The sequence below is a fragment of the Streptomyces sp. NPDC050528 genome, from assembly GCF_044457795.1.
Lineage (GTDB): Bacteria > Actinomycetota > Actinomycetes > Streptomycetales > Streptomycetaceae > Streptomyces.
The window spans coordinates 504249-559852 of record NZ_JBITHH010000005.1 but is presented as its reverse complement, the minus strand read 5'-3'; the positions used below and the strand labels follow the sequence as shown (position 1 = coordinate 559852).

53 protein-coding genes and 1 riboswitch (2 of these 54 cut by a window edge) are annotated in these 55604 nt (G+C 69.5%); of the genes, 25 read left to right on the top strand and 28 right to left on the bottom strand.

Annotated elements, in window-relative coordinates; all coding sequences use genetic code 11:
* Positions 1-1190, top strand: the 3' portion of a protein-coding gene (locus tag ACIBK4_RS20800) for a relaxase/mobilization nuclease domain-containing protein (RefSeq protein WP_398996215.1). 526 nt of this gene lie to the left of the window's left edge; only the last 1190 of its 1716 coding nucleotides appear in the window; its start codon lies off the left edge, out of view; its stop codon occupies positions 1188-1190.
* Between the two features lie 102 nt (positions 1191-1292).
* Here ACIBK4_RS20800 and ACIBK4_RS20795 read toward each other — a convergent pair whose 3' ends face one another.
* The 4 genes from ACIBK4_RS20795 to ACIBK4_RS20780 all read right to left on the bottom strand — a co-directional run bounded on the left by ACIBK4_RS20795 (position 1293) and on the right by ACIBK4_RS20780 (position 4337).
* Positions 1293-1871, bottom strand: a complete 579-nt coding sequence (locus ACIBK4_RS20795) for an HAD domain-containing protein (RefSeq protein ID WP_398996214.1) — start codon at positions 1869-1871, stop codon at positions 1293-1295.
* A 29-nt stretch (positions 1872-1900) separates the two neighbouring features.
* A complete protein-coding gene (locus tag ACIBK4_RS20790) occupies positions 1901-2599 on the bottom strand; it encodes a class I SAM-dependent methyltransferase (RefSeq protein ID WP_398996213.1) in 699 nt (232 codons plus the stop codon).
* Position 2600: 1 nt separating this feature from the next.
* Positions 2601-3512 (bottom strand): aminoglycoside phosphotransferase family protein, encoded by a 912-nt coding sequence (locus ACIBK4_RS20785; RefSeq protein WP_398996212.1) that lies wholly within the window; start codon positions 3510-3512, stop codon positions 2601-2603.
* Between the two features lie 75 nt (positions 3513-3587).
* Positions 3588-4337 carry a hypothetical protein gene (locus ACIBK4_RS20780; RefSeq protein ID WP_398996211.1) on the bottom strand — a complete coding sequence of 250 codons (750 nt, stop codon included), beginning with the start codon at positions 4335-4337 and terminating at the stop codon, positions 3588-3590.
* Between the two features lie 224 nt (positions 4338-4561).
* On the opposite strand from ACIBK4_RS20780, the gene ACIBK4_RS20775 reads away from it, so the two are divergent.
* Together ACIBK4_RS20775 and ACIBK4_RS20770 are read left to right on the top strand one after the other, a co-directional pair.
* Positions 4562-5917: a tetratricopeptide repeat protein gene (locus tag ACIBK4_RS20775; protein WP_398996210.1), complete on the top strand. Its 1356-nt coding sequence runs from the start codon at positions 4562-4564 to the stop codon at positions 5915-5917.
* A gap of 36 nt (positions 5918-5953) precedes the next feature.
* Complete coding sequence (locus ACIBK4_RS20770; RefSeq protein WP_398996209.1) at positions 5954-6454, top strand: NUDIX domain-containing protein; 501 nt, start codon at positions 5954-5956, stop codon at positions 6452-6454.
* On the opposite strand, the gene ACIBK4_RS20765 is transcribed toward ACIBK4_RS20770, so the two are convergent.
* The 3 genes from ACIBK4_RS20765 to ACIBK4_RS20755 all read right to left on the bottom strand — a co-directional run bounded on the left by ACIBK4_RS20765 (position 6434) and on the right by ACIBK4_RS20755 (position 8511).
* Entirely contained in the window at positions 6434-6931 is a 498-nt protein-coding gene (locus tag ACIBK4_RS20765; protein WP_398996208.1) for a DUF5994 family protein, read from the bottom strand. The two genes, ACIBK4_RS20770 and ACIBK4_RS20765, sit on opposite strands and share 21 nt — an antisense overlap.
* 632 nt (positions 6932-7563) lie before the next feature.
* The gene (locus tag ACIBK4_RS20760; RefSeq protein WP_398996207.1) at positions 7564-7944 is read right to left on the bottom strand and encodes a pyridoxamine 5'-phosphate oxidase family protein; all 381 of its coding nucleotides are present in this window, start codon (positions 7942-7944) and stop codon (positions 7564-7566) included.
* A 195-nt stretch (positions 7945-8139) separates the two neighbouring features.
* A complete protein-coding gene (locus tag ACIBK4_RS20755; protein WP_398996206.1) occupies positions 8140-8511 on the bottom strand; it encodes an STAS domain-containing protein in 372 nt (123 codons plus the stop codon).
* Positions 8512-8838: 327 nt separating this feature from the next.
* Here ACIBK4_RS20755 and ACIBK4_RS20750 point away from each other — a divergent pair, with 327 nt between their 5' ends.
* Genes ACIBK4_RS20750 through ACIBK4_RS20735 form a run of 4 tightly spaced genes read left to right on the top strand, consistent with a single transcriptional unit; the run spans position 8839 to position 12940 of the window.
* Positions 8839-9438, top strand: a complete 600-nt coding sequence (locus ACIBK4_RS20750; RefSeq protein ID WP_398996205.1) for a chemotaxis protein CheB — start codon at positions 8839-8841, stop codon at positions 9436-9438.
* On the top strand, positions 9438-11303 hold the full coding sequence (locus tag ACIBK4_RS20745; protein ID WP_398996204.1) for a CheR family methyltransferase: 1866 nt from the start codon (positions 9438-9440) through the stop codon (positions 11301-11303). Before ACIBK4_RS20750 ends, ACIBK4_RS20745 begins: the two co-directional genes overlap by 1 nt.
* Positions 11304-11326: 23 nt before the next feature.
* Entirely contained in the window at positions 11327-12181 is an 855-nt protein-coding gene (locus ACIBK4_RS20740; RefSeq protein ID WP_398996203.1) for a GAF and ANTAR domain-containing protein, read from the top strand.
* Between the two features lie 12 nt (positions 12182-12193).
* Positions 12194-12940, top strand: coding sequence for an ANTAR domain-containing response regulator (locus tag ACIBK4_RS20735; protein WP_398996202.1), 747 nt, complete (start codon positions 12194-12196; stop codon positions 12938-12940).
* 1158 nt (positions 12941-14098) lie between these two features.
* Here ACIBK4_RS20735 and ACIBK4_RS20730 read toward each other — a convergent pair.
* The 3 genes from ACIBK4_RS20730 to ACIBK4_RS20720 form a co-directional block, all read right to left on the bottom strand.
* Positions 14099-15142 (bottom strand): DUF4037 domain-containing protein, encoded by a 1044-nt coding sequence (locus tag ACIBK4_RS20730; RefSeq protein WP_398996201.1) that lies wholly within the window; start codon positions 15140-15142, stop codon positions 14099-14101.
* A gap of 56 nt (positions 15143-15198) precedes the next feature.
* The gene (locus ACIBK4_RS20725) at positions 15199-15684 is read right to left on the bottom strand and encodes a GNAT family N-acetyltransferase (RefSeq protein ID WP_398996200.1); all 486 of its coding nucleotides are present in this window, start codon (positions 15682-15684) and stop codon (positions 15199-15201) included.
* Between the two features lie 134 nt (positions 15685-15818).
* Positions 15819-17117: an MFS transporter gene (locus ACIBK4_RS20720; RefSeq protein ID WP_398996199.1), complete on the bottom strand. Its 1299-nt coding sequence runs from the start codon at positions 17115-17117 to the stop codon at positions 15819-15821.
* A 232-nt stretch (positions 17118-17349) separates the two neighbouring features.
* On the opposite strand from ACIBK4_RS20720, the gene ACIBK4_RS20715 reads away from it, so the two are divergent.
* Positions 17350-18273 carry a LysR family transcriptional regulator gene (locus ACIBK4_RS20715; RefSeq protein ID WP_398996198.1) on the top strand — a complete coding sequence of 308 codons (924 nt, stop codon included), beginning with the start codon at positions 17350-17352 and terminating at the stop codon, positions 18271-18273.
* A gap of 3 nt (positions 18274-18276) precedes the next feature.
* Here ACIBK4_RS20715 and ACIBK4_RS20710 read toward each other — a convergent pair whose 3' ends face one another.
* On the bottom strand, positions 18277-19233 hold the full coding sequence (locus tag ACIBK4_RS20710; RefSeq protein WP_398996197.1) for an aminoglycoside phosphotransferase family protein: 957 nt from the start codon (positions 19231-19233) through the stop codon (positions 18277-18279).
* Between ACIBK4_RS20710 and ACIBK4_RS20705 the strand changes: the two genes are divergently transcribed.
* From ACIBK4_RS20705 to ACIBK4_RS20695, 3 genes are all read left to right on the top strand, one after another.
* Positions 19232-19885, top strand: coding sequence for a rhomboid-like protein (locus ACIBK4_RS20705; RefSeq protein ID WP_398996196.1), 654 nt, complete (start codon positions 19232-19234; stop codon positions 19883-19885). The two genes, ACIBK4_RS20710 and ACIBK4_RS20705, sit on opposite strands and share 2 nt — an antisense overlap.
* A 9-nt stretch (positions 19886-19894) precedes the next feature.
* Positions 19895-21301, top strand: a complete 1407-nt coding sequence (locus tag ACIBK4_RS20700) for an NAD(P)/FAD-dependent oxidoreductase (protein WP_398996195.1) — start codon at positions 19895-19897, stop codon at positions 21299-21301.
* A 98-nt stretch (positions 21302-21399) separates the two neighbouring features.
* Entirely contained in the window at positions 21400-24624 is a 3225-nt protein-coding gene (locus ACIBK4_RS20695) for a Tat pathway signal protein (RefSeq protein ID WP_398996194.1), read from the top strand.
* 60 nt (positions 24625-24684) lie between these two features.
* Here the strand turns inward: ACIBK4_RS20695 and ACIBK4_RS20690 are convergent, their stop codons facing one another.
* Together ACIBK4_RS20690 and ACIBK4_RS20685 are read right to left on the bottom strand one after the other, a co-directional pair.
* Complete coding sequence (locus ACIBK4_RS20690) at positions 24685-26199, bottom strand: MFS transporter (RefSeq protein WP_398996193.1); 1515 nt, start codon at positions 26197-26199, stop codon at positions 24685-24687.
* A 128-nt stretch (positions 26200-26327) separates the two neighbouring features.
* Positions 26328-27299, bottom strand: coding sequence for a zinc-binding dehydrogenase (locus tag ACIBK4_RS20685; RefSeq protein WP_398996192.1), 972 nt, complete (start codon positions 27297-27299; stop codon positions 26328-26330).
* A gap of 291 nt (positions 27300-27590) precedes the next feature.
* On the opposite strand from ACIBK4_RS20685, the gene ACIBK4_RS20680 reads away from it, so the two are divergent.
* Positions 27591-28280, top strand: a complete 690-nt coding sequence (locus ACIBK4_RS20680) for a pentapeptide repeat-containing protein (RefSeq protein ID WP_398996191.1) — start codon at positions 27591-27593, stop codon at positions 28278-28280.
* 297 nt (positions 28281-28577) lie between these two features.
* On the opposite strand, the gene ACIBK4_RS20675 is transcribed toward ACIBK4_RS20680, so the two are convergent.
* Together ACIBK4_RS20675 and ACIBK4_RS20670 are read right to left on the bottom strand one after the other, a co-directional pair.
* Positions 28578-29078: a hypothetical protein gene (locus ACIBK4_RS20675; protein ID WP_398996190.1), complete on the bottom strand. Its 501-nt coding sequence runs from the start codon at positions 29076-29078 to the stop codon at positions 28578-28580.
* A gap of 35 nt (positions 29079-29113) precedes the next feature.
* The gene (locus tag ACIBK4_RS20670) at positions 29114-29575 is read right to left on the bottom strand and encodes a hypothetical protein (protein ID WP_398996189.1); all 462 of its coding nucleotides are present in this window, start codon (positions 29573-29575) and stop codon (positions 29114-29116) included.
* A 66-nt stretch (positions 29576-29641) separates the two neighbouring features.
* Here ACIBK4_RS20670 and ACIBK4_RS20665 point away from each other — a divergent pair, with 66 nt between their 5' ends.
* Positions 29642-31108: a M1 family metallopeptidase gene (locus tag ACIBK4_RS20665; RefSeq protein WP_398996188.1), complete on the top strand. Its 1467-nt coding sequence runs from the start codon at positions 29642-29644 to the stop codon at positions 31106-31108.
* A gap of 22 nt (positions 31109-31130) precedes the next feature.
* On the opposite strand, the gene ACIBK4_RS20660 is transcribed toward ACIBK4_RS20665, so the two are convergent.
* Both ACIBK4_RS20660 and ACIBK4_RS20655 read right to left on the bottom strand, forming a co-directional pair.
* Complete coding sequence (locus tag ACIBK4_RS20660) at positions 31131-31850, bottom strand: hypothetical protein (protein ID WP_398996187.1); 720 nt, start codon at positions 31848-31850, stop codon at positions 31131-31133.
* Between the two features lie 556 nt (positions 31851-32406).
* Entirely contained in the window at positions 32407-33360 is a 954-nt protein-coding gene (locus ACIBK4_RS20655; RefSeq protein ID WP_398996186.1) for a GNAT family N-acetyltransferase, read from the bottom strand.
* A gap of 168 nt (positions 33361-33528) precedes the next feature.
* Here ACIBK4_RS20655 and ACIBK4_RS20650 point away from each other — a divergent pair, with 168 nt between their 5' ends.
* Positions 33529-34140 (top strand): hypothetical protein, encoded by a 612-nt coding sequence (locus tag ACIBK4_RS20650; protein WP_398996185.1) that lies wholly within the window; start codon positions 33529-33531, stop codon positions 34138-34140.
* Here ACIBK4_RS20650 and ACIBK4_RS20645 read toward each other — a convergent pair.
* The 4 genes from ACIBK4_RS20645 to ACIBK4_RS20630 all read right to left on the bottom strand — a co-directional run bounded on the left by ACIBK4_RS20645 (position 34122) and on the right by ACIBK4_RS20630 (position 37672).
* Complete coding sequence (locus ACIBK4_RS20645; protein ID WP_398996184.1) at positions 34122-34580, bottom strand: acyl-CoA thioesterase; 459 nt, start codon at positions 34578-34580, stop codon at positions 34122-34124. The two genes, ACIBK4_RS20650 and ACIBK4_RS20645, sit on opposite strands and share 19 nt — an antisense overlap.
* Positions 34581-34741: 161 nt before the next feature.
* Positions 34742-35536: a carbon-nitrogen hydrolase family protein gene (locus ACIBK4_RS20640; RefSeq protein WP_398996183.1), complete on the bottom strand. Its 795-nt coding sequence runs from the start codon at positions 35534-35536 to the stop codon at positions 34742-34744.
* Between the two features lie 70 nt (positions 35537-35606).
* Positions 35607-36872: a DUF1266 domain-containing protein gene (locus tag ACIBK4_RS20635; protein WP_398996182.1), complete on the bottom strand. Its 1266-nt coding sequence runs from the start codon at positions 36870-36872 to the stop codon at positions 35607-35609.
* A gap of 224 nt (positions 36873-37096) precedes the next feature.
* Positions 37097-37672 carry a TerD family protein gene (locus ACIBK4_RS20630; RefSeq protein ID WP_398996181.1) on the bottom strand — a complete coding sequence of 192 codons (576 nt, stop codon included), beginning with the start codon at positions 37670-37672 and terminating at the stop codon, positions 37097-37099.
* 175 nt (positions 37673-37847) lie between these two features.
* On the opposite strand from ACIBK4_RS20630, the gene arfB reads away from it, so the two are divergent.
* Together arfB and ACIBK4_RS20620 are read left to right on the top strand one after the other, a co-directional pair.
* The gene (gene arfB, locus ACIBK4_RS20625) at positions 37848-38276 is read left to right on the top strand and encodes an alternative ribosome rescue aminoacyl-tRNA hydrolase ArfB (protein ID WP_366433587.1); all 429 of its coding nucleotides are present in this window, start codon (positions 37848-37850) and stop codon (positions 38274-38276) included.
* A gap of 90 nt (positions 38277-38366) precedes the next feature.
* The gene (locus ACIBK4_RS20620) at positions 38367-39284 is read left to right on the top strand and encodes a sigma-70 family RNA polymerase sigma factor (RefSeq protein ID WP_398996180.1); all 918 of its coding nucleotides are present in this window, start codon (positions 38367-38369) and stop codon (positions 39282-39284) included.
* Positions 39285-39315: 31 nt separating this feature from the next.
* Here ACIBK4_RS20620 and ACIBK4_RS20615 read toward each other — a convergent pair whose 3' ends face one another.
* Both ACIBK4_RS20615 and ACIBK4_RS20610 read right to left on the bottom strand, forming a co-directional pair.
* Positions 39316-39798: a GNAT family N-acetyltransferase gene (locus ACIBK4_RS20615; RefSeq protein WP_398996179.1), complete on the bottom strand. Its 483-nt coding sequence runs from the start codon at positions 39796-39798 to the stop codon at positions 39316-39318.
* 99 nt (positions 39799-39897) lie between these two features.
* Positions 39898-40482, bottom strand: coding sequence for a flavin reductase family protein (locus ACIBK4_RS20610; RefSeq protein ID WP_398996178.1), 585 nt, complete (start codon positions 40480-40482; stop codon positions 39898-39900).
* Positions 40483-40797: 315 nt separating this feature from the next.
* Here ACIBK4_RS20610 and cdgB point away from each other — a divergent pair, with 315 nt between their 5' ends.
* Positions 40798-42456 carry a diguanylate cyclase CdgB gene (cdgB, locus tag ACIBK4_RS20605; protein WP_366433583.1) on the top strand — a complete coding sequence of 553 codons (1659 nt, stop codon included), beginning with the start codon at positions 40798-40800 and terminating at the stop codon, positions 42454-42456.
* A gap of 115 nt (positions 42457-42571) precedes the next feature.
* Positions 42572-43552: a carbohydrate-binding protein gene (locus ACIBK4_RS20600; protein WP_398996177.1), complete on the top strand. Its 981-nt coding sequence runs from the start codon at positions 42572-42574 to the stop codon at positions 43550-43552.
* Between the two features lie 41 nt (positions 43553-43593).
* On the opposite strand, the gene ACIBK4_RS20595 is transcribed toward ACIBK4_RS20600, so the two are convergent.
* From ACIBK4_RS20595 to ACIBK4_RS20585, 3 genes are all read right to left on the bottom strand, one after another.
* On the bottom strand, positions 43594-44523 hold the full coding sequence (locus tag ACIBK4_RS20595; protein ID WP_398996176.1) for a 1-phosphofructokinase family hexose kinase: 930 nt from the start codon (positions 44521-44523) through the stop codon (positions 43594-43596).
* Between the two features lie 118 nt (positions 44524-44641).
* A complete protein-coding gene (gene nagA, locus ACIBK4_RS20590) occupies positions 44642-45877 on the bottom strand; it encodes an N-acetylglucosamine-6-phosphate deacetylase (RefSeq protein WP_398996175.1) in 1236 nt (411 codons plus the stop codon).
* Positions 45877-46821: an ROK family protein gene (locus tag ACIBK4_RS20585; protein ID WP_398996174.1), complete on the bottom strand. Its 945-nt coding sequence runs from the start codon at positions 46819-46821 to the stop codon at positions 45877-45879. The genes nagA and ACIBK4_RS20585 overlap by 1 nt, the downstream gene beginning before the upstream one ends.
* 131 nt (positions 46822-46952) lie before the next feature.
* Here ACIBK4_RS20585 and ACIBK4_RS20580 point away from each other — a divergent pair, with 131 nt between their 5' ends.
* From ACIBK4_RS20580 to otsB, 3 genes are read left to right on the top strand one after another with little or no spacing between them, the layout of a single operon-like run.
* Positions 46953-48197 carry an extracellular solute-binding protein gene (locus tag ACIBK4_RS20580; RefSeq protein WP_398996173.1) on the top strand — a complete coding sequence of 415 codons (1245 nt, stop codon included), beginning with the start codon at positions 46953-46955 and terminating at the stop codon, positions 48195-48197.
* Between the two features lie 55 nt (positions 48198-48252).
* Complete coding sequence (locus ACIBK4_RS20575) at positions 48253-48504, top strand: DUF3263 domain-containing protein (protein ID WP_398996172.1); 252 nt, start codon at positions 48253-48255, stop codon at positions 48502-48504.
* Between the two features lie 43 nt (positions 48505-48547).
* Positions 48548-49411 (top strand): trehalose-phosphatase, encoded by an 864-nt coding sequence (otsB, locus tag ACIBK4_RS20570; protein ID WP_398996171.1) that lies wholly within the window; start codon positions 48548-48550, stop codon positions 49409-49411.
* On the opposite strand, the gene ACIBK4_RS20565 is transcribed toward otsB, so the two are convergent.
* Entirely contained in the window at positions 49399-50820 is a 1422-nt protein-coding gene (locus ACIBK4_RS20565; protein WP_398996170.1) for a trehalose-6-phosphate synthase, read from the bottom strand. The genes otsB and ACIBK4_RS20565 overlap by 13 nt on opposite strands.
* Before the next feature lie 105 nt (positions 50821-50925).
* Positions 50926-51870: a glucosyl-3-phosphoglycerate synthase gene (locus ACIBK4_RS20560; RefSeq protein ID WP_318017079.1), complete on the bottom strand. Its 945-nt coding sequence runs from the start codon at positions 51868-51870 to the stop codon at positions 50926-50928.
* A gap of 190 nt (positions 51871-52060) precedes the next feature.
* A riboswitch (SAM riboswitch) is annotated at positions 52061-52207 on the top strand.
* A 17-nt stretch (positions 52208-52224) separates the two neighbouring features.
* Here ACIBK4_RS20560 and thrC point away from each other — a divergent pair.
* The 4 genes from thrC to groL form a co-directional block, all read left to right on the top strand.
* Positions 52225-53529 (top strand): threonine synthase, encoded by a 1305-nt coding sequence (gene thrC / locus ACIBK4_RS20555; protein WP_398996169.1) that lies wholly within the window; start codon positions 52225-52227, stop codon positions 53527-53529.
* Positions 53530-53614: 85 nt separating this feature from the next.
* Positions 53615-53890: a MoaD/ThiS family protein gene (locus ACIBK4_RS20550; protein WP_398996168.1), complete on the top strand. Its 276-nt coding sequence runs from the start codon at positions 53615-53617 to the stop codon at positions 53888-53890.
* 431 nt (positions 53891-54321) lie between these two features.
* Positions 54322-54528 carry a cold-shock protein gene (locus tag ACIBK4_RS20545; protein WP_007493268.1) on the top strand — a complete coding sequence of 69 codons (207 nt, stop codon included), beginning with the start codon at positions 54322-54324 and terminating at the stop codon, positions 54526-54528.
* A 352-nt stretch (positions 54529-54880) separates the two neighbouring features.
* Positions 54881-55604, top strand: the beginning of a protein-coding gene (gene groL / locus ACIBK4_RS20540; RefSeq protein ID WP_033281228.1) for a chaperonin GroEL. 905 nt of this gene lie beyond the right edge of the window; only the first 724 of its 1629 coding nucleotides appear in the window; its start codon is at positions 54881-54883; the stop codon falls past the right edge of the window.

Genomic DNA, 55604 nt, shown 5'->3' with positions numbered 1-55604 from the left:
GCACCGGCACCCGCCGACCCACCCAGGCCGAGATGCACAAGGCCAAACGGCTCGGCTGGGAGCAGACCAGCCCCGAGTGGCTCGAAGACCGAATCCGCGCTGCGATCCCTCACGCCAAGAGCGCCGAGGAACTACTTGCCTACCTCGAAGCCGACGGCATCCCGATCAAGGCCAGGCGCGGACCGTCAGGAGATCTCCTTGGCTACGCCGCCGGGCGTCCCGGCGACCTCAACAGTCAGGGCGAACAGATCTTCCACTCGGGCAAGAGGATCGCCCCCGACCTCACCCTGCCCAAGCTCCAGGCCCGCCTGGAAAACGTCGTACCGGAGGAGCACCCCACCGCCCGCCGCAGCCGCCCCAGCACCCCTTGGCAACAAGCCACCGATGCCCTCGACACCCTCCACACCGATCTCACCGACGACGCCCATGCCCAAGCCCACATCGCCGGCCTCGGCGAGCTGATTGAGGCCACCGCCCAGAAGGCCCCCGACAACCTGCACCCACAACTCCAAGCCGCCTCAAGGGCGTTCGCGCGAGCTCAACGGTCTCAGGTCCGGGCGGAAGACCGTGCCGCGCACGCCCTGCGCAGTGCGGCACGTGACATCGTCCACACCGCCACAGGGTCCGACGGCAGCGCGCTGGCTGCCTTGATCGCAGCTCTGGTCTGGGCCGCGATTGTCGCCGGGCGCTGGCACGAAGCGCAGAACCACGCCCAGCAGACCGACGCCGCCCGCCAGGCCGTCCAGCACCTTCAGACAGCCGCCGACCGTGCGCTAGCTCCGACGCTCGCCGAACTCGCAGCCCGACCGCCAAGGGAGGAGGTGCGTCGTGTTCTGGTCAGCGATGTACGAGCAGCTGTCCCCGACCACGCCGAGCGGATCCTCACCGATCCGGCCTGGCCAGCACTCGCCACCGTCCTCGCCGACGCCGAAGCCCGCGGCCACCAACCCCATCAGCTCCTCAAGGAGGCTGCTGCCCAGCGCGAGTTGGACACTGCCCGCCAACCCGCCAGCGTGCTCATCACCCGCATCCAGCACACCGGCCGAGACGCCGTGCCCAACCGCCGTGCCGAGGCTGCCCGCCGACGCTCGACCATTGCAAGCTCGACGCCTGTCCAGCAGAGCCGGGGGCCCCAGCCCTCACCGGTAGCGGCGACAACTGCTGAACAGCAGCATCAACAGCGTCGGTAGGCGGGAAACGCTTCGTCTGCCCAGCCAGCACATCCAAGCCAGACTGGTGCCCTCGCCTTTCGCGGTGGTGAGGGCACCAGCACGTCCTGCGACTTGTCTCCGCTATGCGGCTTCGGCTTCACGCGGAACGGCTGGGACATCGGCCTGTGCAACGAGCAGCAGCGCGGCCCACGCCAGGACCTCGACCAGATGCTCGGGCAGCAGACCGACGTGGGGATCAGGCTGGACGAGCGTGGTCGCCTGGCCGCGGGCGGTGCGCTCTGCGGCCCATTCGTGGTCGAGGGCGGTGAAGTCGTCGTCGATCCAGATGACGGGTGCGTCGCTGAGCCAGGTGTCGACGTGATCGCGTTTCCACAGGTACCCGTTGGGGTGGCTGGTGGTGATCTGCGGGCGTGGGAGGTCGACGTACGGCAGGGGTGGGAGGCCGAGGAGCGGTCCGATCAGGGTGCTGGCGTCGTGGCGCCAGCTGGTGCACCAGACGGGGGTGACCAGGCCGGTCCGGATCACTTGCATGAGCAGGGTGCCATGCGCGGGGTTGAGCCAGATGGTGACCGGGTCGTCTGCGCTCCGGTCAGCGGGCACGACATCGTGCCGGTTGTGGGTTGCCGGACTGGCACCGTCAGCCTCCGGGAAGGGGATGAGGACGCCGTCGACGTCGAGGAGCAGGTAGGGCGGGCGCATCGGTTTCTCCCAGGGGAGCCGGGGTGGGGTCAAAGTTTGCGCGCGGTGATGAGGAGAGTGGTGGGCCAGCGGCCACCGTGGCGCGCGTCATGGAACTCCTCGGCCGACGTGAGCCAGAGCCCGGCGCGGTCGAGGTGTTTCTCCCAGCGATTGGTGTCGAAGTCCCAGCGGGCGATGGGGAGTCGGCTGCGGTCTGGGAGGGTGACGAAGTCGCGGCGGGGCCGGTCGTCGGTGGCGGGGCGTAGGCCGCCGCGCTGGGGGTGCGGAACCGAGAAGGCGAGAGTGCGCCCGGGTTTGAGGTGCTGGGCGATGGCCGTGAGCAGAAGCTCGGGGGCTACGAGACCGATGGCGCCGAAGACTGAGTAGACGGCGTCGAACTGCTCGTCTGTGGCTTGCAGGTAGTGCAGGGCGTGGCCGGCGACGAAGGTGAGGTTGTTCAGCCGGCCGTAGTGCGAGCGGGCTCGGCGGACTTGTAGGCCGACGAGGTCGACGCCGGTGACGTGGGCGCCGTAGCGGGTGGCGAGGTGGGCGGCGTTGTGGCCGGGGCCGCAGCCGAGTTCGAGCAGTCGCTTGTGGCGCAGGTCCGGGCCGAGGATTTCGGCGCCGGGTCCGCTGCCGGGCCGGGTGGTCCATTCCATCCGGGCGGGTACGGACAGCGGCTCGGCGGGAGCAGCCGTGGTGCGTTGCAACGCGTGGACGTACCAGGGGGAAGCCTGGGCGGTGGGCACTTTAGACCTCCAGGAGGTGGAGGACGTCGGTGAGGTGGCGGCGTACGGCCTTGATGTACGCGGGGTCGGTGGCTGGGTCGTTGATCCAGCGGATCGACTGCTCCATGAACCACTCGACGGCCCACATGCGGTGCCAGCCCAATGCCCACTTCTCGGCGGGCAGCCCGCCACGTTCGGCGAGCGCGTCGGGGGTGCCGCCCTCGGTGACATACGTGTCCAGGAAGACCCGGAGGCGTACGGGGTCGGGGGTGTCGAGGGTGCCGTGCCAGCTGGCGAGGTCGAGGAGGCCGGGGCCGGTGAAGGCGCGGGCGAAGTCCAGCAGCCGCCAGCCGTGTCGGCCGATGTGGAGGCTGGTGGGGTGGAACTCGGAGTGCACCCAGCCGAACGGCGCCACCGTCGTACCGGCCGAGCGGGTCTCGGCGGCTTGGGCGATCTGGTCGAGTGCGTCTTCGACGTCGTCCGTGTCCTGCCACCGGTCGGCTTTGCGGAGTTGGGCGAGGTGCTCCAGGGCTCGGCTCGGCAGGGTGCGCAGTCGTTCCTGGTCGAGGACGGGCAGGGCGGAGGCGGTGCGGGTGGCGTGCAGGACGACGGCTGCGGCTGCGCCGTCGAGGTCGTCGGCCTCGCGAATCGGAGCGCCGAGGTCTTCCAGCAGCATGCCGAGCCAGCCGTCCAGGACTGCGGAGGCGTGAACTGTGGGCACCGGGACGCCGAGGGTGTGGGCCAGCCGGAGGGCTTGGTCTTCGCTGTCGAAGGGCTTCTTGGCGTACTTGAAGATGGCGGTGGTGGTGTCGGGGAAGGTCAGGCGCTCGACGCCGGACATGGACCACACGCGCACCTCCTCGCGAACGGTGGTGGTGTGGCTGGCCAGGGTGAGCAGGTTGTCGAGGAGTTCGGTGCTGGGGTTCGCGGTCACGTGGGGCTCCAGGGGGTTGGTGGCGTCCGGGGCGGGCGAGAGGTGCCGGCTCGCCCCGGAGCCAGGGCGGTGGTGCTACGCGGCCGGGGTCACGCGGTGGGCGTAGACCTGCTCGATCCAGCCGGACTTGAAGGCGGCGAGGTCGTCGCGGAAGGTGTTCATCGAGGCACCGTAGGGCGCCACGACGCCACCGCTCTGGTCGGGCACGGACTGGCAGCCGTGCACGAGCCGTCCGCCGAGGGCGGCGTGGGCCTTGATGGCCTCGATGCGGCGGTGCTCGTTGAACCAGCCGCCGTGGTAGACCTCGTCGAGCATGCCGCCCGTCTCGTCGTCCAGGTCGAAGACAACGGAGGTGGCGGCGGGGAAGAACCAGCACGGGCCGACGTTGGAGATGCGCCCGTCCAACTCGACCTTGTTCAGCGCCATCAGCGTGGCCGCCTCGCGCAGCATCCGCAGGTGGTCGACGGTGAACTGCGGCAGGCCGAGCGCGGGGAGGTGCTCGTCGCGGAAGAGGTACGCGTACACCTCGTAGGCGGTGGCGAGCACCCGGGCGGCGTCCGAGGTGGACGTGGCGTGGGTCTTGATGAACTCCAGCGCGAGTTGCTCGACCGCGCTCTCGGTCGTCTCCTCCACGTCCAGGAGCTGGGACTTGACCAGCTCCCAGTCGGCGACGAGCCACGTGCTGGACTCGAAGCGGAAGAAGTACTCGGCCGGGTCGATGGTGATGCGCCGGCCGTCGATCTGGATGCCGGGCAGGCGGCTCCAGCGCTCGTCGAACGCCTCGGGCAGTACGACCGTGATGGTCGCGGTGTCGATGGTGGTCACCGTGTCTCCGTCTCTGATCGGCCGGGTCCGGGCACAGGAATGCCCGAACCCGGTGTAGGCGTACGGAACTTCGGGGGCCGCCCGGCCGAAGGGGGAGCCTGGTCACGGTGTCGGACCGGGGCCGGGCGGCTGATGATTAGTGAACCCTCCGTCACGCACAGTGGGTACGGTGAGAGGCAGTTGAAGCGGTATACGCGGTTTACAGCCCCGGACGGGAGGCGAGCGTGGCAGCGCCGAGAGACCCCAACTCCCGTCTGCGCGACACCATTTCCGCGACCGGCTGCACGTACGAGGCCCTGGCGCGGGACGTCCGGCGCATCGCGGCCGAGAACGGCGAGATCCTCCAGACCAACAAGTCGGCCGTCTCCCACTGGGCTAACGGCACCCGCCAGCCCACCGGCCGGACCGGCCAGTACCTCGCCGAGGCCCTCTCCCGCCGAACGGGCCGCATCATCACCCAGACCGAGATCGGACTACGAGAACCTGATGGCGAGGGGGCGACCGAAGGGGATCCGGTTCTCGCCGCAACTGACCTCGGCCGGGCCGATGTTGAGCGCCGCCGCTTCCTAGCGGTGGCCGCCTTCACAACCGCCGGTGTCGCCATGCCGCTCGCCCACGACCACGAGGCCACCGCCCGCATGCTCCGCGCCCGCACCGGTACGTCAGTGGTCGGAACGGAGGACGTGGACGTCGTACGGCAGATCACCGCGGCCTTCAGCGCGGCAGACGAACGCCTCGGCGGCGGCCACGGCCTGACCACGGTCACCGCGTACCTCGCCGACACGGCCGCGCCCATGCTCCGGGGCCGCTACGCGAGCGAAGCCCTACGGCGGGCAGCCTTCGGCGCGGTGGCCGAACTCTCCTACCTGGCGGGCTGGAAGCACCACGACCTCGGCCAGGAGGGCGCCGCCCAGCGCTACTACCAGGTCGGCTACCAGCTCGCTTGGGAAGCCGACCCGCACGGTCACGCCGCCTGGATGATGCGGGCCCTCGCCCACCAGGCGCTGAGTCTCAAGCAGCCCCATCACTGCGTCGATCTCGTTGAAGGCGCGCTCGTCCGCGGCCTCGGCCACGTCGACGGCCAGACCGAAGCGCTCCTCCACATCACCCACGCCCGCGCCTTCGCCGCCGTCGGTGAGAGGCCCGCAGCGGCCCGCGCCCTGCTCGCCGCCGAAGACGCTCTCCTGCGCGACGACGTTCCTCAGCCCAGTTACTCCCGCGTCAGCGGCCCCGCCGCCGGCACTGTCGCCAGCCACACCGCCCGCACCCTCACCGACCTCGCCGACCACATCGGCACCGAACAGCAGCACCGAGACGCCCTGATCCGTTGGGACCCCGAGACGTACAAGCGCGTCCATGCCCTCACCTACGCCGACCTCGGCGACAGCCTCGCCGCCCAAGCCCGCGCCGACGAGGCCGTAGCTGCCTGGGCGCAGGCCCTGACCCTCATGGAGGGCATGGCCTCCGACCGCACCCGCAAAGCGATCACCTCGCTCCGCTCCACCCTCTCCATCTATCAGCGCCGCAAAGTGCCGGGAGCCACCGAACTCGCCCGCCGCGCACGCGAAGCACTGGCCTAAGCTGCCCACCAACCGGCCGACGAAGGGACACCAGCCGTGGCTCAGCGGACAACCGACGACCAGCCCAAACCTCTACCGCCCGCCCTCGAATCCATGACCTTGCTGGTCGCCGCCGTCATCGTCCACGACAAGGCCACCAACCGCGTCGTCCTCCTCCAGCGGAGTCAGAACGCCAAGTTCGCCCAGGGGATGTGGGATCTTCCCGTTGGCAAGAGCGAGCCAGGTGAGCCCATCACCGAAACCGCCGTGCGCGAACTGTACGAGGAGACCGGCCTGACCGTGAAACCGCAGTCCCTCAAGGTCGCGCACATCATTCACGGCGCCTGGGGCGTTGAAGCTCCCAACGGCTTTCTCACCGTCGTCTTCACCGCCCACGAGTGGACCGGCGAACCCGAAAATCGTGAACCCCGCAAGCACGCCCAGGTTCGCTGGATCGATACCGACGCCATCCCAGAGGCATTTGTGGACACAACGGCCAGTGCCCTCTACGGCTATCTCAATAACGGTCCTGAGGTGTCACTTGACGGATGGGAGTAGAGGCGCCTCGTGGGATGCCTTTTCGGAGCGGGTCGTTGCGATGGTCAGGAGTTGGGTGGCGGTGCGGCTGCCGTCGGCCGGGACTGGTGTGTTCATCAGCCAGTCGGCGGCGCCGGGCGCGGTTGCGGGAGGAATGACGAGCAGGGTGCGAAAGCCCTTGAGGTAGGAGCAGAGCACGATCTCGTTCTGTTCGTGACTGGACACGAACCATCCGGCGGTCACGATGTGCCCGCCGACGGAGACCCGATGCGGGATGTCGGGCCACGGCTCGATCCCCACGATGACCCTGGTGATGCTGCCCACCCCCTCCATCGCCTCGACCAGGCCGGGGAGTTCGGCGCTGAGATTGCGGGAGTGGGGCCACCAGGCGCCGTCGAATCCGCCGGGGACGGCTTGGTAGGGCGTCAGCGAAAGTCGCACCGGCAGCGGTGAGGAGCGCTGCGCGCCGGTTGAGGGATGAGGGGCAGTCGGTTCCATGAGGTGAACCTGTCTCGGGGCGGCCGTCGCGCCGCCCCGGTGTCGTTGTTCCTCGCCGTCAACAGCCCGTCAAGGCGTGCTCCGGCCCGGGACATCGGTGCTGGAATGGTCCACGGCCGCCGCCGCATGCAGCCTGACACGGGCGGCGGCCGTACGTGCGAAGACGGCACCGAGGTCCCCCCCTCGCCGTCTCACACTGACCCGTCCTCACCACCCCACCCGGGGCGTACCGGAGTACACCCTGGTCTCGAAGAGGGCTGGGGAGGACGAAGGGCTGGAGCTGCGTTGTCGGCGATGCGGCTCCAGCCCGCTCACAGTGGTCGGATGGTCACTGTGGCCCGGGGGCAGGGGGCCGAAAGATGAAATATGTGGGTCGGCAGTCCTTCACCAGTTACAGGTGATGAAACGCGCGCGAACCTCGTTGTCCACGGTATACCCGTCCTGGTAGCGGCGGCAGTACGCGATCCGGCCGGTAACCGGCTGCCGGCCAGCTGCGCCAGTGGTGCAGGCGGCCCGGTGGGCAGCACCGCCCGGCCCGGTTACTTCGGCGGCAGCAGAACAACGCGTCGACACCGATCAGGCGGAGATGAGCCGTGCTCTTCCATTGACGGAAGAGAAGAGGGGTGGTCCTTTCAGACGGTCAGACGCAGGCCGGTGATCACCTCGGGGTGGATGTGCACGGCAAGATCCGTGAGCGGGTCGGCCCATGGCCGCAGACGGCCGCGGGAGTTGTCCAGCTCGGCCGGGTCCGTGACCAGGTGGGCAGAGCCGGTGACGACTATGCTCCAGCTGAGATGGCTGATGGCGTCGATGCCGTCGGTTTCGTAGGCGAGTACGGTGCGGGCGCCGGTGCCCCGGCCGTACGCGGCCATCGCGGAACCCCGATGGGTCCGCACGATGACGTCGTCGACGGCCGGGATGTGGTCGACCGGACCGATAGCCGGCAGCGTGTTCCGGGTGAACAGCACCCGGCCTGGCCCCACATTGCCCAGCAGCCGCAGCGACTCGGCCACGTCCAGCTCCGCTGCCTGCCGCGGCCGGACAGCAGCACCCGAATCCAGCTTTGGTAACGGCCCAGTGCACAGGCCGGCACTGCTGTTTCGACGAAGACGCAGCCTCCTGGCCAGCAGCTCAGGGCTAGTGCACGGAGTAACAGTCCACGAATCGGGCTGCCCGACAGGAAGCCTCGGTCCGGTGCGGGTGCGCTCTCAACTCACGGACATGCGACCGTCGAGTGCTTCGGCCAGTGTGTTCGTCAGGACGAAGACCTGGCTGAGGCCGACGATCCGGATCATCCTGCGGATGCCCGGCTGGGGGCAGACGAGTGTCAGGTGTCCGCCCCGTTCCTCGGTGCGTCGCCGTGCACGGCACAGCAACCCCAGCCCGCAGCAGTCGAGGAACTCGACAGGGCGGAGATCGACCACGACATGGGAATTCGGGCGGCCTGTTGTCGCATCCACCGCGGCGGTGATCAGAAGCACGACGGCTATGTCTATCTCGCCGAGCAGTTGGACGACGGTTCGCCCTTGCGTCTCGTGGATGTGAATCTGCTGGGCGTAAGAGGTGGGCTCCCGTGGCATCGCTGCGTCTCCGTGGGTTTCGCGAGATGCCCGCCTCGATGGGGAAGCGGGCGACAACGGATGTGCACAGCCACCGGGGGCTCGGGTGACGACAGGGGCAACTTTAGGCCAACCCATGTCAGGGGTAGGCCGAGCCTCTGAGCAGAAACGCTTCGCCTTGGAGTGGGTTCCCTCTTCAGGGTGTAATTTTGCTTATATTCTTGATAAGGAGCCTAAAGGGTGCAATCGGACCAGGCAGTCACTCCGGAAGGTGCCGGCCGTGAACCTGGGCGCCCGCCGACAGCTTCAGCTCCTCAGCGGCCGACCCCGTTCCGCTACGCTCATGTCGTGACGCGCGACGAGCCACCCGCAGATCACTACAGCATTGTCGCCGTCGCGTCGTCCGCGGGCGGCATCCAGGCACTGAGTACGCTGCTCGGCGCGCTGGGCCCCGACCTGCCCGTCCCGGTGCTGTTGGTCCAGCACCTCGACCCGCGGCACCGGACAGTGCTGGCCGAGGTCCTGGCTCGCCGGACAACGCTTCGGGTCAAGCTTGCGGAGGCGGAGGAGCACGTGCAGCCCGGCACCGTCTACATCGCCCCTCCCGACCGCCACCTCCTCGTCGGCTCCGGCGGCGTGCTGAGCCTGTCCAACTCCGAGCTCGTCCACTTCGTACGCCCTTCCGCCGACCTTCTCTTCGAATCGGTCGCCGGTGCCTACGGGTCGGAGGCGATCGCCTGCGTGCTCACCGGGACCGGCCAGGACGGCGCCATGGGAGTCGACGCCGTCAAGTCACGCGGTGGCACGGTGATCGCCCAGGATCCGCGGACCGCCGAGTTCTCGGGGATGCCGCAGTCGGCGGTGGACACGGGAGCGGTGGACTTCGTGCTACCTCTTGAGGAGATCGCCGCGGTCGTACGCGGACTTGTCGAGGCCAAGAGGCAGTGATGGGTGAACCGCAGGACTCCGAAGGCAACGAGGCGCTGGAGGAGCTGCTCGTCTTCATCCGCGAGGCCCGCGGCTTCGACTTCACCGGCTACAAGCGCTCCACATTGTCCCGCCGCATCCACAAGCGGATGACGGACGTCGGTATCCACTCGCACCCGGACTACCGGGATCTCCTGGAGACCAACGCGGATGAATTCGGCGCGCTCTTCAACACGATCCTGATCAACGTCACCTCCTTCTTCCGCGACATGGAGGCGTGGACTCTTCTCCAGCACGAGGTCGTCCCCGAGTTGCTGACGACTCTTGATCCGGACCAGGAGATCAGGGTGTGGAGCGCGGGCTGTTCCAGCGGCGAGGAGCCGTACTCGCTGGCCATCATGTTCGCGGAGGCGCTGGGCGTCGAGGAGTGCGTGCGGCGGGTCAAGATCTATGCCACGGACGTCGACGAGGAGGCGTTGCGCGAGGCCCGGTCGGGGTTGTACACGCCGAAGTCGCTGGAAGCGCTTCCCCCGGAGCTGCGGGAGAAGTACTTCGAGCAGAACGGCGCGCAGTTCAGCTTCCTTCCGGACCTGCGGCGGCGGGTGATCTTCGGGCGGCACGACATCACCCGTGACGCCCCGATCTCCCGGCTCGACCTGCTCGTGTGCCGGAACACTCTGATGTACTTCAACGTCGAGGCCCAGACGAAGATCGTCGACCGCTTCCACTTCGCCCTGCGCCCCGCCGGTTTCCTCTTCCTCGGCAAGGCCGAGATGCTGCTGAACGACAGCGAGCGGTTCGAAGTGGTGAACATGCGTCAGCGTGTCTTCCGGCGCCGGATCGGCAGCAACGGACTGACCTATCATCCGGCTCCCTTGAAACTCAGGACGGGCACAGGCGCCGAGGGGAACTCCGTTGCGCGCGCTCGACAGTTGCGCGACCTGGTGCTCGACGCCGGGCCGACCCCGTCCATCGCCCTCGACGGCGACGGAACCGTCGTGGTGATCAACGGTCAGGCCAGGACCCAGCTCGGCCTGACCACCAGTGACATCGGCCGCCCCTTCCAGGATCTGGAGGTCTCCTACCGGCCGGTCGAACTCCGTTCCCTGATCGACCAGTCCACACACGAACGCCGGACCCTCCGGGTCAACCGGGTCGAGCGCCGGGTGGGCGAGGAGGTCCAGTACTTCGACATCCTCATCCAGCCACTCACCGGGCCCGGCGGGCTGCACGTCGCCACAGCGATCTCGTTCACCGACGTGACCGTCGCCACACATCTAAAGTCCGAGGTCAAAAGAGTCCGAGAGGAGTTGGAGACGGCGTACGAGGAACTTCAGTCCACCAACGAGGAGTTGGAGACCACCAACGAGGAACTCCAGTCCAGCGTGGAGGAGTTGGAGACCACCAACGAGGAACTCCAGTCCACCAACGAGGAGTTGGAGACCACCAACGAGGAACTCCAGTCCGGCAACGAGGAACTGGAGACGATGAACGAGGAGATGCGCATCCGTACGGACGAACTGGACGAGGCCAGGGCGTTCCTGGAGGCAGTTCTGACGAGCATCGCGGCGGGTGTGGTGGTCCTGGGCGAGGATCTGAAGGTCAAGAGCTGGAACCGGGGTGCCGTCGACCTGTGGGGACTGCGCGCGGACGAGGTGGTCGGCGACCCCTTCTTCGAGCTGGACTTCGGGCTGCCCACCCAGAAGCTGCGGCCCGTCGTGGAGCGGTGTCTGGAGACCCGCAAACGCTCCGGCCCGGTCGGTGTGGAGGCCACGAGCCGCATCGGCCGGCCCATCACCTGCGACGTGTTCTTCTCCCCGTTCGGCGGGAACCACGGGGGCGTCGTCCTGATGATGGAAGAGAGCCGAAGCGACGACGCCGACTGACCTCGCGGCGTAGCCTCGGACTCATGGACCCGCAGGGGCGTACGGAGGACCCCGGGCTGGCAGCGGTGGCACGGCAACGTGCCGCGCTGGCCCGTGAGCGCGCGGACAGGGCGGAAGCGGCAGCCGAGCGGCACGAACTGCTGGCGAGGAAACCCGGCCGGGAGTTCCACGCCCAGATCGCGAGGGCGCACCGTCGAACCGCCGAGTGCCATCGTGCCTCGGCCCGCCTCCAGGACGACTTCGCCCTTCGCGCGACAGCCTGGGCCGGAGGGCGGGGTACCCAGCCGCGGTTCATGACGGTGGTCGCCGAGGAGTGCGGTACCGCCAGCGCGGCGGTGACCTTACTCGACACGGAGCAGAACCAGCTCGCGGTCGCCGTGTCCGACCAGCTGTCCCGTACGGCGCAGGACCTGGAGTACGTTCTCGGCGAGGGACCGGGCCAGGACGCGGCGGCGGGATACCGTCCGGTGCATGCGTCCGGGCCCGAGATCGCGGCGCGCTGGCCAGAATACGGGCCCTCCCTGGTCTCGCTTGGCATCACCTTGGTGGCCGCCGTACCGCTGCGCACGCAGGACAGCTGCATCGGGGCGCTGACGGTTTTCGACCCACGGCCCGCGGACGCGAGGCCCGCCCATCTCGCCGAGGTGGCCGAGGCACTCACCCGCATCGTGCTGCTCGATCCCGACGCAGACCCGGACCTCTACGGCGGAACCGACGTCCGGGCCACCGTTCAGCAGGCGACGGGCGTGCTGTCCGCGCGGATCGGCTGCTCCGTCGCCGACGCGCTGGCTCTCATCAAGGCCCGGGCGTTCGCCGAGGACGTGTCCCCCGACGCCGTCGCCCTGCAGATCCTGCACGGACACCTGAAACTCACCTGAGGAAGAGGCACGATGACGCCCGAACAGCGCCTGGCCGACGCATTCGTGGCCCTGGCGGGCAGCACGGCGGACACTTCGTCAGACGTGCCCGGGCCCTTGTCCGTCCTGGCCCACCGTGCCCCGGCCCTGCTCGGCACCCGCGCCGCGGCCGTGGTGTTCACGCCCGAGGACTACGACGGGGCGCGCGTGGTGGGCTCCAACCCCCAGGTGTCCCACTTGGAACACGAGGCCGTCGGATGGCGGGAGGGTCCAGGCTACGACTGTCACCACCCTGACGCGGGGCCCTGGGCCCAGGCCGCTTTCGACAACAGTCGCACCAGGCGCCGGTGGCCGCACTACACCCCGCAGGCGCTGAGCCTGGGCTACTCGCACGTCGTGGCCCTCCCTCTGGGCGAGCACACCCGAACGAGCGGAGCGAGCGGTGCGCTCATCCTGCTGTCCTGCGCAGGGCGTACCTTCTCCCCGGAGACGCTGGTTCTCGGCAGGTCACTCGCGGACTTCACCGCCGTCATCCTGGAGAGTGCCCGCGAGGCCGACCGGAGCCGGACGCTCGCCGCCCAACTGGAACGGGCACTGACCAGCCGCGTCGTCATCGAACAGGCAAAGGGCGTCCTTGCGACCCGCCGGACGGTGACCCCGGACGAAGCCTTCGACCTCCTCCGCAAATACGCTCGATCACGTCAGCGACCGCTGAGGGATGTGGCCCGTGAGGTGGTCGAAGGACACGCGGATCCCGAGCTGACCGATCGCGAGTCGTGACGCATCGCGGTTGCGGTCGCCGACATGCGCCCGTCCGTCCACGAGCACGTCGCACGCTCCTGGACGGCATGCAGCTTCACCGCACCCCAGACGGTCACCTATGTGCCTCAAGACCGGAGGCCGCCGGACGAAACCCGCTCCCCAGGCGTGACCCGCGAGCGTACGAAGACGCTGCTCAGTGCCTCGCCGTGCGTGAGCGATGCGTGAGCGGATGAGGTGGCAGAGACCATCACCGCGTGGACTGACCACGGAGCAGCACCTGTCCTGAGCTGGCAGTTTCGGACACCAAGTCAGCGTCCGGAACCAACCAGCAAGATCCCGCCCGGACTTGTAATGCGTAGGTCGTCGGTTCGAATCCGACAGGGGGCTCTCTCCGAAGCCCAGCCCAGACAGTGTCTGAGCTGGGCTTTCGTGTTTGTCGGATGTGGCGGGGTTCCGGGGCGAGTTCCGGAGCCGACGTGAAGGTGTGTGGCGGCTCCGTCGTACCGGCGGCGGGTGGCGATGCCGGGGGCTCCTCCAGCAGTTCCTTGAACCCTTCCCCCAATCGTCGTGGGCAGCGACGGGGCTGCCGTCCGGGCGGCTGAAGACGACTTTGTGCTGCCGGTCAGTCTGTGTTTTCGCCGGCCGGTGGTGGGAGTAGCAGACTTGCCGGAGGCGGTTGGCCCTTTCGGATCGACGTGGCCGCCTTCCCCGCGAGCGTCACGGTTCGGGAGTGCCGGCAGGAGACCGTCCGACCGGCAGACGCCGGACAGCCGACCGCAGCGCTCGGGCTGAGCGAGGGGGGAATGGCCGTCCCGAGGAGTCAAGTTCTCTCGTACGACGAGATACGGGTTGAACCGGGTGAAGTCCTACTACCCGGCCGAGCTTGCCCGGGGGACAGCGATGGCTGAGAAGCGGAAGATTCGTGGTGGGACGCCGGCCCTCCTCACCTGGATGGGGTACCTGCCGCGTGACACGGTGGATCGGATGTCCGCCCGTGCGCCTACTAGGACACCTATCCGCGCTTCGATCGTTCCGCGTGGCCTACCGCAATCGAGAGCATCCGATCGAGGTCACGGTGAAGGCCAAGGCCGGACATCTCTTTGAGTTTCAGTACGAGTTTGTAATGCACAGACCGCCGGTTCGAAGCTGACCGGGATCTCGCAGGAAATGCCCAGGTCAGGCTCCATCCACCCCAGGCTTCCGTACATCGTCAGGCAGCCTCTTCAGCGTCGGGTCCGTGATGCGGGCCGTCAGGGCGTTGGTGAAGCGTTCCGCGTGGAGGACTCGGAAGGGTCTGGAGTGGTAGGGGCGGGTGGTGGGGTCCACGCGGTCGGTCAGGTTGAGTTGGTTGTGGATGCCTGCCACCGCTTCGTAGGCGTAGGCGAGGTGTTTTTCTCTTGTGTGCCAGTCCGTGGCCGACAGGGCTGCCGTCAGGACCGGGATCAGGCGGTGGCCGGCTGTTGTGCGGGCGAAGGCTGTGCCGAGCCATTTGTTGTACGGGGGGTAGCGGCGGTCCATCAGGAGGCACAGGCGCATCAGGGTCTGGGTCAGGCTCGCGGCGATTGTCGCCGAGCCGAGTTCGTCGCCGACCTCGCCGCAGCGGCCTACGAAGGCCTCCTCCTGGGAGATGCGGTTCCACTGGCGGGCCAGGACGTGGAGCCAGACGTCTCGGGGGTACCAGCGGAGGGCGTGGCGGGCGGGGCCGAGTTCGTGCAGGCCGTCGTGGAAGACCGCGCCGCCTGTGACCTCGGCCAGGAGTTGCGTGGGGGGCGTCAGCCAGTCGGCCGTGGTGATGTCCTGCGTCGGGGCGAAGCCGAGCGTTGCCCTGAACCATGCCGTGGTGTGGGTGACTTCGACCCTGTGGTGGACCGGGCCGGTCGTGGTGCGCATGACGCGGACGTCGCCGTCGGGCGTCTCGGCGAAGTTCGTCGGGTAGCCGTGGAAGGTTTTCGGGAGGTGTTCGGCGAGGTGGTGTCGGATGCGGCCCGCGTGGCGGGGGACGTCCCTGGGGCGGAGGAAGAGCTGGAGACGCGGGCCCCATTCGTGGTCCGTCGAGCGCGGGGTGTCGTAGCCGAGGACCTCGGAGCCGCTGCCGATGCGGGCGGCGGAGTGCGGGATGTCGGGGGCGGCGTCCTCCAGGAGGGGGCGGACGGCTTCTGTGTAGAAACGGCGGGAGAGTTCGAGGCCCGGTAAAAAAGTTGGCATATCCGTGAAGCTCATGCCCCGACCCTGCCCAGTCTTCACATGATCGTGCGCGCGAATTTTCGCCGTGCCCCTCAACTCCCGTTCGGCGAGCCCAACTTCCGCAACGCCCCGTCCGTCAGTCGGTACACCGTCCACTCGTCCTGCGGTCGGGCGCCCAGCGCCTCGTAGAAGTCGATCGCGGGGCGGTTCCAGTCGAGGACGGACCACTCCAGGCGCTCGTAGCCGCGCGCTACGCAGATGCGGGCCAGTTCGGTGAGGAGGGCCTTGCCGTGGCCGGCGCCTCGGGCGGTGGGGCGGACGTAGAGGTCCTCCAGGTAGATGCCGTGGACGCCGCGCCAGGTCGAGAAGTTGAGGAACCAGAGCGCGAAGCCGATCGGTTCGCCGGTGGTGTCGTCGGTCGCGATGTGGGCGTAGGCGCCGGGGTGTTGGCCGAAGAGGGCCTCGTGGAGTTGTTCCGGGGTCGCCCTCGCCTCCTGGGGTTCCTTTTCGTAGGCGGCGAGTTCGCGGATCAGGGCGTGGATGACGGGGATGTCGGTGGGGGTCGCGGTGCGGATCATGGGGGGAGGTTAGCGGGGGAGGAGGGGAGGGAGGGGTGGGATAGGGGGGTGCTGCTGGGTGGTGGGACCGGGTGCCGGCGGCTGCCCTTTTGTGCCGCCGATTCAGACGCCGTCGAGACTCTCCACCCACCGATTCAGACGCCCTCCACCGCGTCCGGCTCCCCGACCACACCCGGCTCCGCGACCACACCCGGCTCCCCGACCACACCCGGTGTCTCGGCCGCCCCGGTCGACTGCCTCGGCAACAACACCGGCGACACCAGCAACAACACCCCCGCGATCGCGATCGCCGTACGCGCGCCGGTGACCGAAGCCAACACCCCCCACGCCGCCGTCATCGCCGCGATCGCCGCGCTCGTGCTGATCGACCAGGCCGTCAGGGTGCGGGCGACCCGGTCGGGGGCGGTGTCTTCGAGGCGGGCGGTGGACAGGAGGGGGTTGAAGACGCCGATGCAGGTCACCATGGCGAGTTGGAGGGCCGTGACGAGGAGCATCCCGGGGACGCCGGGCGTGACGAACGCCAGGCCGATCGGCCAGCATGCGCGCAGTGTTCCCGAGATCAGCATCACCCTGCGTTGCCCGAACCGCGCCGCCAGCGGGCGGGCGAGGCGGGAGCCGATGAAGCCGCCGGCGCCCGAGGAGGCCGCGAGGGCGAGGGCGTACTGCCAGGGCGAGAAGCCGAGGTGTCCCAGGAGGAGTACGGCGAGCAGCGGTTCGGCGGCCATGATCAGGCCGTTGACCGTCATCGCGTTGAGGAGCAGCGGGCGCAGGGTGGGGTGGGCGAGGATGTAGCGCCAGCCTTCGAGCAGGTCGCCCGCGCGCAGCCGGGGGCCGCCGGTCCGCTCGGGGCGCGGTTCCGTCCCGCCGATGGCACGGATGCCGAGCGCCGAGAGCAGATAGCTGACTGCGTCGGCCACGACTGTCGTCACCGGGCCGAACAGCCCGATCGCCGCCCCGCCCAGCGGCGGCCCGAGCATCGTCGAGGTCCAAGTCGTCGACTCGAAGCGGGAGTTCGCGACCAGCAGGTCCTCCGACGGGATCAGCGACTTCAGGTACGAGCCGCTCGCCGCGTTGAACGCGATGTTCGCCGCGGCGACGACGATCGATACGACGAGAAGCTGCGCGAAGGTGAGCAGCCCGAACGCGAACGCGACCGGGACCGTCAGCAGCGCCCCGAACCGGGTCAGGTCCATCGCGATCATCACCGGCCGCTTGCGGCGGAACTCCACCCACGGCCCCAGCGGTACGGCGACCAGCGCGCCCACCGCCCGCCCCGACGCGGCGAGCACCGCGACCTGGGTCGGCCCGGAGTGCAGCACGAGGATCGCCATGAACGAGAACGCGCCGAAGCCGAGCCCGGTGCCGTACGAGCTGACCGCGAACGACGCCCACAGCCACCCGAAGCGACGCCCCAGCGCCCGTCTCCCCGCCATAGCCCCGCCCCACCTCACGCTCTCTCCGCCGAAGACGCCGACGCCGACCATGGCCCCGACCCCGACCCCGACTACGACCACAAGCCATAGACCACCGACCCGGCTACGGCCCCGGTATCAAAGCGAGTCCGACCCGCCGGGATCAAACAACCGACCCGCCGAGGCGTCACAACCCCTGGTTGTATCTGCTGGCGAACAGCCATTGTCAGTGGTCGCCCGTATCGTCGCAGGCGTGGACCTCGACGCTGTGCGCACCTTCGTGGCCATCGTGGACGCGGGCCGTTTCCACGATGCCGCCACGGAGTTGTCGATCACCCAGCAGGCCGTCTCCAAGCGGGTCGCCGCACTGGAGCGGGTCGTAGGCGTGCGGCTGTTCGCGCGGACCCCGCGTGGGGCCGAACTGACCGTCGACGGGCGGGCGTTCCTGCCGTACGCGCGTGAGTTGCTGCGTGCCGAGGCGCGGGCGTACGCCTCCGTGCGGCCCGGGCACCGGGCGCTGCGGGTCGACGTGATCGGGCGGGGACTGGCCCCGGCCGCGGTGCTGCGGGACTTCCATCGCGCCTGCCCCGAGGTCGAGTTGGACGTCGTGACCCTCTTCGATGCCGACGCGGCTGTCGACGCGATCCGTTCCGGCACGGTCGACGCGTCCTTCCGTGCCGTCACCACGACCGGACGCCGGCTCCCCGACGACATCGAGGTCAGCCGGGCCTTCGACGAACCCGTCCAGCTCCTCACCGGGCCGGCCCACGCACTCGCCGGCGCCCGGACCGTCACCCCGGCCGACCTCGTCGGGCATCGGATCTGGATGCCGGGTCTTGTTCCCGGCACCGAGTGGGCCGCCTATTACGACGCGCTCGCCGCCGCGTTCGGGCTCAGTATCGAGAGCAACGGGCCCGACTTCGGGGTGGAGCCGTTGCTGGACACCATCGCCGGGTCCCGTTCGCTGGCGACCTTCGTGGGGGAGCAGACCCGGCTGGTCTGGCCCGCCCACCATGACCTGCGCCGTATCGACGTGCGGAATCCGACGCCGGTCTATCCGCATTCCCTGGTCAGGCATCGGGACAATCGGCACCCGGCGCTCGCGGCCCTCCGCGATCACCTCGCCACCGTGACGGGGCCCGACCGCGCCGAGACCTGGACACCGGCATGGGCGTGACCGTCAGCGCGGGTCGCGCAGCCGCCGGCCGATCTCCAGGTGTTCCGGCACCGGTGAACGCCCGTCCTCCACCGTCCACAGCGCGTTCTGCAGCACCCGGCCCAGCGTCCACGCGCGTGCCCGGTCCCGGTCCAGCCCGAGTACCTCCGTCATGGCGTCGAACCGCCACCCGACCTCGTCCGCGTCGAAGCGGTTCCACAGGGCCGGGAGGAGGTCGAAGCCGGGGTCGCCCGCGAGCGGCTTGGGGTCGATGGCGAGCCAGTCGGCGCGGTCCGCGGCCAGGACGTTCTCGAAGTGCAGGTCCCAGTGGAGCAGCCGGTCGCCGGGCTCGTCGGCGACCTCACGCACCGCCGCCGCGCAGTCCGCGATCAGCCGGCGCTCGGCCGGGTCGGAGACCTGGGGCAGTACCGCCGAGGTCCGGTGCAGCAACTGTGCCGCGATGTCACCGAGCCGCCGCAGCCCCGCCGGTGCCTCGACGGCCGTCAGGCGGGCCAGCAGCCGGGCGACGACCAGCGTGGCCTCGCGGGAGTCCGGCAGATCCGCCAACGCCCGCCCCGCGTCGAGCCGTTCGAGCAGCAGCGTGCCCGTGTCGGCATCGGCCTCCAGCAGTCGTACGGCCCCGTCGCCGTCCCAGACCCGCAGCGCGACCGGCTCCCCGGCCGTCTCCTCGTCCACGTCCTGGAGCTTGAGCACGGCCGGCGTTCCTCCCCCACTCTCGACTGCGCTCGACCGGGAGGTGCCCCCAGCCCGCCGTACGGGCAGGACCAGCGCGCACCGGCCGTTCATCGAGGGTCCGTCGAGGCGCAGCTCCCACTGACCGAGGAACCGCGCGGCCCGCTCCCGGAGGGCGGCGGCGAAGGCCTCCGCCGCCTTCCCGCCGAAACTCTCGTAACTGGCGACCAGTCCGGCCGGAATGTCGATCACGCCTCCGACGATACTTGCGTGCGTGAATCGGCTCATGCGAATTACCCGGGGCCTCCACAGGGTGTGGGCGTACGTCCGCAGCGCCCCCGGCACCTACGTCTGGCTGGGGATCCTCTTCGTCACCACGGTCGCCATGCACCACATGTCGCCGGAGTTCGAGCAGGAGTTCCTGCGGCAGCGGTCCACCAACATCCACGAGCTGTCGAACAACCCGGTGCGGGTGCTGTTCGCGAGCGCGATGTGGATAGACGGCGGGCGCTGGCTGCCGTACGCCCTGCTGTACACGGTGTTCCACGCGCAGGCGGAGCGGTGGCTCGGGACGGCGCGGTGGCTGATGGTGTGTGTGGCCGCGCATGTGCTGGCGACGCTGATCAGCGAGGGCGCGCTGCTGGAGGCGATCAGGAGGGGCGTGGCACCGCAGTCCGCTGTCAACACCCTTGACATCGGGGTGAGTTACGCGCTGGCGGGTGTGGTGGGCGTGCTGGCGTACCGGATCGCCGTGCCGTGGCGGTACCCGTATCTGGTGGTCGTCCTGGCCGTTTACGGGGTGCCGCTCGCGACCGGGCGGACCTTCACCGATCTCGGGCATTTCACCTCCGTGGTGATCGGTCTCGCGTGTTATCCGCTGGTCAGAGGCTGTGGAAAAGCATGGAATCCGAAGGAGACAGTGGCCGCCCTCAGGGGTTAGCGTCCGGTCATGAGCAGCACGGTGAGCGGTGTCGTGAACGGCGGCATCTCCTTCTGGTACGCGGACGACGGCATCCCGGCACGACGGGAGCCGCTCGCCGGTGACGCCTCGGCCGACGTCGTGATCGTCGGCGGCGGATATACGGGACTGTGGACCGCGTACTACCTGAAGAAGGCGGCGCCCTTCCTCCGGGTCACCGTTCTGGAGCAGAAGTTCTGCGGGTACGGGGCCTCGGGGCGCAATGGCGGGTGGCTGTACAACGGCATCGCGGGGCGCGACCGGTACGCGAAACTCCATGGCCGGGAAGCCGCCGTACGCCTGCAGAAGGCGATGAACGACACCGTCGCCGAGGTCGTCGCGGTCGCGGAGGAGGAAGGGATCGAGGCCGACATCCATCGGGGTGGCGTGCTCGAAGTCGCTTGTACGCCCGCTCAGTTGGCTCGGCTGAAGGCCTTCCACGAGCACGAGTTGTCGTACGGCGAGACCGACCGTGAGTTGTACGGCGCGCGCGAGACCGGTGAGCGGATTCGGGTCGCGGATGCGGTCGGTTCCACGTGGACTCCGCACGGTGCTCGGCTGCATCCGGTGAAGCTGGTGAAGGGGCTTGCGGCGGCTGTCGAAGCGCTGGGGGTCGTCATTCATGAGTCGACACCGGTGACGGAGATCCGGCCGAAGCATGCGGTGACGCCGTACGGCACCGTTCGGGCGCCCTATGTGCTGCGCTGTACCGAGGGCTTCACCGCGAACCTCAAGGGCCAGCGGCGGACCTGGCTGCCGATGAACTCCTCGATGATCGCTACCGAGCCGCTCACCAACTCGCAGTGGGAGTCGGTGGGTTGGGGCGGGCTGGAGACCCTGGGCGACATGGCGCACGCGTACATGTACGCGCAGCGCACCGCCGACGGGCGGATCGCGTTGGGCGGGCGTGGGGTGCCGTATCGGTTCGGGTCGAGGACCGACAACGACGGGCGGACGCAGGCGGCGACCGTCGAGGCGTTGCGGGAGATTCTTGTTCGGTTCTTTCCGTCGCTTGCGGGGGTGCGGGTCGAGCATGCCTGGTCGGGGGTTCTCGGGGTGCCGCGCGACTGGTGTGCGACGGTCACCCTGGATCGTTCGACGGGGCTGGGGTGGGCGGGCGGTTACGTCGGGTCGGGGGTGGCTACGACCAACCTTGCGGCGCGGACGTTGCGGGATCTGGTTCAGCTGGACTCGGGGCAGGCGGGGGCGACCGAGCTGACCGGGCTGCCGTGGGTCGGGCACAAGGTGCGCAAGTGGGAGCCGGAGCCGTTGCGTTGGCTGGGGGTGCAGGGGATGTACGCCACCTATCGCGCGGCCGACCGGCGTGAACTGACTGGCCACGGGGCGGAGTCGTCGCGGTTGGCGCAGTGGGCGGACCGGGTGGCCGGTCGCCACTGAGGCATCTCGGGTTGTCCACAGGCCCCTGAAACTCACGGGTGCTGTGTCAGACCTGTGTGCGAGCATTCCCTCAACGATCGCTGAATCTGGGGGAATTCATGACCGACGCCCACTCCTGTCCGAGAACACGGCACAGACGGCTGACCGCGTTCACCGTCCTCGTCGCCCTGCTCACCGCACTGTTGTCGCTGACCGGGGCGGGTGCCGCGCAGGCCGACGACCCCACCTGTGCGCCGCTCGCGCTCGCGCCCTTCGGCGACCCCGGGGACGCCGTCGGCAAGGCGACCCTCGTGCCCGGCGCCGGTGTCTGCTACACCGTCACCGCCGACGCCGCGGGCCTGTACCTGCCCGCGCTGAGCGACAGCGGCAACTCGGCGTACACCCAGGTGCTGGCCGAGGACGGCAGCGCGATCGACTGCCAGGGTGACGGCTACACGACGTACGGCATGTGCCCCCTGTCCGCCGACGGCACCTACACCCTGAAGGTCGTCAACAACGGCTTCACCGACACCGACACGGCCGTGGCCCTGGTCCCGCTCGGCTCGACGGACGGCTGCGCGGACCCCGTCGGCACCGACTGGGACCAGCCGGACGTCGTCCGCACCTCCGCGAGCCCGGTCGAGGTGTACTGCCAGCCGTTCACGGCCACCGCCGGCGACCGCATCCGCCTCACCTACGGCACGAAGGCCTACGGCACCTCGCTCGCCTGGATCACCGACGCGACCGGCGCCCGGATCTGCCCGCACTTCCCGGAGGACGGCGAGGACAGCTGCGTCCTGCCCGCCGACGGCACCGGCCCCTACCGGGTGGTGTCCCGGGTGACGTACGCCGAGAGCGGCTCCCCCGCCGACTTCGCGGTGAAGACACGCCGGCTGAACGACCCCCAGGGCTGCACCACGGCCCCCGTCCGCTCCTACGGCCCGCTGCCGAGCCAGGACCTGACGACGAACCCCTGCTACACGTTCACGGTCGGCGCGGCGGGCCCGTACACCGTCCACTACGTGAGCGAGACCGGCGAGAGCGGCCCCGCGCGCGTGTACGACGCCTCGGGCAAGACCGTGTGCCAGTCCTCCACCGACCCGTGCAAGGTGTCCGGCGCGGGCACGTACACCGCGGTCCTCGACGGCACCTACCCCTTCGACGACACCAAGGACGGCCTGATCGTCCTCGACCGCGCCTCCTCCACCGGGTGCGCGCCGGTCGAAACCGGCCTGTACAAGGGCGAGTTCAGCACGGCCGGACAGTACGACTGCCTCACGCTGAACGCCCCGCAGGGCGCCTCGATCGCCGCCCTCACCCCGCTCATCGCGTCCGGCGTCGACGCCGACGTCGAGGTCCTCGACAGCAACGGCACCGCGCAGTGCGGTTCGTCCGCCCTGTCGGCCGGTACCTGCAAGCTGACCGGTACGGCGCCCTACCGCGCGCTGGTCCACGCCTCCGACGGCGAGACCGGCCCGTACGGAGTCTCCTTCTACCGCACAGACGCGGCGAACGACTGCCCGGTGCTGCCCGCCGGCAGCTTCTCCGCCGACGGCGCGAAGGCCACGCTCACCACCGGCGACGGCGTCTTCGCGCAGTGCCTGAGCATCCCGGCGAACGCGCACACGAACGCGGAGGTCCTCCAACTGGTCGCCACCTCCGGCACGGCCCTCGCGAAGTTCACCGTGCTGGACTCCGACGGCAAGCAGGTCTGCGACCGCCTCGCCACCGCCAACGGCTGGACGGTCTGCTCCCTCACCCCGGGCAAGGCCCACACCGTCCTGTTCACCGGCCGCGACCAGAGCGCCGCCTACACCATGACCCGGCGCGACGTCACCGCGTCCGCCACTTCGGCGGGCTGCACGGCGACACCGGAGCAGAAGGTCGGCGGCCCGTCCGTCAAGGGCACCTACGACGCCCCCGGCACCCTGCGCTGCCACCAGATCACCACCGACGCGGCCACGGACGTGGTCCACGTGGACGTACGGGACGCGCTGGGCACCGCGAACATCGTCGTCATGCGCGGCGACGGCACCGCCGAGTGCTCCTTCCGCAACCGCCCCTGCGCGGTCACCGGGTCCACCACCCACCAGGTCCTCGTCCAGACCCCGCCCACCCTCCAGGCCGCGCCCGAGTACCACCTGGACGCCCTGCGCATCGCGACCGCCGCCGGTCCCGCGCCCGAGTGCACCAGGATCCCGTCGGTGGCCTACGGGTTCGGCCCGCTCACCGGCACACTCGACGAGGCGCACAGCGCGGTGTGCGCGGTGCTGCCGACCGCCGGAATCGACCGCTTCAACACGGAGATCACCGACACCACGGGCGCGACCGACACGGCGGTGCCCGCCCTCTACAACAGCGCCTGGGCCAACGGCTGTCTGCTGTCCATCCCTGGCGGCTACCAGTGCGCGGCCGGTGGTTCGTCCACCACGGCGAGCCCGAGCCTGCTCGTGCTCGGCCTGCCGGAGAAGACGTCCAGCACCTCCTACAGCGCCAAGTTCAGCTGCGTGTACGTGCTGTGCGGCCCGGACCGGGTGAGCGTCACCGGCGTCAGCCCCACCACCGGGGTCGCGGGCACCAAGGTCCAGCTGACCGTCACCGGTACGGCACTCGGCGCCGACGCCACGGTCCAACTCGCCGTCGCCGGAAAGACGTTGACGGCCACGACGGACTCGGTCTCGGCGGACAACCGGACCCTGAAGGCGACCGTCGACCTGACCGGCGCGGCCGTCGGCACCTGGACCGTGAGCGTGATCGAGCGCGCCCAGTACCAGGTCGGCCTCTTCACCGTCACCCAGCCCACCCTGGCCAACACGGCCGCCCCGAAGATCACCGGCACGGCCAAGGTCGGCGCCAAGGTCACGGCGGGGAACGGGAGTTGGTCCGCGGCCCCGTCCTCGTACACCTACCAGTGGAAGGCCGACGGCAAGGCGATCTCCGGGGCGACCGCATCGACGTACACGATCGCCGCGGCACAGCTCGGCAAGAAGCTCACGGTGACCGTCACCGCCGCCAAGAGCGGCTGGACGGGCGGGACGGGCACCTCGGCGGCGGCGACGGTCGCCAGGGGCGTCGCCCCCAAGTCGACCAAGTCACCGGTGATCAGCGGGACTTCGAAGGTCGGCAGGACACTGAAGACGTCCACCGGCAGCTGGAGCCCGACGGCCACGTCGTACGGCTACCAGTGGTACGCCAACGGCAGGGCGATCAGCGGGGCCACCAAGTCCTCGCTGGTGCTGAAGTCGGCGCAGAAGGGCAAGAAGATCACCGTGAAGGTCGTCGCGCACCGCACGGGCCACACCGACGGATCGGCGGCGAGCAAGGCGACCAAGTCGGTCACCTGATCCGCTTCACGGACCCACCGTTCCCGCGACGCCCCGGCCGCCTCGACACCGGGGCGTCGCTCATGTCACGGACTTCGACGCCGACTCGGGCGCCGGTGACTGGGCCGTCGCCCCGTGCTTGGGTGCCCGCGCCGTCACCATCAGCCCCGCGACCAGGCCCGCCAGCAGCATCACGGCGACGGCCCACCAGATGGCGACCGTGTAGCCGTGGACGATGCCCTTGCTGGTGATCAGGGCCTTCTGGGCCGGGTTGTGGAGGTGGGCGACGATGTACGCCGTGCTGCTGGTCGTGGCGATCGTGTTGAGGAGGGCCGTGCCGATCGAACCGCCCACCTGCTGGGCGGTGTTGACGGTCGCGGAGGTCACGCCCGAGTCCTGCGGGGCGACGCCGGCGGTGGCGGTGGCGAAGACCGGCATGAAGATCAGGCCCATGCCGAGGCCCATCAGGACGAGGCCGGGGAGGAGCTCGGTCGCGTAGTCCGAGTCAACCGTCAGGCGGGTGAAGAAGGACATGCCCGCCGCGGCCAGGACCGCGCCCGGCACCATCAGGGTGCGGGGCGGGACGTGCTGCATCAGGCGGGCCGAGATCTGGGTCGAGCCGATGATGATCGCGACCGTGAGGGGCAGGAACGCCATGCCGGTCTTTACGGGGGAGTAGTCGAGGATGACCTGGAGGTAGTAGGTCATGAACAGGAACATGCCGAACATGCCGATGACCGCGAGGCCCATGGTCAGGAAGCAGCCGGCGCGGTTGCGGTCCTTGACGATGTGCAGGGGGAGGAGGGGGCTGGGAGCCCTCGTCTGCCACCACACGAAGGATGCGAGAAGTACGACACCGGCCGCGAACAGGGCCAGCACCAGGGAGTCCGTCCAGCCTCGCGGCTCCGCCTCGCTGAAGCCGTAGACGATCGCGACCAGGCCGCCGCAGCCGAGCAGGACGCCGGGTACGTCGAGGCGGGCGCCGGCGTGGCCCGGGCGGTCGTGGAGGAGGGCGACGGCGCCGAAGACCGCGATGATCGCGATGGGGATGTTGACGTACAGGCACCAGCGCCAGTTCAGGTACTCGGTGAGCAGGCCGCCCGCGATGAAGCCGATCGCGGAACCGCTGCCCGCGAGTGCGCCGTAGATCCCGAAGGCCTTTCCGCGTTCCTTCGGGTCGGTGAAGGTCGTGGTCAGGAGGGAGAGGGCTGAGGGGGCCAGTACGGCGGCGAAGACGCCCTGGAGGGCTCGGGCGCCGAAGAGCATGCCGGACGTCGTGGCCGCGCCGCCGAGTGCGGAGGCGCCTGCGAAGCCGATCAGGCCGATGATGAAGGTCCGCTTGCGGCCCACCAGGTCGGCGATCCGGCCGCCCAGCAGGAGCAGCCCGCCGAAGGCGAGCGTGTACGCGGTGATGACCCATTGCCGGTTGCCGTCGGACATGCCCAGGTCGCGCTGCGCGGAGGGGAGCGCGATGTTCACGATCGTCGCGTCGAGGACGACCATGAGCTGCGCGAGAGCGATGATCACCAGGCCCCACCAGCGGCGGGGATCGGGGCCGGCAGCTGCGCTTGATTCACCTGATTGGGTGACGCTCATCTGGTCAGAAGACCACGAATCGGTACGTATCGCATCCCCAATCGCACCCCCAGTCGTATTCGCGCGCGCGTTCGATGACGTGTCGGGTGATGCGTCGGGTGATGCGTCGCGTGATGTGTTGGGTGTGGTCATGGCTCCAGGACCACCTTTCCGGTTGTCTTCCGGTTTTCCAGGGCATGGTGCGCGTCCGCCGCCGCGGCCAGCGGGAATCGTTGGACGGTCGGTATGAGTCGGCCTTCCGCCGCCTCGGCGAGTGCGCGCAACTCCAGCGTTCGGACGGGGCTCGGGCCGCCGGCCTTCCGCATCATCACGGGCCCGAGCACCTGTTCGGACACCCCTTCGAGGGCGTACGGCTGCCCGCTCGACCAACCGAAGACGAGGTGCTGCCCGGTGGTGCCGCCGTCGAGCAGCCCTACGGCGTCCCTGGCGACGGCGCCGCCCACCCCGTCGAACACGACGGTCGCGTGCCGCCCGCCCAGCCAGGCCCGCACCTTCCCCGGCCACTCCGGGTCCGTGTAGTCGACGGCGAGATCGGCGCCGTTCGCCCGCACGAGGGCGACCTTCTCCGGGCCGCCCGCGAGGCCGACGACGGTCGCGCCGGCGTGCTTGGCGTACTGCACGAGCAGGGTCCCGAGGCCACCTGCGGCCGCCGGAACGACGACCACGGAGTCGCCGCCCAGCTCGCTGAACTGCACGATCCCCATCGCCGTACGGCCCGTTCCGATCATCGCGACGGCCTGCGCGAAGTCCAGGTTCGCCGGGATCTCGTGCACCCGGTCGACATCGACCACGGCCAGCTCCGCGTACCCGCCCGGCGCGAACCCGAGATGCGCGACCACCCGCTTCCCGAGCCACAGCCCGGCGACACCGTCCCCGAGCGACTCGACGACACCGGCGACTTCGCGGCCGGGGATGGTGGGGAGGGCGGGGAGTTCGGGCAGGGGCCCCTGCTCCCCCCTCCGCAGAACTGTGTCCAGGAGGTGGACTCCCGCCGCGGCGACGGCGATACGGACCTGGCCGGGGGCCGGGGAGGGGTCGTCGACCGGTTCGTGGGTGAGGTTTTCGGCGGGGCCGAAGGTGTGGAGTCGGATGGCGAGCATGGGGTCCCTGTCGTCACGTAGGGATGGGTTTCGTCGCGTGCGGGTCGTGGAGGGAGGGGGGGATGTGGGTCGTGGGGGGTGTGCGGCTTGCGTGGGTTGGAAGGCTTGTGCGGGGTCCACTTTTCAACCTCAAGCGTGCTTGAGGTCAAGCGTTCGCCGGGGCGGCCGCTCTTGGGTGCGGGTTTCTGTGAGTACGACGGTTCGAGGGGCCTGAATGTGACGTCGATCGGGAGGTGAATGGCGTCTGTGCAGGTCAGGGGGATTGTCAGTGGTGGGGTGCAGGATGGGGGCATGGCGAGGAGAGCGACGGGTGGCGCGGGCGGTACGGGCGGGGTGAAGGGGGCGCGGCGGCCGGAGGTGCGGTTGCCGGCTCTGGAGGCTTACGGGGGTGGGGAGTTGGAGCCGGACGGGGACTACGACGGGGTGGAGTTCCGGGACGAGGACTTCGTCGGGCAGGACGGCGGGGGCGCCCGCTTCATGGACTGCGCGCTGACGAACTGCGCGTTGGACGAGACGCGGCTGCATCACGCGCGTGTGCTGGATTCCGTCCTCACCGGCATACGGGGTGTCGGTACGGATCTGGCGGAGTCAACCCTGCGTGACGTCGAGGTGATCGACGCGCGGATGGGCGGGGTGCAGTTGCATGGTGCGGTGCTGGAGCGGGTGGTGGTTCGCGGGGGCAAGATCGACTATCTGAACCTGCGCAAGGCGAAGCTCCGGGATGTTGTTTTTGAGGGCTGTGTCCTTGTTGAGCCCGACTTTCTCGATGCCCGGCTGGAGCGCGTCGAGTTCGTGGACTGCGCGCTGAAGGGGGCGGACTTCACGGGGGTGACGTTCACTGACGTGGATCTGCGGGGGGCCGTGGAACTGGAGATCGCGCGGGGCGTGGAGCGGATGTCCGGGGCGGTGATCAGCATGGGGCAACTGCTGGATTTGGCGCCGGTGTTGGCTGTGCAGATGGGGATTCGGGTGGAGGGGTGAGGGGGTGGGGGGAGGGGAGGGGGTGAGTGGGCTGAGTGGGCTCAGGGGGGAACGGGGGTTCCTGGCGGGGGCACTTTTCAGTGCAGGGGGCGCCGCCCAAGCCTGCCGGGTGCCTTCTCCACGCAGGCCGCCAGACCCAGCCCGTCCGTCACTTCTCAGTGCAGGCCCGCACAATCCAGCCCGTCCGGCGTTTGAGGACGAGGCCCCTTCAGGGCCGATGGGGGTCTGGGGGCGCAGCCCCCAGGGACGGTGCCATCAGTGCAGGGTGACCAGGAAGCTCAGGGGATCCGAGGCAGTTCAGGGCACCCGGGGAAACTTCGCCTGCAACGTCCAGATCGCCGGATTTTCGCCGAGGGCATCATGCAGATCAACCAGGTCGGCGATCAGATCGTGCAGGAAGTCCCGCGCCTCGCGCCGCAGTTCGGCGTGGGAGAAGGTCAACGCCTCCTCGTCCCGCCGCATCCAGTCCGCCTCGACATCCACCCACCCGAACCGCCGCTCGAACAACATCCGGTCGGTCGACTCGGTGAAGTCCAGTTCCGCCCGCTGCGGCCGGGACGCCCGCGACCCCGCCGGGTCCTGGTCGATCCGCTCCACGATGTCGCACAACGCCCACGCGAAATCGAGCACCGGTACCCACCCCCAGGCCGTGGACACTTCCCGGTCCGCCTTGGTGTCGGCGAGATACACGTCACCGCAGAACAGATCGTGCCGCAGCGCGTGGACGTCCGCGCGCCGGTAGTCGGTCTGCGGGGGGTCGGGGAAGCGGTTGGAGAGGGCGTAGCCGATGTCGAGCACGTAGGAGATGGTGTCACGGTCGGGGAGACCGGAGGTCAGCCGGAGCGACCCCTCAGGACGCCCCCACTTCCGTCCTCACTTCCGCTCCCGCCTCGCGAGGCCGCCGCCTCCTCCAGCAGAGCCCAGCCGTCGACCTCCACCACCCCCGGTTCATCCGGCCCCGGCAGCCACCCGCGGGCCGCCGCCGCGTCGAGCAGGGCGCGGACGGCACCGGGTTCATGCAGGTTGAGGGAGACATCCCGGCCGTACCCGACGTCCCCGGAGCCGAAGGGGGCTCCGCCCGGGACGTACCGTCCCGGCCCCGACGCGAAGACGATCCGCAGCGGACCGCCCGTACCGGCCGGCTGCGGAGTCAGCGTGAGGGTGTGGACGCAGCCCACGGTCCAGCCGGCGTCGTCCCTGGTCGGCCCGGAGTCGTCGTGACGGTGACGCAGGCTCCACAGATACGTACGCCCGTCGGCGACAAGCCGGCGCGGTTTCTTCGGAGAACGGGGCACGGAGCCGAGCGTACGAGGGTCGCAGTACTCCAGGGCGAGGACCCCCGAACTCGTAGGATCGCGCACGTGTCCCGATCCGTACCCCGTGTCCCGGCCGTCGCCACCCCCTTCCTGCTGGCCCTCACCCTCGCCCTCACCCTGACGGCGTGCAGTGGACCGGGCGGAGCACACGGCACCCCCGGCAGCGCGGGCGTGGCCGACCCGTACTTCCCGAAGGCGGGCAACGGCGGCTACGACGTGACCCACTACGCGCTGACCCTGGCGTACACCCCGGACACCTCAGGCACCTCAGGCACCTCGGACACCTCAACTCCCTTGACCGGTACGGCGACGATCACGGCCCGGGCCACCCAGAACCTCTCCGCCTACGACCTCGACCTCAAGGGCATGAAGGTCAACTCGCTGACGGTGGACGGCAAGAACGCCCCCTGGACCCGCACCGGCCAGGAGTTGAAGGTCCGCCCGGCCTCAACTCTCCCCAAGGGCAAGACATTCAGGACGACGGTCCGTTACTCCGGCACCCCCGAGACGCTCACCGACCCCGACGGCTCGGAAGAGGGCTGGCTGCCCACGGCGGACGGCGCGCTCGCGCTCGGCGAACCGACCGGCTCGATGGCCTGGTTCCCCGGCAACGACCACCCTTCCGACAAGGCGACGTACGACATCACGATCACCGTCCCGAAGGGCCTCCAGGCGGTCTCCAACGGCGAGTTGAGCACGGAAAGGACGACCGGCGCCGGCCGCACGACGACGTACACCTGGCGCACCACCCGCCCCATGGCGACCTACCTGGCCACGGTCGCGATCGGCCACTACGACATCACCCGCACCACCACCAAGAACGGCCTCCCCGTGTACGTGGCGGTCGACCCGCGCGAGGCGGCGGCGAGCCGTGAGGTGCTGGCGAAGATCCCCGAGATCATGGAGTGGGAGGAGTACAACTTCGGCCCGTACCCCTTCTCCTCCACCGGCGCGATCGTCGACCGCCGGGGCGACGCGGGCTACGCGCTGGAGACGCAGACCCGCCCGTTCTTCCCGGGCGCTCCCGACACCGCGACCCTCGTCCACGAACTCGCCCACCAGTGGTACGGCGACTCCGTGACCCCGAAGACCTGGCGCGACATGTGGCTCAACGAGGGCTTTGCGACCTACGCGGAATGGCTCTGGTCCGAGGACCACGACGGCGACACCGCCCAGCAGACCTTCGACGCGCTCTACAAGGGCGACTACTACGACAACAAGGCCGACAGCGACGCCATCTGGGCCTTCCCGCCGGCGAACCCGACGTCCGCCGCCCACATCTCCGACCGCCCCGTCTACGAACGCGGCGCGATGGTCCTCCACAAGATCCGCCAGACCGTCGGCGACGCCCGTTTCTACGACATCGTCCAGGGCTGGACCGCCGCCCACCGCTACGGCAACGCGGACACCGCGGACTTCACGGCGTACGTGGAGAAGATGGCGCCCGGCAAGGACTTCAGCGTGATCTGGAAGAACTGGCTGTACGGGGACGGGAAGCCGGCCCGGCCCTGACCGGTCCGTCACGTGGTGACCTCTACAACGACCAGAGGGAGCTTCCGGTGGCGTCCGCGAGTTCTCGGAGGGCTCGCTCGCCCGGGTGGGCGGCGGCGAGGCGAATCATGGCGTCGTTCGCGCCCGGCTCGTCGTATGTCTTCATCGCGACGGTGAGCAGGGCGAGTTGGAGGCCGAGGTCGTAGGGAATGTGCTCGCCGGAGGCGAGGCGGGTGATGCCCCGCCCGACCGTGGCGTCGATCTCGCCCTGAGCTGCTTCGACGATCTCGCGGGACAGCAGTGAGGAGATGTGCCGGTCGTACTGGACACGGCCCGCAAGCGAGATCAGCGCGCGCGCCGCCGCGATCCGCAGTCCGGCGGTGCCGCGTTCGTCGACCATGTCCCTGCTGGCCCCCACCGCGTCGGCGAGCTGGCCGAAGGTGTCGTCCTGGCTGAAGAACCGGTCGGCGGACTGGCCGCGCCAGACCACGTCGTCGGGGTCGGCGGCGGCCCGTAGCACGGTGTCGTAGCCGAGCGGGTCGGCCCAGCTGGTGAGTGCGCAGCAGGCGAGCAGGCGGGCGGCAGGGTCGGCGGCGGGGTCCTGGAGGATCGCGGTCAGGCCGGGAGTGCGTTCCAGATAACCGCCGTCGTCCAAAGCGTCGGCGATCACGTCGTCGGGGTCCGCCGGGTTGCCGTCGAAGTCGGTGTAGAGCAGGGCTCGCAGCTCGGGGCCGGGCTGCCGGCGGTCCTTGGTGTCGGCCATGGGGTCTGCTCTTTCCTACGATCCGGAGGTGGGGAACGGTCCGGTGACGTACTCCTTGGGGACGGTCCCGCTGATCAGCCACTCGCCGTCGCGGCGGGTGTTGAGCAGGGCCCTGACCCGGTCCAAGACCGTACGTGACTTACCCTTGCTCAGCCCGAGTCCGTCTACGAAGTCCGACGCCTGGTCGGTCTCGCCGGCCCGGAGGGTGCCGGGTACGTCGATCTCGCGTCCGGCGACCTTGTCGATCTCGTCGTTGATGGACCGCTGGACCTGTTCCGGGTCCAGGATCCGGACGCCCTGGACCTTGCCCGCGTCGATGTCCTGCTGGAGCCGCTGGTAGTCGACCCGGATCTCCTCGTTGCCGTAGACCTTCCCGGTGCCGTCCTGCGGGGCGAAGGAGGTGTACTGGCTGGATTCCTTGGCGGCCTTGTTCTTGCCGCCGAGGACGTGCTGGAGCGGGGTGATCTCGCCGTCCGGGTCGGCGGGGACGATGCCGAGGTCCGGGTCGAACCGGGACTTCTTCAGGCCGGACGGATTGTGTGTCGCGCTCGTCTTCCTATTCCGCCCTCTCCTCCAACTCGTCGAGCAGCCGCGCGAGTTCGGCCGGGAACACGGTCTCGGTCGCCGTACGCAACTCCTCCCGCGTCCACCACCGCCAGTCGAGGATGCCGTCCTCGGCATGGGCGGCGGCGAGGTCGGGGCCGCCGGGTTCGCGGTGGGGGCCGTGGGTGACGTAGATGTGCTCGTGCTGCCGGATGTGGGTGTCGGCGCGGGTGAAGTCGCGGTCCCGGGTGCAGAGGAGGGGGCCGAGGGGCAGGTCGGTCCAGCCGGTCTCCTCCCGCAGCTCCCGCAGCGCGCCCTCGGGCGGGGTCTCGTCCCCCTCGATGCCGCCGCCGGGCAGGGCCCAGAAGGTGCCGTTCGCGGAGTCGTCGTGCAGGAAGAGGAAGACGGCGCCGGAGGGGTCGAGTACGGCGACGCGCGCGGCCCGGCGGAGTTTGCGCAGCTGCTTGCGCAACACCGCGCAGGGGCGGCCGAGTTGGCGGTCCTTGCGGTGGTCGATGACGTCGTAGCCGAGGGCGGTCCAGAAGGCGAGGCCGTCGGGATTGTTCTCAAGGACGGCCAGACGTACGGCGGTTCGGCCGGCCGTACGGAACCGGTCCTCGACGAGCGACGCCAACTGCCGCCCGTGCCCCTGCTGTTGCTGCGTCGCGTCGATCATCAGCAGCCCGATCCAGGGGTCCTCGTCGTCCGGGTCGGGATGCGTCGCGAGGGTGATCGCGATCCCGACCAGCCGCCCGGCACTCCGGGCGAGCAGCACCTCGGTGTCCGGATCGGCCAGTTCGTCGGCGAGCGCGGTCGCCACCTGCTCCGGCCGGATGTCCTCCGGGTCCGGGAAGTCACCGCTCAGGGCGTGGAACGCGTGGTTCGAGGCGTAGAGGGCGGTCAGCTCGGTGAGCAACTCGCCGGGGAGCGCGCCGGCCTCGGTCGGCGTGAGCGGTTCGAGGAACATGGGGGCACGCTAGCGGCTGGGGTTCCGGTTCGGGTTCCGTCGAGCGCCTGTCATCGAGCGAAGCGGAGTGCTCCTCGGCCGCCTCCACCCCTTGCTCCTCGCCATCAAGACCGGCCAGAGGCCAAGCTGTACCCCCTGGTGACAACATCTCCGACGTGCGAAGGACCTATGAAGCGGACACTACGGGTACTGCGGAAGGCCGAGACAGCGCTGCTGAACGTGAGCCTGAGAGCCGATCGGGCTCTCGGCATGGGCGGGAGGTCCCGGCCCCCGGCGCCCATCGCGGTTCGCGTCGCCGGCCGCCCGCTGCGTTCCGCGGCTGTCCTGGCGGTGCCGCTCGCGGCGCTGGGGGGCTCGACCTTCGGGGCGTTCACCGATGGGACGCGTTTCTTGCAGGCGGTCTTGCTGGGCGCGGGGATGACGCTGTTCTTCGCCCTGCTCCTGCGGTTGGAGCGCCTGACGCAGTTGCACTACGAGCGCGTCGGCTACGGCCCCGCCGCCCGTCCGCCCGCGAGGCGTCCGCCCGCGCAGCGTTCGCGCACCGGCGGGTTCGGACGGGTCCTCGCATTCCTGGGTGCGAGCTGGGGCGGGCTGTCGGTGGTCTTCTGGAGTGTGGAAAGAGCCAAAGGCACTCCGGTCGGTTGGCTCTTCAGCGGGGTCTTCATGGGGTTGGTGCTCCTGGGCTCGACCGCCCTCCACTACTGGGTGGCGCGGAAAGGGCAGCGGACGCGCCCGTCGGCCGACCAGAGATCGTCAAGGGCTCAGGCACCAGACCCCTGAATCCGACCGAACCCCCCTCGATGGGCCTCGGACCACGCGACGGGTCGCATCGTCTCCCCGCTCAGATTCACGATGGTCCGCGTCCCGTGTGCGTATGTGGTGTCGCCGTCACGGCCGCACACGCGGAAGCCGGTCGTTGCCGATGTGCGGCCCACCCGCTCGGTCCAGAGGTGGACGGCGATTTCGCCGGTGCCCATCACCGGGAGGTCGAACACGATGGTGACCGCCTTCACGACGTAGTGGGTCGGCTCGGCCTCGTCGGAGGCGCCGAAGCCCAGGCTCAACGCGTAGGTGTTCCACGCGCGTTCGACCATCACGGTGTACCGACTGTTGTGCAGCATTCCGTAGGGGTCGAGGTCGTCGAAATAGACGTCCAGGGGAATCAGGACGCCGTAGTCGACCGACTCGGACATGAGGAGGGGTGCAGTCCTGTCAGCCATCAAGAGTCCTCTTTGAGTCGCCGCTGTTGATCAGGTTCGACTTCACCGTGCGGTCTGATTATCGGTCCTGTCCAATACCTGTCGCGTGTTCTGTGATGCCATGCGGGCATCGCAGGGGAAGCGAAAGGGTCTTGTGACTCGACCGAATCCCGATCGACAATTCAGGAACAGGTTTTCAGCCGTTGTGCGAGCAGTGGCGTGGCTTCGGCGGGGTCGATGTCGCAGACCAGCAATCCGGGCTTTCCATAAGGCTGATGGCTGAGCAGTGTGCCGTCCGGCCGGACCACGGCGGATGTCGTGGGCGATCCCGGACTCGCGCAGTTGACGGCGGCGACGTAGCAATTGTTCTCGGCCGCGCGACAGAGAAATGCCTTCTCGTGGAAGGAGTTTCTCGGGTCGGCGAATTCGGTCGGCTGGAACGCGCCCGGCTCCGCTTCGCTGTAGTGCGGGAGGAAGACGAATTGGGCGCCGTTGGAAACGGCCCAGCGTACCGTCTCCGGATAGCGAAAGCCCTCGTGGCAGATCACGATGCCGAAGCGGAAACCGTCGACTTCGAAGATCCGGCGATCGCTGCCCGCCTCGTATATGGCATCTTCCTCCGGGTCGAGCTGCACCTTGTCCTGATAACCCGCTCGGTCGCCGTCGGGCCGAAGTACGAGCGTGGTCAGACGTGGCTTGGCGGCGGAAACATACCGCTCCGTACCGAGCACCACATGGATACGGCTTTCCCGCGCGGCCCGGGCCATGCGCTCGTGCGCGGCTTCCAAGAAGTCGGCGCTCACGGCCTTGCGCGATTGCGGCGGCCATGGATAGCCCGGCACATACGCTTCCGGGAAGCACACGATACGCGCGTCGGCAGCGGCGGCGGCTCTGACCGCACGCTCGGCTCGCACCACGGAGTCTTCCGGATTCTCGGGAATGTCGATGTTGGCGAGCGCGATGCGAAGGCTTGTCATGCGACTCATTCTGCTGCACAGCCCGGATTCCCGAGAGGCGATCCGGCCGCACCGCCCAGCGGAACTCCCCCTACCGGAAAGGGATGTTCAGCCAGGGACTCCCGGCCTCCGACATCAGAATCCGGTGCGCCGAGACCATGTCCTGGTACCAGTCCCCGAACTCCTCCTCGTCGAAGTGCAGGCAGCGGCCCAGGATGTAGCCGGCGGAGAAGTCGGGCCAGGAGCGGTAGGCGAGGGCGGCGGCGCGGCCGGCGCGGATGAGGGCCGACTCCGTTTCCGGGAGGGTGGCGAAGCGGGCGCCCAGGCCCCAGCGGGCCATCTTCGAGGCGCGGCCCAGATCCCAGGCCTCCACCGACGTGACGTAACGGTTCTCGTCGAGGATGCCGTCGGCGCGCATGCGGGCCTCGTAGCGGGTGATACGGCCGATCAGGTGCTGGACGCCCGTGATGCGCGCCTCGGTCTCCGACGCGGGGCGGGGGTCGGTTTTGGTGACGCCGTCCTCCGTGATCACCGTGGCGCCCTCCGAGTTGGCGCGGATGACGGTGGCCACCGCCTGCCGCCAGTACCCCGTGTCCACGTGGCCGCCGAAGTCGCGGGCGATCGTACGGCGCAGGCCCAGCGCGAACTCCCATACGGAGCTGGACGCTTCGCAGGCGAGCAGGTTCCGCAGGTGGTACTGCCACTCGGCGCGGGTGGTGATGCCCCACCACTCGCGCAGCCGCCGCCGCTCACCGTCGTAGCCGTGTCCGTGCCAGGCCGGCGCGTTCCAGAGGGAGCCGTTGTTGACACAGAGCAGGGCCCCGCAGGCCAGGCCGTGGGCGACGGGGCCGTGGAGGACGCCGCCGACGTGGAGGGCGCGCAGGCGCATGGAGGTGGAGGGGGTGTCCGTGCGGTTCGCCGCGCCCGACCAGTCCGTTGTGCCCAACGGGCCGTAGGCGAGGGCGAGTTCGCAGGGGGAGCCGGGGTTGACGACGAGGGTGGGCGGGCACTGCGGGTTCCAGGCGTCGGCTATCCAGCGCAGCGAGGCGCGCGAGTACACCAGGTCATCGGCTCGCGGAGCGGGGAGCATGCCGTCGGTGAAGAGTTCCCAGCGTTCCGCGCCGGTGCGGGGGTCGCGGGTGAACACCCGGTGCACACGGTCGGGTTGGGCGTCGTAGGCCTCGCGGGACATCACGTAGTAGAGGCGGACCCCGGACAGTACGTCGTAGTACGCGGGCCGGTCGCCGCGCGCCCGCGCCTCGGCCAGCGCGCGTTCCGTCTCGGTCGGCGGGATCCAGGCGGGAGGCGGGGGAGGTGGGGGAGGCCCGAAACCGGCGGGGGACGGTCCGAACGACATAGGGCTCGCTGTCCTTCCAGGGGCCAACGGCTGTTGATCCCCGGCAAATTCGCGTGCGGGGATCCCGGCACATTCTCATACGGGACTGAGATCCCCCTGTGGACCCCCCCGCCCTGTTCCGCGTTCCGCGCATGCCGAGGCCCCCGGTCGCCATCACGGCCGGGGGCCTCACACACGGCACTGCATTACGGCACTGCACTACGGCACTACATACGCGGCGTGCGTCAGACGTTGACGCCGAAGTCCTGCGCGATGCCGACCAGGCCCGAGGCGTAACCCTGGCCCACCGCGCGGAACTTCCACTCCGCGCCGTTGCGGTACAGCTCGCCGAAGACCATCGCCGTCTCCGTCGCCGCGTCCTCGGAGAGGTCGTAGCGGGCGATCTCGGCGCCGCCGGCCTGGTTCACGATGCGGATGTACGCGTTGCGGACCTGGCCGAAGTTCTGCGAGCGGGTCTCCGCGTCGTAGATCGAGACCGGGAAGACGATCTTGTCGACGTCCGCCGGGAGGCCCGCGAGGTTGACGTTGATCGCCTCGTCGTCGCCCGCGCCCTCGCCCGTGCGGTTGTCGCCGGTGTGGACGATCGTCTGGTCCGGGGTCGACTTGTTGTTGAAGAAGATGAAGTGACCGTCCGAGTAGACCTTGCCCTCGGGGTTGACCGCGATCGCCGAGGCGTCGAGGTCGAAGTCCGTGCCGGTGGTGGTGCGGACGTCCCAGCCGAGGCCTACGGTGACGGCGGTCAGGCCCGGGGCCTCCTTGGTGAGCGAGACGTTGCCACCCTTGGACAGGCTTACAGCCATTGTTGGGAGTCCTTCCCTCGTTGCGGTGCGGGCTTCGTACTGGGGACGAAGCTACCGGTACCTCTATGAACGCCAAGAGGGGTATGGAAGGTTCCAGGTGACTTTACTTTCTTTACCCGGAACCTTCGGAGTAAAGGGAGTGACGTGGACCGGACAGACACGCGACCATGGGGACATGTCCGGTCCCTATCCCGTCCGCGGCTCCGTCTCCCTGCCCGAGGCCGAGCTCATGTGGCGTTTCTCGCGGTCGTCAGGGCCGGGTGGGCAGCACGTCAACACCAGCGACTCCCAGGTGGAGCTGCGCTTCGACCTGGCCAAGACCGAGTCCCTGCCCCCGGTGTGGAAGCAGCGCGCGCTGGAACGGCTCGCCTCGCGGCTCGTCGACGGCGTCGTGACCGTACGGTCCTCCGAGCACCGCTCCCAGTGGCGCAACCGCGAGACCGCCGCCGTACGCCTCGCGGCGCTGCTCGCGGAGGCCACCGCGCCGCCGCCGAAGCCGCGCCGGGCGACCCGTATTCCGCGCGGTATCAACGAACGCCGGTTGCGGGAGAAGAAGCAGCGGTCCGACACCAAGCGGGGGCGGAACGGGCGGGACTGGGGCTAGTCCCGCGCCGGGTGCCCGTTGTCTTGTCACATTCCTCGGCCGTCGTCCGTCCAGTCAGTGAGGGACGGACGGCGAAGAGGGGCGTGACCCATGGGCGACTTCGAATTCCCCGAAAAGAACGGGCGCGAAGAGAGCGAGCGCGAAGAGAACGGGAACGGGAACGGTACGGAAAGCGACGGCGAATTCCTCGCCGCCCGATTCGAAACCCACCGTCCCCGTCTCCGCGCCGTCGCCCACCGCATGCTCGGCTCCTCCGCCGAGGCCGACGACGCGGTGCAGGAGGCCTGGTTCCGGCTGAGCCGTACGGGCAGCGACCGGGTGGAGAACCTGGGCGGCTGGCTCACGACCGTCGTCGGCCGCGTCTGCCTCGACATGCTCCGCGCCCGCAAGTCCCGCGCGGAGGAACCCCTCGAAGCCGTTACGCCCGCCCCTGCCCCCGGCCCCGATCCCGAACAGGACGCCGTCCTCGCCGACTCGGTGGGCGTAGCGCTCCTCGTCGTCCTGGAGACCCTGACCCCCGCCGAACGCCTCGCCTTCGTGCTGCACGACCTGTTCGCCGTCCCCTTCGACGAGATCGCGTCCATCGTCGGCCGCACGCCCACAGCGGCACGCCAGTTGGCGAGCCGGGCCCGCCGCCGAGTGCAGGGCGCTCCCGCGCCGGACACGGATCTCGTACGGCAACGGGTGGTCGCCGACGCGTTCCTGGCCGCCGTGCGCGAGGGCGACTTCGACGCGCTGGTGAAGGTGCTCGACCCGGACGTGGTCGCCCGCTCCGAGGACGCCGTGACCGCCGGTGCCGCCTCCGTCGCGGCCGGGGCGATCAGCTTCGCGCACTTCGCCCACCTCGCCCACCCCGCCCTGGTGAACGGCGCCACCGCCATCGCCCTGATCGTCGACGACCGCCCCGAACGCACCCTGACCTTCACGTTCGTCCGCGACCGCATCGCCGTGATCGACATCGTGACGGCACCGGAGAAGGCGGCGCTGCTGGACGTGCGCCTGGTCTGAAACGCGGGCACACGCTCAAATCGGCGCGCGGCTACGGCAGTTGCAGCACGCCCACCGTCTCGCCCCCGCTCAGCTCCCCGTTGGGCCGGAACCCCAGCCCCAGATAGAACTTCGCCGGCCCCAACGGACCCTCGTGCCACGTCACATACAGCTCTTTGCCACCCCGGCGGCGGATCTCCGCGGCGACCGACTCCACGGCGAACTTCCCGTAGCCGCGCCCCTGTTGGTCCGCCGCGATGTTCAGCCGCCACAGGCCGGAACGGATCACGGACCCGTCCAGGTTCCAGTCGATGTCGAAGAAGGCCATGAGGAAGCCGACGGGCCGGTCCTCGTCGACGATCAGGCGCGGCCACGCGGTGCCGGGATGGACGTAGGCCTCGGCGAGCGACTTCATGACGGGGGAGACCGCGAACTCCTGGTCGGGACGGACCCGAATGCCCACGGCGGCCTCGAAGTTGGCCGGCGTGATCTCTTCGAGGCGCGGCCCGGATCCGGCGGCGGGGTTCGTCGTCATGCGTGCACGGTAGGCGGCCGGATCACCGTCGGACCACCGAATTGACCGTCACGGCCCGCCGCCCCAACTGCCGTCCCCGGCACCGGAAAAGCGTCCCCCCTACCCCAACTGCCGGTACCTCCCCCGGAAGTACGACAGCGGACCCCCCTCCGCGCTCCCCACCTCCGCCGTCAGCACCCGCCCGATGACAAGGGTGTGGTCGCCCGCCACAACCCGCTGCTCGGTCCGGCACTCCAGCGTCGCCAGAGCGCCCCGGACCAAGGGCGCCCCGGACGCCTCCCCGTGGACGTACGGGATGTCGTCGAAGAGCAGGCGGTCGCTGATGCGGCCCTTCATCGCGAAGCGGCCCGCGATGTGGCGTTGGCTTTCCGAGAGGACCGAGACGGCCCACAGGGGCTGTTCGTCGAGGAGGTCGTCCATGCGGGAGCCGTTGCGGAGGCTGACCAGGACCAGGGGCGGGTCCAGGGAGACGGACATGAAGGCGGTCGCGGTCATGCCGACGTCCTCGCCGACCGGGGCCTGGGGGTCGTCCGGGTCGTACGGCTCCTCGTGCGCGGTCACCAGGACCACGCCCGCGGCCAGTCGCGCGAGGGCGGCGCGGAACTCGTCGTTGCTCACCCCCACAGCATGCCCGGAGGGACGGGGCTCGGTGATCGCGGCGGTCTGCGAGGCGGTGTTCGGCACGTTCGAAACGCTAGTCTCCGGAGTCCGCGCACCACATCGGACCTCGGTCCGATCAGGACCCCACCGGGTCCTAGGACCAATGGACCACGCGACGGAACATCGTCGTGCATCATGTCCACACACCCACAAAGTTTGCGTTCAGGAAACGCACAGGGAAAATGCAGAAACTCCACTCAATTGTTCATCTTCTGCTGTGACTTGAGTCACAAGGGGTAGTAATTGTTGACCCTGTGTACCGAGTGGGCAGCGCGCTGTGATTCAGTGGCGGGGAAGATGACCCTTGATTCACTGCGAGGTCTCGGGGGGAGGGCGAGTATGGAGACCGAGTCGGAACCCTACGTCCGTCTTGCGACCCTGCGGCAACTGCACACGGTCATGGCGGACATGAACACCGCCCGCAGCCTGGCGGACACCCTGCAGACCGTCGCCGACGGCGTCGTCAACGGTCTCGGGTACGAGCTGGCGTGCGTCAACCTCGTGCGCCCCGACGGTGACCTCGTGGTCGCCGCCTTCGCGGGCAACTCCGCCGCCGAGGCGCTCATCACCGGCCGCGTCGGCTCGCGCACCTCCTGGGAGCGCCGGCTCGGCATGGGCGAGTCCTGGGGCGACCTGCGGTTCATCCCGCACACCGAGGGCTGGGTCCTCGACGAGGACGACGTACCGCAGTGGTACACCGACGGCCCCGCACCCCGCTTCGAGGACGAGTGGCACCCGTCCGACCGGCTCTTCGCGCCGATGTACACCCCCGGCGTCTCCGGCGGCTCGTGCGGCGAGCTGATCGGCGTCCTGTCCGTGGACCGCCCGCGCAACGGCCGGAGGCCGGGCGCGTGGGGGCGCGAGGCGCTCCAGATGTACGCGTTCCAGGCGGCCATAGCGATCAGCAACGCCCGGCTGCGCGCCAACATGCAGCGCGCCCTGGTCCGCCTGGAGCGCGAGCAACAGGCCCTGCGCGCCAGCGAGGAGAGCTTCCGGCAGGCCTTCGAGTACGCCCCCTCCGGCATGGCGATAGCCGAGATGGGCGGCGACCAGCACGGCCGAATACTGCGCAGCAACGACGCCCTGTGCCGCCTCCTGGGCCGCCCCGCCTCCGCGATGCGCCGCTACTCCTTCTCGGACCTCGTCCACCCCGAGGACATAGGCACGCTCCTCAGAACCTCGGCGGAGGGCGGACGCGCGGAGCTCCGCCTGGGCCGCCGGGACGGCACGTACGTCTGGGTCTCGCTCCGCAACTCCGTCGTCGCGGACGCCGCCGACGGACCGCGCTTCCTCCTCTCCCACGTCGAGGACATAGAGGACCGCAAGCGCCGCGAGCTGCAGCTCGCCCACCGCGCCGCGCACGACGCGCTGACCGGCCTGCCGAACTCGGCCGAGCTGCGCACCCGCCTCTCCGCCCGCCTCTGCCAGCGCCCGCAGTCCGCGTTCCCCGGCGAGATCGAGTCCATCGACGCCGCGTACGGACATCCGGCCTACGACGCGAACGGCCACGGCTTCGACTTCCGCCCCGGCGCCGACCTCCTCGACGCCTACGACCACCACGTCCACACCATCGCCCCCGAGGGCGAGCGGGACGACGGCACGAAGGGGCTCGCGGTCCTCTTCTGCGACCTCGACGGCTTCAAGTCGATCAACGACCGGTTCGGGCACAACGCGGGCGACGCGGTCCTCATCGAGGTCGCCCGGCGGCTCGGCCGGGCGGTGCGCGACGGCGACACGGTGGCCCGGCTCGGGGGCGACGAGTTCGTCGTCCTGGCCGACGGGCTCGGCAAGGCGGACGCTGCCGACCTCGCCGTACGCCTGCGGAACGAGATCATCCAGCCCATCCGGGTCGACGGGCGGGCCATGCGGGTCGGGGCCAGTTTCGGTATCGGGTGGGCCCACTGCGGCATGACGGCGGACGAGGTCCTGAAGTCCGCTGACGAACGGATGTACATCGAGAAACGATCTCGTCCCAAACAGCACAGACGCGCGGGATGATCTCCAGGTCAGCGATGTGATGCGGTCCGAGTCACCCGTTTGGGCCACGCGGAGCGGGTAGGCTCGCAGTTCTGCTGACGTATCTGCACCCGCACCTGTTGAGGAGTACCTAGGGATGACGCCCGGCAACAACGGCGCGAGCACGCCCGAGGACGACGACCCGTTCGGCTACCTCTACGCCGACGGCCAGGCCAACGGAGCCCAGCCGCCGTCCGGCGGTGGCGGCTACGGCTACCCGGGGTCGGTCAACCGCGTGCGCCCGGTGGGCGAGCGCCAGTACGGCGGCCAGCAGGCCGCCCCCACCGCCCAGTACCAGCAGCAGCCGTACGGCCAGACCGTCCCGCAGCAGCAGCCCTACGGCGCCGCCCAGCCGAACGCGCACTACCAGGCCCCGGAGACCTTCCCCGGCGGCCCGCCGGCAGGCCAGCAGCCCCCGTCCTACAACGGCGGCGGCAACGGCGGCCGCGGCCGAGGCCCCAACACCAAGGGCCTCCTGATCGGCGCGATCGCGGTCGTCGCCGCGGTCGTCATCGGCATCAGCGTGGCGATGATGAACGGCAACGACGACAACAAGACGAACGACCAGGCGGGCTCGACCCCGTCGGCTTCGTCGAGCGCGTCGTCGAGCCCGTCGCCGAGCGCCAGCGAGTCGAGCGGCGGCCTGGACACCCAGACCATCGACGCCAAGGCGCTGAACCTCCAGGGCGGCGCCACCCTGGCCTCGGACGTCAAGGGCGCCGACGCCGACGGCGGCATCTATGTGACAGGCCTGAACGCCGTTGGCGCCTCGGTCAGTTGGCAGGTGAACGGCATCCCCTCGGACGGCACCTACACGGTGTTCGCGCACTACAGCTCGACCAGTGACGACCAGCAGATGACGCTGAGCATCAACGGCAAGAAGTTCGGCAGCCCGTTCAGCCTGAAGAACTACGCGAAGGCCGCCGACGGCGACTTCGCGAAGGGCTGGACGACGAGCTTCGCGTGGCCGACCCTCACCAAGGGCAGCAACACCCTCACCCTGTCCTGCGAGAACGCCGACAACTGCAATGTCCTGCTGGACCAGTTGTGGGTGAAGCAGGGCCAGGTCAAGAAGTAGCCGGGACGTCGCGTCGGGCAGGGAGCGGCCGGGCGCGTCCGTCAGGCCGCGCTGACCTCCCCCGTCACCGCGACCCGCCCCAGCAACTCCTCATACGCCCCCCGGTCGAACTCGCCCGCCACCGGCGCCAGTACGGTCGCCGCCGACAGTGCTACGGCCCGTGCCAGCCGCTCCGGCCACGGCAGCCGTTCCACCAGTCCCGACAGCAGGCCCGCGACCGCCGAGTCGCCCGCGCCGGTCGGGTTGCCGTGGACGCGGGCCGGGGGCGTCGCGTGCCAGGTGCCCTCCGGGGTCGCCGCCAGGAGGCCCTTCGCGCCGAGTGAGGCGACCACCGCCCGCGCACCCCGGCGCCGCGCGTCCTGGGTCGCGCGCAACGGCTCGTGGGAGCCGGTGAGTTCGGCCAGTTCGTCGGTGTTGGGCTTGACGATGTCGGGGCGGGCGGCGACGCCCCGGCGCAGGGGTTCGCCGCTGGTGTCGAGGAGGACGGGGACGCCGGCCGTTCGGGCCGTGCGGATCAGGCCCGCGTAGGCGCCCACCGGTAACCCCGGGGGCAGGCTGCCGCACAGGGCCACCGCCGACGCCCCGGCCAACAGGGACTCGTAGACGTCCTGGAATGCCGACCACTCCGCCGAAGTGACCGTCGGGCCGGGCTCGTTGAGTTGAGTCGTGTCACCGGTCAGCTCGTCGACGATCGCCATCGTGCGCCGGGTCGGGCCGGCGACCGGGACCAGGGCGTCCAACACGCCCGGGGTGCCGGTGAGTCGATCCTGTACGACGCGTCCCGTCGCGCCGCCCGTGAAGCCGGTGACCGTCACCTCCTGGCCGAGGGCGGCCAGCACGCGGGCCACGTTCAGGCCCTTGCCGCCGGGCCGTTCGGTCACCTCGGAGACGCGGTGCGAAGCGTGCGGTCGCAACTCCCGTACCCGGTAAGTGATATCGAGAGCGGTGTTCAGCGTGACCGTGAGGATCACCGGGCCGACCTCCCCCCGAAGTGCGTGTATCTGCCGTCCAGTTCGGGCCCGATCATGCCAAAGAGGCGGCGGTCCGCCCAGTCTCCCGGGACAACCGCCGCCTCAACAGCAGTACATTTCAGCCCAGTTGGGGATCGACCACCCATTCGCCGCGCCGCATCACGCCCTTGAGATCGAACGCCGAGTCCAGCAGCACGAGGTCCGCGTACTTGCCCGGCTCCAGCGAGCCGATCTCGTCGTAACTCCCCAGCAGCCGGGCCGGGTTGGCCGAGATCGCGGCGACGACGTCCTCGACCGGCAGCCGGTCGACCGTCACCGAGCGCTTGAAGGCCCGGTCCAGGGTGAGGGTCGAGCCCGCGATCGAACCGCCCTCCACCAGCCTTGCCACGCCCTCGCTCACCTCGACCTCCAGCGGGCCGAGCATGTAACGCCCGTCGCCGAAGCCCGCCGCGTCCATCGCGTCCGTGATGAGTGCGACCCGCTCCGCACCGGCGTGGTGGAACGCCAACTCCAGGGACGCCGCGTGCAGATGCGTACCGTCGTTGATCAACTCGACGGTGATGCGCTCGTCTTCGAGCAGCGCCGCGATCGGGCCGGGTTCGCGGTGACCGAGCTGCGGCATCGCGTTGTACAGATGCGTGGCGACCGTCGCGCCCGCGTCGATCGCCTCCACCGTCTGCTCGTACGACGCGTCCGTGTGGCCGATCGCCGCGATGACGCCGTGTTCGACGAGGAGGCGTACGGAGTCGAGGCCGCCGGGGAGTTCGGTCGCGAGGGTGACCATCTTCGCCTGGCCGCGGGCCGCGTCGACCAGCTTGCGGACGTCCGCGGGGTCGGGGTCGCGGAGCAGCGCCTCGGAGTGGGCGCCCTTGCGGCACGGGGAGATGAACGGGCCCTCGAAGTGGATGCCGGCGAGGTCGTTCTGCTCGGCCAACTCGGAGAGGAGGCCGGCGCGTTGGGCCAGGAAGTCCATGTCGCCGGTGACCGTTGAGGCGACGATGGTTGTGGTGCCGTGGAGGCGGTGGGTGTGGATGCCCTTGAGGACGTCCTCGACCGTGCCGGAGGTGAAGGAGGCTCCGCCGCCCCCGTGGTTGTGGATGTCCACGAAGCCCGGTACCAGCCAGTGGCCGGTGACATCGAGTACCTGGGCGTTCTCTGGAGCGGCGCCGGTGATGCGGGTGCCGTCGATGATCACTCGGCCGTCTTTGACCGTTCCGGTGGGGAGGACCACTGTGGCGCCGGACAGGATGAGGGGCCTTGTGCCGGTTGCGGGCTGCGGGTGCGTTGTGGCTTGTCGCGCCCCGCGGCGGAGCCGCATATCGGCACTGTCCCGCGCCCCTGAGGTGGGTGCCATTAGGGTGCTACCTCCGTACGGTCGGTGTGGTTGAGGAGATCCCAGGCCAGTAGGCCTGCACCTAGGCATCCAGCTGTGTCCCCCAGTGCCGCGGGGACGATCGACGGCAGCTTCTGGAAAGTGATCCGGTGGTGGACCGCGTCCCGCAGCGGTGTGAACAAGACTTCCCCCGCCTCTGCCAGGCCGCCACCGATGATGATCGTGCGGGGGTCCAGGAGGGTGAGGGCGGTGACGAGGCCGTCGGCGAGGGCGTCCACGGCTGCCTGCCAGACCTTTTCCGCGCGGGGGTCCCCGGAGGCGACCGCCTGCGCGCAGTCCGCCGCGTCGGCGTCGGGGGCGCCGGAGACGGTCGCCCAGGCCTCCGTCACCGCCGCCGCCGAGGCGTAGCGCTCCAGGCAGCCGGTCTGGCCGCAGGGACACGGCGTGCCGCCCGGTCGTACGACGATGTGGCCGATCTCGCCCGCGAAGCCGTGTGCGCCCGCCTCCACGCGGCCGTCGATGCCGATCGCGCCCGCTATGCCGGTGCCCAGGGGGACGAACAGGAAGCGGTCGGCGCCCTTGCCCGCGCCGATGCGGCCCTCGGCGAGGCCGCCGGTGCGGACGTCGTGGCCGAGGGCCACCGGGACGCCGCCGAGCCGGGCGGCCAGCAGGTCGCGCAGGGGGACGTCACGCCAGCCGAGGTTCGCCGAGTACGCGGCGATGCCTCGTTCCGCGTCGACGATGCCGGGGACGGCTACGCCGGCGGCGGACGCGGGCTCGCCGTAGTGCTCCTCGCCGTAGGCGCGCAGTTCGGCGGCGAAGTCGAGGATGTGCTCGACGACCGCGTCCGGTCCGCGCTCGCGGCCGGTCGCCCGGCGGGCCCGGTGGAGCAGCTCGCCCTGCGCCCCCACTAGGGCGGCCTTCATCCCGGTGCCGCCCACGTCGAGGGCGATGACATGTCTCACGGGGGACAGTGTGGCCCGTACACCCGCGAGAGGTCTAGTCCACTCACGTGGTGTAGACCTTATGGGTTCGCAGAGCGAACGTCACGACAGCAAAGGTTGGGGATTCAGCGGTGCAGGGGCGTAGGACAGGAATGGTCGCGGCGATGTCCGTACTGGGCATGACGGCGGTCCTCGGTGGCTGTGGCCTCGGCGGGGAGTCCGGTGATGTCACCCTGAGACTGGTCGCCGCCGACTACGGCGACTCCGCGTCCAACAGTTCGCAGAAATACTGGGACGGAATCGTCAAGGCGTACGAGGCGAAGCACGCGAACGTCAAGGTCGAGGTCAGCGTCTACTCCTGGAACGACGTCGACCGCAAGGTCAAGGAGATGGTCGCGGCCGGCAAGGCGCCCGACATGGCGCAGATCGGCGCGTACGCGGACTACGCCGCCGCGGGCAAGCTGTACTCCACCGCCGACCTGCTCTCCATCCCCGTAGAGGCCGATTTCCTGGAGCCGCTGCTGGACGCGGGGCAGGTGAAGCACATCCAGTACGGCATCCCGTTCGCCGCGTCTACGCGCGTCCTCTTCTACAACAAGACCCTCTTCACGGCGGCCGGGATCACCCCGCCGAAGGACTGGAGCGAACTGGCCGCCGATGCCGAGGTGTTGAAGGAGCGGGGCGTGAAGTACCCGTTCGCGCTGCCGCTCGGGTCCGAGGAGGCGCAGGCCGAGACGATGCAGTGGCTGCTCGGCGGGGGCGGTGGCTACACCGACGACATCGGCACGTACACCCTCGACTCCACGGCGAACATCTCCACCTTCACCTGGCTGCGCGACAACCTGGTCGCCAAGGGCCTGACCGGTCCCGTCGCGCCCGCCAAGCTCAACCGCGCGGACGCGTTCGCCGCCTTCGCCAACGGTGACGTCGGCATGCTCAACGGCCACCCCACCCTCATGCAGCAGGCCGCCAAGAAGGGCGTCAAGTTCGGCACGGTCGCGATGCCCGGCCGCAACGGCAAGGCCAAGACCACGATGGGCGTCGCCGACTGGATGACCGCCTTCAAGCAGAACGGCCACCGCGAGCAGATCGGCGACTTCCTCGACTACGTCTACAGCGAGAAGAACGTCCTCGCCTTCTCCCGCGAGTACGACCTCCTGCCGGTGACCAACTCCGCGTCCGAGGCGATGCAGGCATCGAAGCAGGACCAGGATCTACGGCCCTTCCTGGAGGAGCTCCCGCTGTCCACGCTCTACCCGGTCGGCAACACCTCCTGGGCCACGGTCAGCGCGGACATCAAGCAGCGGATAGGGCAGGCGGTGGCCGCGAACGGCAGCCCCGGGTCGGTGCTGGGGCAGCTGCAGGCGTCGGCGACGCTGGCGGAGAGCGGGAAGTAGGAGCCGCCGGGCAGAGTCCGGGGCGTTGTCAGTGGCGGGGGTTACGGTTCAGGGCATGGACGACGACCGGCCCTCGCGGCTTCCCGCGCTGAACCGGAGGGAACAGGACATCCTCGCGCTGGAGCGCCGCGGCTTCCCCGGCCCCGGTGTGAAGGAGCGAGCGATCCGCGAGGAGCTGGGCCTGCCCCCCGTGCGCTACTACCAGCTGCTCAACGCCCTGCTGGACGACGAGCGGGCGCTGGCCCACGACCCGGTCACGGTGAACAGACTGAGACGGGTCCGCGAAACCAGGCGTACGGAGCGGTAGCGGCAGGTGTGGGTCCCGGCCCCGCCCGGATAGGGTCGTTGACATGGGCAGCCCTCAGGATTCCACCAATTCCCTGCACCCACTGCCGACCCCCGTCACCCGCGCCGGACGCGAGGCTCTGGAGGCCATCCTCGCCAAACCGGCCGCCGCGGTGATCGGCCTCGACTTCGACGGCACACTCGCCCCGATCGTCCCGGACCCCGAGCAGGCCCGCGCCCACCCCGGCGCGGTACCGGCGCTCGCCGCCCTCGCCCCGAAGGTCGCCTCCGTCGCCGTGATCACCGGCCGCCCGGCCGGCGTGGCGGTCCGCAACGGCGGCTTCGCGGGCGTCCCCGGCCTGGAGCACCTGGTCGTCCTCGGCCACTACGGCACGGAACGCTGGGACGCGGTGACCAGCACGGTCAGCGCCCCCGCCCCGCACCCCGGCGTCGCGGCGGTCCGCGCCGAACTCCCCGGCTTCCTGGACGCGATCGGCGCTTGGCAGGGCACCTGGATCGAGGAGAAGGGCCGCGCCCTCGCGGTCCACACCCGCCGGGCGACCGACCCCCAGGCCGCCTTCGAGGCCCTCCGCGCCCCCCTCACCGACCTCGCCACCCGCAACGGCCTGATCGTCGAACCCGGCCGCATGGTCCTGGAGTTGAGGCCGCCCGGCATGGACAAGGGCGTAGCGCTCACCGAGTACCTCCGCGAAACCGGCGCCGAGTCCGTCCTCTACGCCGGCGACGACCTCGGCGACCTCCCCGCGTTCGCCGCCGTCGAGAAACTCCGCTCGGACGGCGTCCCGGGCCTGCTCGTGTGCAGCGGCAGCGACGAGGTCACGGAGTTGCGGGAACGCGCGGACCTGGTGGTGGACGGCGCGGCAGGGGTCGTAGAACTGCTGTCGGCGCTCGCGGCTCAACTCGCCTGATCGCGCAGCGCGTTGAGCTGCTCCAGGAACCACTGGGCCGGGGGGAGGGCCGTGGCCGCCGCCGTCAGTCGCTTCGTCCGCTCGGCCCGTTCCCCGGTCGACATGGTCAACGCCTCGTGGAGGGCGGTGGCCGTGCCGATCACGTCGTACGGGTTGACCGCGATCGCGTCCTCGCCCAACTCCTCGTAGGCGCCCGCCTCCCGGGACAGGACCAGCGCGCAGCCCTCGTCGGAGACGACCGGGACCTCCTTGGCCACGAGGTTCATGCCGTCGCGGATCGGGTTCACCAGGGCTACGTCGGCCAGGCGGTACGCGGCCAGGGAGCGGGCGAAGTCGTCCTTGACGTGCAGGACCACCGGGGTCCAACCGGGCGTCCCGTACTGGGAGTTGATCCCGTCGGCGACCCGTTGCACCTCGGCCGTGTAGTCGCGGTAGACGGCGAGGTCCTGCCGGGACGGGTAGGCGAAGGCCACATGGACGACTTTCTCCAGCAACTCCGGGTGGTCGTCGAGGAGTTGGCGGTACGCCAGGAGTCCGCGCACGATGTTCTTGGAGAGTTCGGTGCGGTCGACGCGGACGATGGTCCTGCGGCCCTCGCCGATCTCCTCCCGGAGCGCCACGATCCGCTCCTCCACGTCCGGCTCGTGCGAGCGGGCGCGCAGGAACTCGGCGTCGGCGCCCAGGCCGTGGACGCCGATCCGCGTGTCCCCCGGGCCGCCGGTGAACTCCGTACAACAGGCCGTGAACGCGTCCGCCCAGCGGTGGGTGAGGAAGCCGAGGCGGTCCGCGCCGAGCATGCCTGTCAGCAGTTGCTCGCGGATGTCGTCCGGCAGCATCCGGAAGTAGTCCGCCGGCGCCCACGGCGTGTGCGAGAAGTGCCCGATGCGCAGGTCGGGGCGGAGCTCGCGCAGCATCCCGGGCACGAGGCACAGGTGGTAGTCCTGCACGATCGCGACGGCGCCCTCGGCCGCCTCCTCCGCCAGCGCCTCCGCGAACGCCCGGTTGTACGTCTCGTACGACGCCCACTGACGCCGGAACTCCGCGTCGAAGACCGGCTCCAGCGGGGTCTGGTACAGCATGTGGTGGACGAACCACAGCACGGAGTTGGCGATGCCGTTGTACGCGTCGGTGTGCACGTCCGCCGGGATGTCGAGCATCCGTACGCCGTCCTCGCCGACCCCGCGCCGCACCGCCTCGCGGTCGCCGTCGGAGAGCGCCGAGCACACCCACAGCGCGTCGGCGTCAGGACCGATGGCCGACAGCCCGGACACCAGCCCGCCGCCACCGCGCTTGGCGCGCAGCGAACCGTCGTCGCCCACCTCGTACGAGACGGGACCGCGATTGGACGCGACGAGCACCTGAGCAGCACCGCGAGGGGGCGTGGAAGCCGTAGAAGCCGTGGAAGCCATACGCCACAACCTAGCCCGGGCCGGAAACGCTCAAACGTACGGACGGCCGTCGGCGGACTGTAGGAGTCCGTATACGACCGTCCGTGAGCGTCTGTAACTGTGCGGTTATGCGACCTTGCGTGACTGATATTCGGTGATGTCCGCCATCGGCGGGCGTTCCTCCGTGTCCACGGAGTACGTGCGCGGCTCGAAGCCGTCCGGACCCCGTTCGAACTGGGTGAGGGACGGGCGGATCAGGTGGCCGCGGGCCAGCCGCAGCTGGGCCGTGCGGTAGATCTGCGCGGCCATCCGGCCCAGCGCCTGGCCGTCCTGGTGGCGGTGCTTGCGCACACCGACGTCGACCTGGGCGAGGGCGTCGAGGCCCACCAGGTGCAACGCGTCGACCAGCATGCCCAGTTCGACGCCGTAGCCGACCGGGAAGGGGAGCTGCTCCAGCAGCGAGCGGCGGGCCGCGTACTCGCCGCCGAGCGGCTGCACGAAACCGGCCAGCTGCGGCCAGTGCATGTTCAGCAGCGGGCGGGCCATCAGCTCGGTGACCCGGCCGCCCTGTCCGGCCGCGCCGCCGAGCGGGCGGTCGTACATCGCCTTGACGAGGTCGACGCCGGGGTCGGTGAGCAGCGGGCCCACGATCCCGGTGACGAAGTCGGAGGAGAACTCCTTCAGGTCCGCGTCGACGAACGCGACGATGTCACCGCTCGTCACCAGCAGCGAGCGCCACAGCACCTCGCCCTTGCCGGGCACGGCGGGGATGCGGGGCAGGATGTCGTCCCGGTGCACGACCCGGGCGCCCGCCGCGGCGGCCACCTCGGAGGTGCGGTCGGTGGACCCCGAGTCGACGACGACGATCTCGTCGACGAGCGGGACCTGCTGCATGAGGTCGTGACGGATGATCGCGACGATCTCGCCGACCGTCGCTTCCTCGTTGAGCGCGGGCAGCACGACGGACACCGACTGGCCCGTGCGGTGCTTCGCGGCCAGGATCTTGTGGAGCGGCCGGTCGGTCATGGACCAGGAGCGGGTGCTCAGCCAGTGCTCGACTTCCTTCAGCACGTTGCGCGGCTCCTCTGCGTTCTCTCGGCGAGAGGTGATCACACAGAGTGTGTGATCCATCTCGCGGTTCGGACGGCTCACTCAACTGTCCTGGCCTTCGGTTACAGTCTTGAACAACGCTGATGACCATCGCATGTCGGGGGCCGTCAACGCTCACGCAAGTGACACAACCGCATACACAACTGAACACCGCTCATCCAGAGGGGCAGAGGGATACGGCCCGATGAAGCCCCGGCAACCCTCCAGCCGGTCTTGTCACGTTGACGTGGTGAGGCTCCCGGCTCGGGAAGGTGCCAAATCCGTCTCACGGCGAGATGCGTCGTGAGGAAGATGAGGAGAAAGGGCCTCCCCTCCATGGCTGCGCAGACTGTCGCAAGCACCACGAACTCCGCGAACACCGCCAACTCCGTAGACCTCGGCCCCGCCGCCGCGCTCTCGTGCCGCGAGTGCGGCCACCGCGTCCCGCTCGGTCCGGTCTTCGCCTGCGAGGAGTGTTTCGGCCCGCTGGAGATCGCCTACGACTTCTCGGCCTACGACACCGAAGAGCTCCGCAAGCGCATCGAAGCGGGCCCCGCGAACATCTGGCGTTACGCGCCCCTGCTGCCCGTCCCCGCCGACGTGGCCGACAAGCCGAACATCAACCCCGGCTGGACCAAGCTCGTCCAGGCCGACAACCTCGCCCGCGAACTGGGCGTCGACGCGGGCAAGCTGTTCGTCAAGGACGACTCCGGCAACCCGACGCACTCCTTCAAGGACCGCGTCGTGGCGCAGGCCATCGAAGCGGCCCGCGCGTTCGACTTCACCACCCTCTCCTGCTCCTCCACCGGCAACCTCGCGGGCGCCGTCGGCGCCGCCGCCGCGCGGGCCGGCTTCCGCTCCTGCGTGTTCATCCCGCACGACCTGGAGCAGGGCAAGGTCGTCATGGCCGCGATCTACGGCGGCGAGCTCGTCGGCATCGAGGGCAACTACGACGACGTGAACCGTTTCTGCTCCGAGCTGATCGGCGACCCGGCGGGCGAGGGCTGGGGGTTCGTCAACGTCAACCTCCGGCCGTACTACGCGGAGGGCTCCAAGACCCTCGCGTACGAGATCTGCGAGCAGCTGGGGTGGAAGCTTCCGGACCAGCTCGTGGTGCCCATCGCCTCCGGGTCGCAGCTCACGAAGATCGACAAGGGCTTGCAGGAGCTGATCAAGCTCGGGCTCGTCGAGGACAAGCCGTACAAGATCTTCGGCGCGCAGGCGGAAGGGTGTTCGCCGGTTTCCGTCGCCTACAAGGCGGGGCATGACGTCGTACGGCCGCAGAAGCCGAACACGATCGCGAAGTCGCTGGCGATCGGGAACCCGGCGGACGGGCCGTATGTCCTGGACATTGCCCGGCGTACGGGTGGGGCGGTCGAGGACGTCAACGACGAGCAGGTTGTTGACGCGATCAAGTTGCTGGCTCGGACCGAGGGGATCTTTGCGGAGACCGCGGGTGGGGTGACCGTTGGTGTGGCGAAGAAGCTGATCGAGAACGGGCTGCTGGATCCGACGCTGGTCACTGTCGTGCTGAACACCGGGGACGGTCTGAAGACGTTGGATGCGGTGGCCGGTACCGGGCTCACCGCGACGATCCGGCCGAGTCTTGAGTCGTTCAGGGAAGCCGGGCTTGCGTCGTAGCGTCGTTTTTTGGCTGCGGGCCCGTGGGGGCTGGTCGCGCAGTTCCCCGCGCCCCTAGGGCAATCATCTGACCGGAGGTTTCATCGTGAGCGTTAGTGTCCGCATCCCTACCATTCTCCGCACCTACACCGGCGGGCAGGCTGAAGTTACCGCCGAAGGTGCCACCCTCGCCGAGGTCATCACCGACCTTGAGAAGAACCACGCCGGGATCTCCGCCCGCGTCCTGGACGATCAGGGCAAGCTGCGGCGGTTCGTCAACGTGTACGTGAACGATGACGACGTGCGGTTCGAGCAGGGGCTGGAGACGGCCACTCCGGACGGGGCCGGGGTGTCGATCATTCCGGCCGTCGCCGGCGGCTGATAATTACCCTCGGTAACGCCGATTACCAAGAGTTCATCGAATTGCCCCCTCCGTGAGAGAAGCGGAGGGGGCAATTCTGCATGGTTGAGCGGGGTACAGTTGGGGAACGCGCTCCACTCCGCATGCCGGACGCATATGAGTACCGGCTCCGCGTGCGATGAGAAGCAGCCAAAGTGTGCATTCCTTTTGCGCGTTATGTTCCCTTTATGGGGCCCGACTTGCCCTGAAGTCGGACGAATTCTCCGTATATTCCCGACCGGTCCTGCCCGGAATTCTCGTCGGATTGACCTGTTGCAGACGGCAGTTGGACGGATACATTCGGCCGCGGTCGACGCGTTCCGGCGCACGCCCCCAATCCTGTGGGGGGTGAGGTCTGACCCGGATCCGCGAAGTGCGGGTCCGTGCAAGGGCCAGTAATAGGGGAGTTAGGCATGGCTCAGGGCACCGTCAAATGGTTCAACGCGGAGAAGGGGTACGGCTTCATCGCGGTCGACGGTGGTGCGGATGTTTTCGTCCACTACAGCGCGATTCAGATGGACGGCTACCGCACCCTGGAAGAGGGTCAGCGGGTCGATTTCGAGATCTCGCAGGGTCAGAAGGGGCCGCAGGCGGACATGGTCCGGCTCGCGACCGGCTGAAGCACGCGCCGACGAACAGCAGCGACGTTCTTCGTTCCTCACCGAAGGGCTCGTACTCCTGGGGGGTCACCTCCTGGGGTACGGGCCCTTCGGCATGCCCGGAGCGGCGGCCGGGGTGGGGGCCGTCAAGAGGGCCGGGGTGGGTGCCAGAACCTGGGAGCCGCTTGCACTCGACCATGCCGAGTGCTAATCATTGGCGTTAGCACTCTGAAGGTGAGAGTGATAACGAAGGATCGGGTCGGTGAGGCCCGCAGGCCAGGTGGCGCAAGGAGCCACGGGGCAGGCGAGCCGTCCGTCGCGGGCGCCAGCGCGGTCCGGAGCAATCCACCCCAGTCCGGGAGGACCACTTCACATGGCCAAGATCATCGCGTTCGACGAGGAGGCGCGGCGAGGCCTTGAGCGCGGCATGAACCAGCTCGCCGACGCCGTCAAGGTCACCCTCGGCCCCAAGGGCCGCAACGTCGTCCTTGAGAAGAAGTGGGGCGCCCCCACGATCACCAACGATGGTGTCTCCATCGCCAAGGAGATCGAGCTGGAGGACCCGTACGAGAAGATCGGCGCCGAGCTGGTCAAGGAAGTCGCCAAGAAGACGGACGACGTCGCCGGCGACGGTACGACCACCGCGACCGTGCTCGCCCAGGCCCTTGTCAAGGAAGGCCTGCGCAACGTAGCCGCGGGCGCCAACCCGATGGCCCTCAAGCGCGGTATCGAGAAGGCCGTCGAGGCCGTCTCCGGTGCCCTCCTTGAGCAGGCCAAGGACGTGGAGACCAAGGAGCAGATCGCTTCTACGGCCTCCATCTCCGCCGCCGACACCCAGATCGGCGAGCTCATCGCCGAGGCGATGGACAAGGTCGGCAAGGAAGGCGTCATCACCGTCGAGGAGTCCCAGACCTTCGGTCTGGAGCTGGAGCTCACCGAGGGTATGCGCTTCGACAAGGGCTACATCTCGGCGTACTTCGCCACCGACATGGAGCGTATGGAGGCCGTCCTCGACGACCCGTACATCCTGATCGCCAACTCGAAGATCGCCAACGTCAAGGACCTGCTCCCGCTCCTGGAGAAGGTCATGCAGTCGG

What these genes read in the sequence shown, in the direction of transcription:
- ACIBK4_RS20725 (WP_398996200.1), bottom strand. Translation starts at nt 15,684, where the DNA reads ATGATCCGCACCGCGACCCCCACCGACATCCCCGTCATCCACGCCCTG.
- ACIBK4_RS20615 (WP_398996179.1), bottom strand. Translation starts at nt 39,798, where the DNA reads ATGACGACGAACCCCGCCGCCGGATCCGGGCCGCGCCTCGAAGAGATC.
- cdgB (WP_366433583.1), top strand. Translation starts at nt 40,798, where the DNA reads ATGGAGACCGAGTCGGAACCCTACGTCCGTCTTGCGACCCTGCGGCAA.
- ACIBK4_RS20765 (WP_398996208.1), bottom strand. Translation starts at nt 6,931, where the DNA reads ATGGAACCGACTGCCCCTCATCCCTCAACCGGCGCGCAGCGCTCCTCA.
- ACIBK4_RS20620 (WP_398996180.1), top strand. Translation starts at nt 38,367, where the DNA reads ATGGGCGACTTCGAATTCCCCGAAAAGAACGGGCGCGAAGAGAGCGAG.
- ACIBK4_RS20695 (WP_398996194.1), top strand. Translation starts at nt 21,400, where the DNA reads ATGACCGACGCCCACTCCTGTCCGAGAACACGGCACAGACGGCTGACC.
- ACIBK4_RS20745 (WP_398996204.1), top strand. Translation starts at nt 9,438, where the DNA reads ATGGGTGAACCGCAGGACTCCGAAGGCAACGAGGCGCTGGAGGAGCTG.
- ACIBK4_RS20705 (WP_398996196.1), top strand. Translation starts at nt 19,232, where the DNA reads ATGCGAATTACCCGGGGCCTCCACAGGGTGTGGGCGTACGTCCGCAGC.
- thrC (WP_398996169.1), top strand. Translation starts at nt 52,225, where the DNA reads ATGGCTGCGCAGACTGTCGCAAGCACCACGAACTCCGCGAACACCGCC.
- ACIBK4_RS20685 (WP_398996192.1), bottom strand. Translation starts at nt 27,299, where the DNA reads ATGCTCGCCATCCGACTCCACACCTTCGGCCCCGCCGAAAACCTCACC.
- arfB (WP_366433587.1), top strand. Translation starts at nt 37,848, where the DNA reads ATGTCCGGTCCCTATCCCGTCCGCGGCTCCGTCTCCCTGCCCGAGGCC.
- ACIBK4_RS20640 (WP_398996183.1), bottom strand. Translation starts at nt 35,536, where the DNA reads ATGACAAGCCTTCGCATCGCGCTCGCCAACATCGACATTCCCGAGAAT.
- ACIBK4_RS20660 (WP_398996187.1), bottom strand. Translation starts at nt 31,850, where the DNA reads ATGGCCGACACCAAGGACCGCCGGCAGCCCGGCCCCGAGCTGCGAGCC.
- ACIBK4_RS20755 (WP_398996206.1), bottom strand. Translation starts at nt 8,511, where the DNA reads ATGCCACGGGAGCCCACCTCTTACGCCCAGCAGATTCACATCCACGAG.
- ACIBK4_RS20735 (WP_398996202.1), top strand. Translation starts at nt 12,194, where the DNA reads ATGACGCCCGAACAGCGCCTGGCCGACGCATTCGTGGCCCTGGCGGGC.
- ACIBK4_RS20720 (WP_398996199.1), bottom strand. Translation starts at nt 17,117, where the DNA reads ATGGCGGGGAGACGGGCGCTGGGGCGTCGCTTCGGGTGGCTGTGGGCG.
- ACIBK4_RS20730 (WP_398996201.1), bottom strand. Translation starts at nt 15,142, where the DNA reads ATGAGCTTCACGGATATGCCAACTTTTTTACCGGGCCTCGAACTCTCC.
- ACIBK4_RS20700 (WP_398996195.1), top strand. Translation starts at nt 19,895, where the DNA reads ATGAGCAGCACGGTGAGCGGTGTCGTGAACGGCGGCATCTCCTTCTGG.
- ACIBK4_RS20645 (WP_398996184.1), bottom strand. Translation starts at nt 34,580, where the DNA reads ATGGCTGACAGGACTGCACCCCTCCTCATGTCCGAGTCGGTCGACTAC.
- otsB (WP_398996171.1), top strand. Translation starts at nt 48,548, where the DNA reads ATGGGCAGCCCTCAGGATTCCACCAATTCCCTGCACCCACTGCCGACC.
- ACIBK4_RS20580 (WP_398996173.1), top strand. Translation starts at nt 46,953, where the DNA reads ATGGTCGCGGCGATGTCCGTACTGGGCATGACGGCGGTCCTCGGTGGC.
- ACIBK4_RS20650 (WP_398996185.1), top strand. Translation starts at nt 33,529, where the DNA reads ATGAAGCGGACACTACGGGTACTGCGGAAGGCCGAGACAGCGCTGCTG.
- ACIBK4_RS20565 (WP_398996170.1), bottom strand. Translation starts at nt 50,820, where the DNA reads ATGGCTTCCACGGCTTCTACGGCTTCCACGCCCCCTCGCGGTGCTGCT.
- ACIBK4_RS20635 (WP_398996182.1), bottom strand. Translation starts at nt 36,872, where the DNA reads ATGTCGTTCGGACCGTCCCCCGCCGGTTTCGGGCCTCCCCCACCTCCC.
- nagA (WP_398996175.1), bottom strand. Translation starts at nt 45,877, where the DNA reads ATGGCACCCACCTCAGGGGCGCGGGACAGTGCCGATATGCGGCTCCGC.
- ACIBK4_RS20600 (WP_398996177.1), top strand. Translation starts at nt 42,572, where the DNA reads ATGACGCCCGGCAACAACGGCGCGAGCACGCCCGAGGACGACGACCCG.
- ACIBK4_RS20630 (WP_398996181.1), bottom strand. Translation starts at nt 37,672, where the DNA reads ATGGCTGTAAGCCTGTCCAAGGGTGGCAACGTCTCGCTCACCAAGGAG.
- ACIBK4_RS20740 (WP_398996203.1), top strand. Translation starts at nt 11,327, where the DNA reads ATGGACCCGCAGGGGCGTACGGAGGACCCCGGGCTGGCAGCGGTGGCA.
- ACIBK4_RS20795 (WP_398996214.1), bottom strand. Translation starts at nt 1,871, where the DNA reads ATGCGCCCGCCCTACCTGCTCCTCGACGTCGACGGCGTCCTCATCCCC.
- ACIBK4_RS20655 (WP_398996186.1), bottom strand. Translation starts at nt 33,360, where the DNA reads ATGTTCCTCGAACCGCTCACGCCGACCGAGGCCGGCGCGCTCCCCGGC.
- ACIBK4_RS20690 (WP_398996193.1), bottom strand. Translation starts at nt 26,199, where the DNA reads ATGAGCGTCACCCAATCAGGTGAATCAAGCGCAGCTGCCGGCCCCGAT.
- ACIBK4_RS20545 (WP_007493268.1), top strand. Translation starts at nt 54,322, where the DNA reads ATGGCTCAGGGCACCGTCAAATGGTTCAACGCGGAGAAGGGGTACGGC.
- ACIBK4_RS20710 (WP_398996197.1), bottom strand. Translation starts at nt 19,233, where the DNA reads ATGAGCCGATTCACGCACGCAAGTATCGTCGGAGGCGTGATCGACATT.
- ACIBK4_RS20680 (WP_398996191.1), top strand. Translation starts at nt 27,591, where the DNA reads ATGGCGAGGAGAGCGACGGGTGGCGCGGGCGGTACGGGCGGGGTGAAG.
- ACIBK4_RS20575 (WP_398996172.1), top strand. Translation starts at nt 48,253, where the DNA reads ATGGACGACGACCGGCCCTCGCGGCTTCCCGCGCTGAACCGGAGGGAA.